The following is a 55,900-nucleotide window of genomic DNA, read 5'->3' on the forward strand; positions in this document are numbered from 1 at the left end:
CGCCGCGACCGCACCGAAGGCGCCGTGGTTGGCGAAGGCAACGTCGAGGCGTCGGACGCCGAGACCCAGGCCAGCGGCGGCGAAGGCGCCGCAGCGAGCGAAGCAGTGTCCGGCGGCGCGGTCACGGGCGATGCGCTCGGCAGCGAAACCGTGCGTGCCGCAACGCCGACCCCGGTCGAGCCGGTCATGCCGGTCGCCGAGGCAGCGGTGCCGCCGGCCTTTACGGCTCTCGAGTTGCCGCCGCAGCCAAGCGCCGCACAGCCCGTCGCAACGGCGCCTCGTCCTTCACCCGAGCCAGTGGCCCCGCCTGCGTCCGAGTCCGAGTCCGAGTCCGAGTCCGCCGTCACGCCAGCACCTGCTGCGCCGGTTGCTGCCGAGCTTGCCGCCTATGAGCTGCCCATGAACGAGTTGGCAGCGGTGGCCGAAGGTTCGGGTCTCGAATGGGTGAACACCGACGCACAAAAAGTGCGTCAGGCCCAGGAGGCGATGGCCAACGCGCCGAAGCCGACTCCTTCGCCCCGTGCTCCCAAACCGGTGGTCGAGCTCGACGACGGCCCGCTGGTGCTCGTGGAAACGCGCAAGGATCTTTCGCAGGTCAAGTTGCCCTTCGAGCGGCACTGACGCCACTGGCCGCAGTCTTGAACGCGGCATGCGATCCGGAACGTGAAAACGCCCTCGTGCCGAAAGGCCGAGGGCGTTTTTCTTGTGGCCGGGCGATGCGGCATCGGCCGCTCTGACCGGGCGCTCGGCGCGGGCTGCTTCAGGCCGCTTGTGCGCCTCGGGCGTGTCGCCCGCCGTTCAGCATCAAGCCTTGCACCCACATCGCCGACTGTGTGATTTCCTCGAAGCGCCGTTCCGGCTGATGGCGCAGCCCGATGGCCACACGGCCGGTCCACCAGATCGTGCGGCCGCTGCCGGGCAGCACGACGGGGCCGACGTGGCCCCTGGGTATCGTCACCGGCGGGACGGCCGAGATGTGACGAATCTTCGTGGGTACGACAACGGCCGGGTCGAGTTCGAAAGTGGCATCGATCATGTTCATCTCCAAGGAGTGGATGAACGGATCATTGCGGTAAACACCGAGTCCGGCATCGCCTCGATTGCGGGCGCTTGTTCAGGGGATACCCGAGCAAAGTGTGTTCTGCACCGCACACACGGCTCGATCAGAAAGCCTCATAGGCGGTGCCGGACGCCGAGGCTCAGGGCAGGCGGTCGAGCGCGTGCAAGTAAGCTGCGTGGTGCATCAGTTCGTCCCAGGGCAGCGGCTCGGTCTGCGGCACAAGGCCCTGCCGGCGCGACTCGCTGGTGGCGCTGGTCTGCCAGCTGCCCTTGTCGAGCGCCGCCTCCAGCCCGTCGATCAGCGCATCGAGCGGCGCGCCGCCATCCACCGACTGGTTGCACAGCATCACCAGATCGCATCCGGCGTTGAGCGCGGCGACTGCGGCCTCGACCGGCGTGCCGGCAACCGTGGCCCCCTGCATGCTGAGGTCGTCGCTGAACACCGCGCCATCGAAACGCAGACGCTGGCGCAGGATGTCCTTGAGCCAGCGGGCCGAGAAACCGGCGGGTTGGGCATCGACCTTGGGGTAGATCACGTGCGCCGGCATCACGCTCGCCAGCGAGGTGCCGAGCCATTCGTAGGGCCGCGCATCGTCCTCGAGAATCGCCTTGAGCGAACGCCGGTCCACCGGCACCGCGGTGTGCGAGTCGGCCGCGACGAACCCGTGACCGGGAAAGTGCTTGCCGCAGCTCGCCATGCCGGCCAGCAGCAGGCCGTGCATGAGGCTCTTGGCCAACAAGGTGGCAACGCGGGGGTCACGGTGGAAGGCGCGGTCGCCGATCACGCCGCTCGGGCCGTGGTCGAGGTCGAGCACCGGCGTGAAGCTGAAGTCCACTCCGCAGGCACGCAGTTCCGCCGCCAGCACATAGCCGCAAGCCGTGGCGGCCTCGGTCGCACGCAGCACTCCGCTGCCCGCACCGGCCTTGCCGTCCTGCAGCCACAGATCTCCCAGCGCGCGCATCGGTGGCAGGTGCGTGAAGCCGTCGCTGCGGAATCGCTGCACCCGCCCGCCTTCATGATCGACGCACACGAGCATGTCGGGCCGCAGGGCCTTGATCTCGGCCGTTAGCTCGGTGAGCTGAGCGCGGTCGCGCCAGTTGCGCGCGAACAGGATCAGGCCGCCGACCAGCGGGTGTTGCAGGCGGCGCCGGTCCTCGGCATCGAGCGACAGACCGGCGACGTCGAGCACGATCGGCGCGTGCGGTGTGTGGGTGGTTTCGGTCATGGCAGTTGTTCGACCACCACGAAGGCGGCCGCGTGGTCGGATTCATCGGTGAGGCTGACGTGCGCCAGCAGGCGACGCTCGGCAAACCATTGAGCCAGCTCGCCGTGCAGCGCGATCTCCGGCTTGCCACCGGGTGCGTTGACGATTTCGCAATGACGCCAGGTCATCGGCCAGCGCATGCCCAGGCCGATCGCCTTGGAGAACGCCTCCTTGGCGGAGAAGCGGGTGCCGAGGTAGCGCAGACCGCGCAACGGCAGCTTGGCGGCGCGGGCACGAAAGACCGCCAGCTCCTGCGGACCGAGGACCTTCTCGGCAAAGCGTTCGCCGCGCCGCTCGACGCTCGCGGCGACGCGTCGCAGGTCGCACAGATCGGTGCCGATGCCGTAGATCATCGCGCCGAGGAAGCAGCTTGCGGAGCCTGTGCACGGTGGATGCAGCGCAGGTAGTCGCGCACCGTCTCGGCCAAGCCGAGCTCTAGCGCATCGGCGATCAGCGCATGCCCGATCGATACCTCCCGCACGCCCGGCACCGCGCGCAGGAAATCGGTGAGGTTGTCGCGATTGAGGTCGTGTCCGGCGTTAAGGCCCAGGCCCGCCCGCAGCGCCGTCTCGGCGGCCGCCGTATAGCGCGCCAATTGCTCGCCGGCCTGCGGCGTGCCGTGGGCACGCGCATAGGCCTCGGTGTAGAGCTCGACCCTTTCGGCGCCCAGATTCCGGGCATGAGTCATCGCCTGTGGCAGTGGGTCCATGAACAGGCTCACGCGCACACCCAGCACGCGCGCTTCGTCGATAAGGGGGCGCAGCCGCTCCCCGTCGGTGGGCAGGTTCCAGCCGTGGTCGGAGGTCGCCTGCTCCGCGCTGTCGGGCACGAAGGTCACCTGCTGCACCGGCAAGCCCTTGCCCCTCAGCTCGCGCAGCAGGTCCATCAGGTTGTGGAAAGGGTTGCCTTCGATGTTGAACTCGGCCTGCGGCCAGTCGCTGCGCAACAGTGCCGCGAGGTCGTGCGCGTCATGGGCGCGAATGTGCCGCTCGTCCGGCCGCGGGTGCACGGTGATGCCACTCGCGCCGGCTTCGAGCACCAGGGCTGCCGCGCGCGTCACGCTTGGAATCGTCAGGGTGCGCTGGTTGCGCAGCAGCGCGACCTTGTTCAGATTGACCGACAGCGCCGTGGCGCCGCGGTGGCCAGCAAGGCCGGTGGAGATCAGCGGGTTCATGGCGGCGGTCGGTCAGGGCTCGAGGTTCTGCAGTTCCATCATCAACTGCCGCGTGCGCAGTGCGGAGCTGCCGAGATGATAGTGAAGCAGCTGGCGCAACATGGGCTTGAGTTCCGAGAGCGCCGGCAGGCAGGCGCGCTGGATGTCGGCGAGATCCTTGCCGTCGAGCGATCGCTGCAGCGCACGCCAGCGCGGAGCGTCGATGCCCGGCTCGCCGGGCGCCACGGCGACGATCCCGCTTTCGGGCCGCAGCGCAAGCAGTGCGGCCGGCGGGAGCGGCTGCTGCGTGAGCGTGACGATGTCCAGCGTCGGAAGCAGGCCGATTTCGCGCAGCAGCACCAGCTCGAACGCGCGCAGCGCTGCCTCGACGCGAAGATCCTCGCCGAGCGCCAGTGCCGGCAAGGTCTGTGCATAGGCGTCGAACAGCACGGGAAATGGATCGTGGCGCGCGAGCAGCTTCATCAGCAACTCGTTCAGATAAAAGCCGGTCATCAGCGCCGCACCGCCCAGCATGGCCGGGCCACCGGCCCATTCGGCCGTCCTGAGCGGCTGCACCTCGGTGTCGGATGAAGCCTCGCCCCGCGCGCGGCGCACACCGTAGTTGACGTTGAGACGCTGGAACGGCAGCAGCACGGAGCGCAACTGCGAGTAAGGGCGCTTGGCGCCCTTGGCGGCGACGACGACGCGACCCTGCTCACGGGTGAACAGATCGAGGATCAGGCTGGTTTCGCTCCAGTCGTAGCGGTGCAGCAGGTAGGCCGAGTGAAGCTGAGACGAATGCCGGGGCATGGCAGAAGCAATGAAGGATGAAGAACGGATAACTCACGCGCGCCATAGCGCGCGTCTCGCCCGATCATCACTCGTAACCGTAGCTTTTGAGCCGCGCCGCATCGTCCGCCCAGCCGGAGCGGACCTTCACCCAGAGTTCGAGAAAGACCTTGCCATCCAACAGCCGCTCCAGCTCGACGCGCGCCTCGGTGCCGATGCGCTTGAGCCGCTCGCCTTTTTCGCCGATGACGATGCCCTTGTGGCTGTCCCGCTCCACCACGATGGTCGCGGCGATGCGGCGCAAGGCGCCGTCTTCCTTGAACTGGTCGATGACGACGGTGGAGGTGTAGGGCAGCTCGTCGCCGGTCAGGCGGAACAGCTTCTCGCGAATGATTTCGCTGGCCAGGAAGCGCTCGCTGCGGTCGGTGAGCGTACCTTCCTCGTAGTACCAGGGTTGCTCGGGCAGGTAGGGCCTCACCACACCGAACAGTCGGCGTGCGTCTTTCTCGTCGGTGGCCGCCAGTGGCACGAACTCGCTGAACGGATGGCGCTCCTGCATGCTCTTGAGCCAAGGTGCGAGCTCGGCGCGGCGATGCACGAGGTCGAGCTTGTTGGCGACCAGGATCGTCGGCTTGCCCGGCGGCACCAGGGCGAGCACCTTGGCGTCGTCCAGCCCGAAGCGGCCGGCCTCCACGACGAAAAGCACCACGTCCACGTCGCCCAGCACCGACTGCACGGTCTTGTTGAGGTTGCGATTGAGCGCCCCCGCGCCCTTGACGGTGTGCCGCGTCTGGAAACCCGGCGTATCGACGAAGACGAACTGCGTGTCGCCTTCGGTATGCACCGCGGTGATGCGGTGGCGCGTGGTCTGCGCCTTGCGCGAGGTGATGCTGACCTTCTGACCGATCAGCACATTGAGCAGGGTCGACTTGCCGACATTGGGTCGGCCGACGATGGCCACCAGGCCACAGCGCAGTGCCGCCACGCCAGGCTCCGGTGAGGCCGCGGGGGGGAAGGGTTCTGTCATTCGCTGGGCAACTCGCTGCGTTCCAGTGTAGCGAGCGCGCTGCGCGCGGCTTCCTGTTCGGCGGCGCGGCGCGATCGGCCCTCGCCGCGCGCCTCGAGCCCGCTGGCCGGCACGCTGCACACGACCACGAACAATTGCTCGTGCTGGCGCCCGCGCGTCTCCTCGATGCGATAGGTTGGCACCGGCTGGCGGCGCGCCTGCAGCCATTCCTGCAGCGCGGTCTTGGGGTCGCGGCTCCAGCCCGGTGCTTCGGTGCTCGTCACCAGGGGCGTGAACAGCCGCTCGACCATGACGCGCGCCGCGTCGAAACCGCCGTCCAGATAGACCGCACCGATCAGCGCCTCCAGCGCATCGGCCAGGATCGAGGCCCGCTGGGCACCGCCGCTGCGGGCCTCGCCCTCGGACAGACGCAGCAGCGCCGGCAGACCCAGCTCCAGCGCGAGACGGTGCAGCGTCTCTTCGCGGACCAAGTGAGCGCGCACGCGCGTCAGATCACCTTCCGCCGAATTTTCGAAGAGCCGGTAGAGCAACCCGGAGACCGCGCTTGTCAGCACCGCATCGCCTAGAAACTCCAAACGCTCATTGTTGTGAGCGCCGAAACTCTTGTGGGTGAGCGCGCGCTCGAGCAGCGACGCGTCGATGAAGCGGTGCCCGAAACAAGCCTGCAGCGACGCCAGGGCAGGACTCGATGCACTCACGGCAGAAACCGAAAAGCAATGCGCATTGCTGCCGCGCTGCGGCGCACGCTCACTGCGACTGACCGCGGTACTTGATGACCAGGTACACCGGCTCGACCAGCTCGATCTCCTTGTCGTAGCCGAAACGGATCACGACGCGATCGTTTTCCTTGGTGATCTCCAGATCCTTCCCGCTGATCGAGGTGATCGAGTACTCGATGTCCTTCTGGCGCTCGAAGGCGGTGCGGATCTCCGGCACCGTGCTGCCGCCCGACTGCACGAGCTTGTTGACCGCGCGCTGAATGGTGAAGTACTCGTTCAGTGTCGGCAGCACCTTGAGTGCTATCAAGCCGAGACAAGCGATCAGGATGGCCCAGAACAACAGACCGATCAGGGTGACTCCCCGCTGTCGACGGACCGCGGTTGCGGACGTCCTCCCCGCGGCAGACGCTGCACAGGCCATCGAAGTCCTCCTCTTGTTGTGCCGGCTCAATCGAATGCGCCGATGCGTTCTAGGTTACCGAAATTCATCCACACGAAGAAGGCTTTGCCGACGATGTTCTTGTCCGACACGAAGCCCCAGAAGCGCGAGTCCTGAGAATTGTCTCGGTTGTCGCCCATCATGAAATAGTGTCCGGGCGGCACGGTGCAGACCACGCCCTCGGCGTTGTAGCGACAGTTGTCGCGGTGCTGCTGGAACTGCGGCATCGGAATCACGAAACCCGGACGGTCCTTGTCGGTCAGGATGCGGTGCTCCTTGCCGCCGAGCACTTCGATGGACTGCTGCGCGTAGCGCAGCGAATCATCGTCGTAGAAATCCGGCAGCGGCTTCGTCTCCACCGGCTGGCCGTTGATCGACAGTTGCTTGTTCAGGTAGGCAACCTCGTCGCCGGGCAGGCCGATCACGCGCTTGATGTAGTCGATGCTGGGGTCGACCGGATAACGGAACACCATCACGTCGCCGCGATCGGGATCGTTGTTGTCGATGATCTTCTTGTTGATCACCGGCAGCCGCACGCCGTAGTGGAATTTGTTGACGAGGATCAGATCGCCGATGGCCAGCGTCGGGATCATGGAGCCCGAAGGAATCTTGAACGGCTCGAACAGGAACGAGCGCAGCAGGAACACCGCCAGGATCACCGGGAAGAGGCCCGCGGTCCAGTCGAGCCACCACGGCTGCGCCAGCACCTGCTCGCGAGCCGCCGCCACGTTGCTGTCGACCTGATTGATGCCCTGGCGGTGCAGTTCGCTGCGCCGCTGTGTGTCGTGCGCCTCGATCGCCGAGGCGGCCGCAACCCGCTTGGGCATGAAATGCAGGCGCTCCGCCAGCCAGTAGCCGAAGGTGGCGAGCGTCAAGATGAACAGCAGCAAGGAGAAGTTGCCGCTCCAGGAGCCGATGTACCAGCCGCCCAGGTAAACCGCGAGGGCGCCGTAAAGCAGCCCGGTCAATGCACTCATCGAGGTTTCAGTCGTCCACTTGGAGAATGGCAAGGAAGGCTTCCTGCGGCACCTCGACGGTGCCGATCTGCTTCATCCGCTTCTTGCCGGCCTTCTGCTTTTCGAGCAGTTTCTTCTTGCGGGTGATGTCACCGCCGTAGCATTTTGCCAGCACGTTCTTGCGCAGCGCCTTGACGTTCTCGCGCGCGATGACGTTGGCGCCGATCGCTGCCTGGATCGCCACGTCGTACATCTGGCGCGAGATGACCTCGCGCATCTTGCTCACCACCGCCCGGCCGCGGAACTGGCTTTGCACGCGGTGCACGATGATGGAGAGCGCATCGACGCGGTCACCGTTGATAAGGATGTCGACCTTTACGACATCGGCGGCGCGGTATTCCTTGAACTCGTAGTCCATCGACGCGTAGCCGCGCGACACCGATTTCAGCTTGTCGAAGAAGTCCAGCACGATCTCGGCCAGCGGCATCTCGTAGGTCAGCATGACCTGGCGGCCGTGATAGGCCATGTTCATCTGCACGCCGCGCTTCAGGTTGGCCAGTGTCATGACCGGGCCGACATAGTCCTGCGGCATGTACAGATGCACGGTGACGATGGGCTCGCGGATCTCGGCAATCTTGCCCGGCTCGGGCATCTTCGACGGGTTCTCGATCTCGATCACCTCGCCTTCCAGACCGCCGAGCTGCACCTGGTAGACCACGCTCGGTGCCGTGGTGATCAGCTCCTGATCGAACTCACGCTCCAGCCGCTCCTGCACGATTTCCATGTGCAGCAAGCCCAGGAAGCCGCAGCGGAATCCGAAACCCAGCGCCTGGCTCACCTCGGGCTCGTAGCGCAGCGACGAGTCGTTGAGCTTGAGCTTCTCGAGCGCGTCGCGCAGCGATTCGTACTCGCTGGCCTCCGTAGGGTAGAGGCCGGCAAAGACCTGCGGCTGGATCTCCTTGAAGCCGGGCAGCGGCTCGGTCGCCGGTCCGGCGTTGTTGGGCAGTTTCTTCTCTAGCGTCAGGGTGTCGCCTACCTTGGCCGCTTGCAGTTCCTTGATGCCCGCGATCAGAAAGCCGACTTCTCCGGCTTTCAACACTTCACGCGGCACCGACTTGGGCGTGAACACGCCGAGCTGCTCGAGCGGATACACCGTGTTGGTCGCCATCATGCGAATGCGATCGCCCTTCTTCAGCGAACCATCGACCATGCGCACCAGCATCACGACGCCGACGTAGTTGTCGAACCACGAGTCGATGATCATGGCCCGTGGCGCAGCCTCCGCATGACCGCGCGGCGCCGGCATGCGCGCGATCACGGCCTCGAGGATGTCTTCGATGCCCTCGCCGGTCTTGGCCGAACAGGGAATGGCGTGTTCGGCGTCGATGCCGATCACGTCCTCGATCTCGGCCTTGGCGCTTTCAGGGTCGGCCTGCGGCAGGTCCATCTTGTTGAGGACCGGCACCACTTCGACGCCGAGGTCGAGAGCGGTGTAGCAATTGGCGACCGTCTGTGCCTCCACGCCCTGGCTCGCATCGACGACCAGCAGGGCGCCTTCGCAAGCCGACAGCGATCGGCTCACTTCGTAGGAGAAATCGACGTGGCCTGGCGTGTCTATCAGGTTGAGCTGGTAAATCTGCCCATCACGCGCCTTGTAGGTCAGCGCCGCCGTCTGTGCCTTGATGGTGATGCCGCGCTCGCGCTCGATGTCCATCGAGTCGAGCACCTGCGCCTCCATTTCCCGATCGCTCAGGCCGCCGCAGCGCTGGATGATCCGGTCAGCCAAAGTGCTTTTGCCGTGATCGATGTGAGCAATGATCGAGAAGTTGCGTATGTGGTCCATCTGACCCGTGTACTGCGTTGGCGCCTCGAACAAGAGCCGCATGTGCGATGGTGCGGCGGCATCGAACGCTCATCGCGAAGCGCGTTGAAGGCTGGAGAGGCCGTGGCGCGCATAAAAAAAAGGCACGTCAAACCGGTGACGCGCCTTCCAACAAAAAACGTATGGCAACTGCTTTGTTGGGACTTCATTGTAGCCAAATCGTCCCTCTCCAAAACCGCGTCCGGGCTCGCTTTTCCGTCGTTGCGGCGCACCAACATGAAATCTATCCACAGTTTATCAACAAAGTCCTGTGGGCGTCCTGTGGACGATTGACGGCTGCTCCTATCCAGCAGTGCACATTCGGTAAAGCACTCAATTGCCGTGGCGATTCGCGCTAATGTCCGTTGGAAATCAATCGATTTTCCAGCGGCGGTTTACCGGATCGATGTGTTGAAAACAAATCCGTATTCCACATTGTGAGAATGCAGAACATTACGCCAACGCCGCAGACCGGCTCGCGTTTTCTTACTTGACAGGACGGATCAGCGCGTACTGGGCCCACTCCCCCCGGCGAAACAGCACGTTGACCGGCTTGGTCTTGTCGATCTTCGCCAGCACCGCCTCGAACTGCTTCACGTCAAGCACTTCCGCATTTGCCACGGCAAGAATGACGTCGCCTTCGCGCAAACCGGCGCGCTGTGCGGCGCCGTCCACCGCCTCGACCCGCACGCCGCCCTTGAGCTTGAGCTCTCGCTTGGCGTCTTCTCCCAAATTGGCAAGTACCAAGCCCATCGCCCCAGCCACGGCGCTGGGCGCCGGGGCCGGCTTGCTTTCGGGAATGGCGGCAACACGGCTGCTTTCGGGTTCGATCTCGGCCACCGTAACCGCGAGATCTCGGGCGCTGCCCCGCCGAAGCACCTGCACCGTGGACTTGCTGCCCGGCTTGGTGCCGCCGACCATGCGCGGCAGATCGCTCGACTTCTCCACGGTCTTCCCGTCGAACCCGGTAATGATGTCGCCGGCCTCGACGCCGCCCTTCTCCGCAGGGCCACCCACTTCGACGGACCGCACCAGCGCACCCGCCGCACGCCCGAGCCCCAGCGACTCGGCCACATCCTTCGTGACCTCGCCGATCTGCACGCCGATGCGGCCGCGCACGACGCGGCCGGTGGCACGCAGCTGGTCGGCAACACGGGTGGCCTCGTCCATGGGAATGGCGAACGAAACGCCCATGAAGCCGCCCGAACGGCTGAGGATCTGCGAGTTGATGCCGACCACCTCGCCGCGCAGGTTGATGAGCGGGCCGCCCGAGTTGCCTGGATTGATGGCCACGTCGGTCTGAATGAAGGACACGAACTCGCCGGTGTCGCGCGCTTTCGCGCTGACGATGCCGGCAGTCACGGTGTTGTCGAGCCCGAAGGGCGAGCCGATCGCCATGACCCATTCGCCGACCTTCAGCTGACTCACGTCGCCGATCCGCACGTAGGGCAACGATGCGGCCTCGATCTTGACCACCGCCACGTCGGTGCGCCGATCGGCACCGATAAGCTTGGCCTTGAACTCGCGTTTGTCGGTCAAGGTCACGTAGACCTCGTCAGCGCCGGCCACCACATGGGCGTTCGTCATGACGAAGCCGTCGTGCGTGAAGATAAAGCCGGAGCCGACACCGCGCTGCTGCTCTTCCTCGGGCTGTCCCTCTCGAGGTACGCCTCGTCGCGGCCCGGGCTGCTGCGGGCCAGGGATTTCGCCGGGCGGCGTGCCGAAGAAACGGCGGAAGAACTCCTGCATCTCCTCGTCCATCTCCGGCCGTGCGGCACCGCGAGCAGCACGGCGCTCGGTCGTGCGGATGTTCACCACAGCCGGACCGACACGCTCGACCAGTTCGGTAAAGTCTGGCAGGCCACTCACCAGCGGCGCCGGCACGGTGGGCGTGGGCTGCGAGTGCGCAGGCTGCATGACCGTGACGCCCGCCATCATCAGAGCGGCGGCCATCCCACCTGCACGTGCGCATAACCCGCCGCGCTGCAATGCACGGGCAATCAGGCTTGTGGTTTTCATCTTCACCTCGCGAACTAAGGTACGAACGACTCGGTGTGGGGAACCCTGCACCGTAAAGCAGAAAACCATCAACGGAGCCGCTCGAGTCCGTCGGCAAACGCACGCAAGGTCACGGGCGGTACGTCGCCGATGACCGTGAGCCACCAGTCACCCTGTCGGCGCACCAGCGTCTGGGTGGCGCCCATCGCCATCAGAATCTCGCGGCGATGCAGGCCCGCGTCATAGGGCTCGATGAAGACCGAGACGTGAGTGAGGCCATCGGAGTAGATGCTTTGAAGCACTTGGGCAGGGTGCTCCGCTGCATCGTCGGCACTCTGCACTGTCGAGCGCGGCGCGGCAGGTGCCGTCATCGGCCGCTTGACGCTGCTGACGTGGCGAAAGCCCGGCGGCATCTGCTTGAATGCCCAACCCTCGTCGGCCGGATCGGCGGTCGTCAGCACCGGCCGCTTCACATCAAAGCCTTCGAGTTGCTTCATCGCCCGCAGCACCCGCTCGGGCTGCGGCTTCACACCGATCATGAGTTCGGAGAAGGCCGAGGCCTCGAGCACGACCTCGCGCGCATCGAACACTTCCGCGCGCAATAGCAAGCCCGAGCGCTTTTCCGCCCACAACCGGTAGCCAAAACGCCAGCCGTCCTTGGGCCGCAGCAGCAGCACATGCGCTTCGTGACCGGCAACGCGGCCTTCGCCAAGCGGCTCGACGTCGTAGTGTTCGACGATGCGCTCCGCGCCTGCGGTCAGAAGCGCAGGGAACTCGCGGATCGCCTGGCGGGTCTCGACCACCGCGACTCGTTCGCGCGGCCAGAAGCTGTGCACGACCTCGTTGTGGCGATAGATCTGACGCTGCTGTCCGTCGAGCGACTCGATGCGCTCGAACTGGTTTTCACCCCTGCAAAAATGCGCGATGCGCGCACTCGCCACCGAACCGCCCGCGCTGACCACGAAGGTGCCCTGGTAGTTGCGCGTGCCGGCTGCGTCGTGAATGCGAGCCAGCCAGTACGTGGCGTCGCGCGTGTGCTCAGGCAAGTCGTCCGCCTGTGCCTGCACGGAGGGCGCCAGCAGGGCCGCGCCAGCCAGCAGCAGGGCCGGCGCGGCGCGCAGACCCGTCGAGACAAAGCCGGCCAGCATGCTCAGCGCGAACCCGGTGCGGCGCTGGGACGCTCGAAGGTCGCGCTTCGCAGGAAGCCCGAAGGCACCCCCAGCGCCGAGCTGCCCCCGAACTGCTTGTGCGCCGTAAGGTACTGGTCCAGGCGCGCGTCGCGGATAAGCACGCCGCCGATAAATTCTTCTCGCTCGGACGCCGTATCGACCACTGCAACCGGGCCGACAAGCCCAGGCGCCCCCGGCACGACGGGTGACGGGGTGAGCTGCGCTAGCTGCGGGGCCGCGGCGTCAGGCGTGATCGGCATGCGCGTGACCGTGAGCACGCCCGCCACCGCCACGAAACCGGCTGCCACTGCCGCCGGCGTGGCCCAACGTCGCAGCAGGCCGCCGCTCGCCCGCGTGCGACTTGCCACCGCTGTCGCAGAGGTTTCGAGGGCCGAAGGCGCGAGCACGATCGGCTCGCGCTCGAGCCGTGACCGCAGTCGCTGCAAGAAGGCGACGTCATGCGCACAAGCGGCCAGGTCGTCGGAGCGCAGCACATCGCCGATCAGGTGATAGGCATGCCAGCGTTCGCGCAAGCCCGGGTCGTCGCGCCACGCGGCACTGAGCGATGCGGCCAGCGCAGCATCGGCTTGACCGTCGGCCAACGCTGAAAGCGCCTGCATCGACGACAGGTTATCGGCTTCTTTCATCGCACCACTCCATCAATCCGGCGCCTACCAGCGCTCGCCCGCGCGCGTGTCCAGCAACGGACGCAGCCGCTCGGCAATCGCCTCGCGGGCCCGGAAAATTCTCGAACGCACCGTGCCGATCGGGCAGTTCATCACGGTGGCAATGTCCTCGTAGCTCAAGCCGTCGATCTCGCGCAACGTAATCGCCTGGCGCAGATCTTCGGACAAGGCTTCTATCGCGGAGTTCACTGCGGCGGCCACTTGCTTGGAAGCCAGCAACGCCTCAGGGGTTTCGCCGTCGGTTAGTTCGTTCTCGACGCGGGAAGTTTCGTCGCCCTCCTCATCTCGCCCGAAGCGCGCCGACTCCGTCACCAGCGGGTCGCGCTTGAGATCGACCAGCGCCTTCTTGGCGGTATTGACGGCAATGCGGTAGAGCCAGGTGTAGAAGGCGCTTTCGCCGCGGAACTTGGGGATTGCCCGGTAAGCGCGGATGAAGGTTTCCTGGGCGATGTCCTGAACCAGGTCGGTATCGCGCACCATGCGACCGATCAGTCGCTCGATGCGGCGCTGGTACTTGACCACGAGCATCTCGAACGCCCGCACGTCGCCCAATTTGACCCGCTCGATCAACAGGGCGTCGGCTTCGGTTTCGGGGGTCATGCTTCAGGCGCTCGGATCGGGCGCAGCGGGCGAGGTTGCCTGCGGGCGCGGCGAATATAGCGCACAGCGCAGCGCATGCCAGTGCGCTTGCAACCCTGCACGCTGCAGCGGCAACCATCGGCGATGTGGGCGCGCGACGGTGTCCGGCTCGGCGCGAAACTGCAGCAGCAGCCATGCGCCGAGGTCCATTGCGACCGTGAGATCGCCAGCCATTTCCGCTGAGCCGGCCGGCAGCGCGAGCCACCAGCGCTCGCCATCCCAGCGCAATGTCAGGAGGGACCGGCGCCGAGCGCGCCACACACAGTGAGCCGCAAGCGCAGCCGCGCCCAGCCAGACCAGCCAACCAGCGGCATCGCCGCGCTGCCACGCCCAGCAGGCGGTGGCAGCAAGCATCCCAAAACACAAAGCCAGCAGAGCGGCAAACCATTGCCGCGAAGGTGCTGCGCTCACGCTCACGGCTGGCGCCGCACGCATGGCCGGGGCAGATCAGGGGTCGAGGCGATCCGCCTCAAGCGCGCTTGAATACGAGCGTGCCGTTAGTGCCGCCGAAGCCGAAGTTGTTCTTCACGGCGTGTTCGATCTTCATCTCGCGCGCGGTGTTGGCGCAGTAGTCCAGGTCGCACTCGGGATCCTGGTTGAAGATGTTGATCGTGGGCGGAGAGATCTGGTGATGCAGCGCGAGCGCGGTGAACACCGCCTCGATGCCGCCGGCGCCGCCGAGCAGGTGGCCGGTCATCGACTTGGTCGAATTCACCACCACGTTCTTGGCGTGTTCTCCGAAGGCCAGCTTGATGGCGTTGGTTTCGTTAAGGTCGCCCAGCGGCGTCGAGGTGCCATGGGCATTGAGGTACTGCACCTGGTCGGCGTTAATGCCGGCATTGCGCAGGGCCGCTTTCATGGCCCGCTTGGGGCCGTCGACGTTGGGCGCGGTCATGTGGAAGGCGTCCGCCCCCATGCCGAAGCCGATCAGTTCGGCATAAAACTTCGCGCCGCGGGCCTTCGCGTGCTCGTACTCCTCGAGCACCATGACGCCGGCCCCTTCGCCGAGCACGAAGCCATCGCGGTCCTTGTCCCAGGGGCGCGATGCCGTGGCCGGATCGTCGTTGCGCGTGGAAAGCGCCCGCGCCGCGGCGAAGCCGCCGATGCCCAGCGGCGAGACGGTCGATTCAGCGCCGCCGGCGATCATCACGTCGGCATCGCCGTACTCGATCATGCGCGCCGACTGGCCGATGCAATGCAGCCCGGTGGTGCAGGCGGTGACGATCGCCAAGTTGGGGCCCGTGAAGCCGCACTCGATCGAGAGGTGGCCCGAAATCATGTTGATGATCGAGGCCGGCACGAAGAACGGCGACACACGGCGCGGGCCGCGTTCCGTGAGTTCCTTGTGGGTTTCTTCGATCATCGGCAGGCCGCCGATACCCGAGCCGACCAGACAACCGATGCGCTCGGCCTGCTCCTCGCTCAGGGCCTGGCCGGTCGGCAGGCCCGCATCCTTCACGGCCTGCAGCGACGCCGCCAGACCGTAGTGGATGAAGGTGTCCATGTGCCGCGCATCCTTGGCCGGGATGTAATCCTCGATCCGGAAACCCTTGACCTCGCCGGCGAAACGGCAGGACAGGCTCGATGCATCGAACTTGGTGACGGTGGCGATGCCAGGACGGCCGGCCACGAGGTTGGCCCAGGACTCGTCCACCGTGTTGCCCACGGGAGTAACGAGACCGAGACCGGTCACGACGACGCGACGACGGCTCATTGCGTTGAAGATTTCTTGCTTGCTGCGGCCGCGGCGCTCAGGCCTTGGCGTGGGACTTGGCGTAATCGATCGCGAGCTGGACAGTCGTGATCTTCTCGGCCTCTTCGTCGGGGATCTCGATGCCGAACTCGTCTTCGAGGGCCATGACCAGCTCGACGGTGTCCAGCGAATCCGCGCCCAGATCGGCGACGAAGGCTTTCTCGGTGGTGACTTCGCCCTCGGCCACGCCGAGTTGTTCGGCGATGATCTTCTTGACGCGTGCTTCTATGTCGCTCATGACTTCTCCAAGGAGAGTTTGCAAAAACAGCCGGTGATTCTAGTGGCTGCAGGGTGTCGGGCCCGAGACGCCCGACTGCCCGCTCGCCGGGCTGCCGGACAACCGCCTCGCGGCTTCAATTCATGAACATGCCGCCGTTGACGTGCAGTTCGCAACCGGTGATGTAGGCGGCCTGCGGCGAGGCTAGAAACGCCACCGCATCGGCAATCTCCTGCGGCTGGCCGAGCCGGCCGAGCGGGATCTGCGCGAGCAGCGCCGCCTTGTGCGCCTCGGGCAGGGCGTCGGTCATGTCGGTGGCGATGAAGCCAGGCGCCACGCAGTTCACGGTGATGCCGCGGCTGCCGAGTTCGCGTGCCAGCGAGCGCGTCATGCCGGCCACACCGGCCTTCGCTGCCGCGTAATTGGCCTGACCCGCGTTACCGCTGGCGCCGACGACCGAGGTGATGTTGACGATGCGCCCGAAGCGCTGCTTCATCATCGGCCGGATGACGGCGCGGCTCGCGCGAAACACCGCCTTGAGGTTGGTGTCCAGCACGGCGTCCCAGTCGTCGTCCTTCATGCGCATGGAAAGCTGATCGCGGGTGATGCCGGCGTTGTTGACCAGCACGTGCAGGCCGCCGTCCTGCTTGACGATGGCGTCTACAGCGGCTTCGAGCGCGGCGCCGTCGGTGACGTCGAGCACCAGACCGCGGCCGCCCTGTGCATGCAGCGCCTCACCGATGCTGGCAGCGCCCGCCTCGCTGGTCGCCGTGCCGATGACCTTGAAGCCGCCCGCCGCCAGGGTGGTGGCGATGGCTCGGCCGATGCCGCGGCTCGCGCCGGTGACGAGGGCGATACGCGCAGGGGAATCAGTGACGCTCATGCCAGCATTTCCCGGGCGTGGGCCAGGCTTGCCGGATCGCCGATGTTGGCCACCAGCAGTTCCGCATCGATGCGCTTGACCAGGCCCGAAAGCACCCGGCCCGGGCCGCATTCGACGACATGCGTCGCACCGCGCAGCTTGAGCGCCAGAACCAGTTCGACCCAGCGCACCGGGCCGAAGGCCTGGCGGTAAAGCGCATCGCGAATCGCCGCAGCGTCGGTCTCCAGCGCCACGTCGATGTTGTTCAGCACCGGGATGGCGGGCGTTGCCAGCGGCGTGTCGGCCAGGCGTTCACGCAGGCGTTCAGCAGCGGGTTTCATCAGGCTGGAATGAAAAGGTGCGGACACCGACAGCGGCAGTGCGCGCTTGGCGCCCGCTGCCTTGGACAGCTCGCAAGCCTTGTCCACCGCGCCCTTGCTGCCGGAGATCACGGTCTGCTTCGGATCGTTGTAGTTGGCCGCCTCGACCGCCTCGTGCGTGATCGCCGCGGCTTCAGCACAGACCGCGCGCACCGAATCGGCCTCCAGGCCCAGGATCGCCGCCATGGCGCCGGTGCCTACAGGCACCGCGTCCTGCATCGCCTGCGCGCGAAAGCGCACCAGCGGCACGGCGTCGGCCAGACTCAGTACACCAGCGGCCACCAGCGCGCTGTACTCGCCGAGCGAATGACCGGCCACGAAAGCCGGCTCGCGACCCGTTTCAGCCAGCCAGGCGCGGTAGCAGGCCACACTGGCCGCGAGCATCACCGGCTGCGTGTTGGCGGTGAGGTCGAGCGCTTCCTTGGGGCCCTGGCGGATGAGCCCGGCAAGATCGGACCCGAGCGCTTGCGAAGCCTCGGCCAGCGTGTCGCGAACGACCGGATGATCGCCCCAGGCGTCGAGCATGCCGACGCTCTGGGATCCCTGGCCGGGAAAGACGAATGCGAAGACGGACATCCGGAAGTGTTTCTCGTCGTTGTTCTAGGTTGTAGCAAGCTGGCGTCGCGAGGCTCGAACGCTACAGGTCGAGCAGCACCGCGCCCCAGGTGAAGCCGCCGCCCACGCCTTCGAGCATCACCGTGTCACCAGGACGGATCTTGCCGCCGCGCACGGCGTGGTCGAGCGCCAACGGAATGGAAGCCGCCGACGTGTTGCCGTGCTCATCGACAGTGACCACCAGCTTGTCCAGCGGCAGCTTGAGCTTCTTCGCCGTGCTTTGCATGATGCGGATGTTGGCCTGGTGCGGGATCAGCCAGTCGATGTCGCTGTCTTGTCGGCCGGCCTTCACGAGCAGCGAACGGGCCACGCTCTCGAGCACGCCGACCGCCAGCTTGAAGACCGCCTGGCCGTCCATCTTGAGCAGCGGATCGCCGAGCACTTTTCCGCCCTGCACCGTGCCGGGTGTGCACAGAATGCCGGCATGGCGGCCATCGGCATGCAGCTCGCAGGCCAGGATGCCGGGCGTGTCGCTCGCCTCGAGTACCACCGCACCGGCGCCGTCGCCGAACAGCACGCAGGTGCCTCGGTCGTTGAAGTCGAGGATGCGGGAGAACACTTCCGCGCCGATCACCAGCGCCTTGCTCGCCGCGCCGGTGCGGATCATGGAATCGGCGACCGCCAGCGCATAGACGAAGCCGGAGCACACCGCCTGAACGTCGAAGGCCGGGCAACCGGCGACGCCGAGCTTCGCCTGCAGCAGGCAGGCGGTCGACGGAAAGATCATGTCGGGCGTGGACGTCGCGACGATGATCAGATCGATGTCGGCAGCGGAACGGCCCGCGGCTTCGAGCGCGTGGCGCGCGGCGTGCAAGGCCAGGTCGCTGGAGGTGACGTCGGGCGCAGCGAAGTGGCGAGCGCGGATGCCGGTGCGCTCGACGATCCATTCGTCGGAGGTCTCGACGCCACGCTCGGCCAACTCGGCAGCGAGCTGTGCGTTGCTCATGCGCCGGGGCGGCAAGTAGCTGCCGGTGCCGGTGATGCGCGAATGGCGCGGCAGCGCGGGAGAAATCGGAGTCATGCGGCTTGCGCGACCGGATCGGTCTGGGGCTGCGGCTCGGCCGGCATGGCCTGCAGCGTCTCGAGGATGCGGTCGTGAACGCGGTCCAGCAACCGGTTGCGCGCCGCATCATAAGCCCGGTTGAGTGCCTGCTCGAAGGCGAACGCATCGGCCGAACCGTGGCTCTTGAAGACCAACCCGCGCAGGCCGAGCAGGGCTGCGCCGTTGTAGCGGCGGTGATCGACTCTTTTCTTGAAGTGGTTGAGCACCGGCAGGGCGATCAGCGCTGCAAACTTGCTGTACCAGTTGCGGGTGAATTCCTGACGGATGAAGCTCGACAGCATCGACGCCAAACCCTCGGCCGTCTTCAAGGCCACATTGCCGACGAAACCATCGCACACCACGATGTCGGCCTTGCCGGTGAAGATGTCGTTGCCTTCGACGTTGCCGATGAAGTTGACGTGGCCGCCAGCCGCGGCGTCACGCAAGAGTTCGCCGGCCCGCTTGATGGTTTCACTGCCCTTGATGGCCTCTTCACCGATGTTGAGCAGGCCCACGCTGGGATTCGGCTTGCCTTCCACGGCGGCCACCAGCGCACTGCCCATCACCGCGAACTGCAACAGGTGCTCGGCGCTGCAATCGACGTTGGCGCCGAGGTCGAGCACCGTGGTGTGGCCGTCGAGTTGGTTGGGCATTACGGTGGCGATGGCCGGCCGGTCGATGCCCTCCAGCGTCTTGAGCACGTAGCGCGCAAGCGCCATCAACGCGCCGGTGTTGCCCGCCGACACGCAGGCATGCGCAGCCGCGACGCCCTCGACCGGCTTGACTTGTGCGATGGCCACACGCAGGGACGAGTCGCGCTTGCGACGCAGCGCGACTTCGATCGAGTCGTCCATTGCGACGACCTCGCTGGCCGCCACCAGCGTGCAGCGCGGCCAGGCCGCGGCAGGCGCCAGCGCCTCGACACGGCCGACCAGCAGCAACTCGGCTAGCGGATGCGCGTCGAGAAAAGCGCGACAAGCGGGCAGCGTGACACTCACGCCGTGGTCGCCTCCCATGCAATCGACGGCGAGGCGGACCGTGCCGGACAGAGGCGGGGCGGACTGCGGGGGTTTCATGGCAACAAAAACGGAATCACGACCACCACGCTAAGCGCTCGGCGCGGTACCGGCAAGTGCCCGCTGCGCACGGAGAACGCTCGTCGGCCGGATCGCAGACCGTGGGCCGGACGTTCGAAACACGCAAACAGGACCGGCTTCAGCAGGCGCCGGACCGGACCGACTCAGGCATCCGCCTTGGTCTTGAGCACCTTGCGGCCACGGTAGAAGCCCGTGGGGCTGATGTGATGGCGCAGGTGGTTTTCGCCGGTGGTTGGCTCGATGGCCGTGCCCGGGGTATGCAGCGCATTGTGCGAGCGGTGCATGCCACGCTTGGACGGCGACTTCTTGTTCTGTTGAACGGCCATGAAGGGCTCCTGGGTCAGGTGGCGCCACTGAGGGCGCTGCCGCGGCTTACCGGTGATTGGAAGACGCGGCGGTATCGATGCCGAACCGAGGTTCGGCGATGTCCGCGCTCAAACCGAGCGGTCGAGCGCGGAAAAGCCCGAAAGTGTATCACTGAGCCTATGGTCGCCGAGCTTGACCGCACGGCACGGCCACGCCGTCCCTCGCGCGTTTGCCGAGGAAGAGGCGGACAAAAGCACCATCCGCTCCCGTGCTGTCAATGCTTGCCGCCGGACTCCTTGAGCGCCTGCAAGACGGCGAAAGGATGGGGCCGCTCAGCCTGGCCCTCGGGCAACGCGGGCTCGCCGACCAACGGCAGGGGCTGCGGACACGACTCGTGGCGCGGGACCAGCGGCAGCCCGAGGAGAAGTTCGTCTTCCACGAGTTCGCGCAGATCGAGCCAACGGTTCAGGGCCAGGACGTCGTCTTCACTGTCCGAGTCCAGCGCCGCGGCCTGATCCTCGCCGGGCACGAAGCGCAACGCCCGGTCGACTTCGAGCGAGGCGACAACCGGCCCGAGGCAGCGCTGGCATTCGAGTTCCAGGCACGCGCCGGCCTGCAAATGCAGCCAGATCTCGGCTGGCGCCCCGACACGAATGCGCCGTTCGCCGCGCGCCGACCAGGTCACGACATCGTCGGCCTTCGGCGGCGCTTCGGCATGGGCGCTCGCGGCGAGTCGCTGCAGCGAAGCCAGCGGCCAGCTTCCGTCAAGGCTCGCGCCTTGCTCGGCCAAAGCGGCGACATCGAGCCGCAGCGGATCGAATTCACGCGATTTCATCGGATCGCAGTTTATGACCGGCCCCGACAATGCCGCCATGAATGCCCCTTTGCCCACCCCCCGATTGATCCTGGGTTCGACCTCGCGCTATCGCCGCGAACTGCTCGAACGCCTGCGCCTGCCCTTCTCGAGCGATTCGCCGCGCGTGGACGAGACGCCCCTGCGCGGCGAAGCGTCGGCCGCAATGGCCGAGCGGCTGGCCTTGGCCAAGGCCCACGAGGTGTCGCGGCGCCATCCCGACGCGGTAGTGATCGGCGCCGATCAGGTGGCCGACCTGGCCGGCGTGCCGCTCGGCAAGCCGGGCAACCACGAACGCGCGGTGGCGCAATTACGGTCGATGAGCGGGCAGACCGTCGTCTTTCAGACCGCGGTGGCGGTGCTGCGCCCGGCACGTGGTTTCGAGCGCGTGGTGCGCGTGCCGGTGACCGTGCGTTTTCGCGAACTGAGCGAAGCCGAGATCGCGGCTTACCTGTATGCCGAAGAGCCGTACGACTGTGCCGGCAGCGCCAAGTCCGAAGGTCTGGGCATCGCGCTGCTGGAAGCCATCGAGTCCGACGACCCGACCGCGCTGATCGGACTGCCGCTGATCGCCACCACGCGGCTGCTGCGCGAGGCCGGTATCGAGCCGCTGCGGAGCCTCGTGTGAGCGGTCGGCTGCTGCTGGTGCCGAACACGCTCGATCTGGGCACCGTGCGCGAAGGCAGCGCGCCTCCCGATCTGCGCGGCGTGCTGCCGCAACACGTGATCGAGACTGCCGCGCGGCTCACCCACTGGGTCTGCGAAAACGCGAAGACAACGCGCGCCTTTCTCAAGCGCGTCGATGCGCTCGTGCCCTTGTCACAGCCGCTGCAGGCGCTCGATATTCGCGAGCTGCCGCGCCCGCCCAAGGGCCGCCCCGACGCCGCGCTGCCCAATCTGCGGCCGCTGCTCGCGCCGGCCCTGGCCGGCCATGACATCGGCCTGATCAGCGAAGCCGGCTTGCCGGCTGTGGCAGACCCCGGCGCCGCGCTGGTCGCCGCCGCCCATGCCACCGGCGTCACGGTGCAGGCCCTTGCTGGCCCGAGCGCGCTGCTGCTGGCGCTGGCTGCGAGCGGGCTCAACGGCCAGAGCTTCGCCTTTGTCGGCTATGTGCCGCAGGAGGCTTCGGCCCAGGCGCAACGGCTCAAGGAGCTGGAGGCGCTGTCGCGCCGGCTCGGCCAGACGCAGTTGATGATCGAGACGCCCTACCGCAACGCCGCGCTGCTGCGCGGGCTGCTCGCCGCCTTGGCGCCGACCACCCGGTTGAGCGTGAGCTGCGGCCTCACCTTGGCGGCAGGCTGGACCCGCACCGACGACGTAGCCGGCTGGCGCGCAAGGCCGCTGGAGTTGCCGAGCGATGTGCCGGCGGTGTTCGCGCTGCTGGCTTGAAGAGCTTTCTCGCGAGCACACTGCTTACGGCACGGATCCGGCCGGCGGACACCTTGCTTCATACCGGCTGCTGCGTCCGGCGGCGCCAGGCAGGGCCTCAGCCGCCGAGCAGCGCAGCGACCTTTTTCTTTGTCTTGTGGTAGCGCGACAGCCCGCTCGAAGCCGATGCCGCCTCGCGACTGGCACTGTCTGGTGCCGCCTGCCCGGCCGAGGCCTGGGCTTCGTAAGGCTGGCTGAAGAACGGATCGGCCGGGGGGGCCGGCGGGTTGTAGCGGCGCGCGGGTGCGGCGGCGCGTTCCTCTGAACGCGCGCGCGGCGCTTCATCGCGAGGGCCGTCATCACGGCGCGGCGGTCGGCGAGGCCGGTCGTCCTCGGCCTCGAAGGGCTCGATCTCCAGCTTCTTCTTGATCAGCTTTTCGATGTCGGCGATGAGCCGGGCGTCGTCGCGCGACACCAACGTGATGGCCAGCCCTGACTGCCCCGCACGGCCAGTACGGCCGATGCGATGCACGTAGTCTTCGGCGTTGAAAGGCACGTCGAAATTGAAGACGGCCGGCAGGTCGACGATATCGAGGCCCCGGGCCGCCACGTCGGTCGCGACCAGCAAATCGACTTCGCCGGCCTTGAAGGCGGCCAGCGCCTTGAGCCGCTCGTCCTGCGACTTGTCGCCGTGCAGCGCCGAGGTGTTGAGGCCGTCGCGCTCGAAAGCGCGGGCCAGCCGGGCGGCGCCGAGCTTGGAGTTGACGAACACCAGGCTCTGGCCGATGCCGCGCTGGCGCAGCAACTGGCGCACCGCCGCGCGCTTGTCGTCGTCTTCGACGCGGTAGAAGCGCTGTTCGACCGTCGAGGCGGTGGCATTCGGGCGCGCGGTTTCCACCAGGATCGGATCCTGCAGATAGCTCTGCGCCAGCTTCTTGATCTCGGGCGAGAAGGTGGCCGAGAACAGCAATGTCTGGCGCGTCTTCGGCAGGTAGCTGAGGATGCGCTGCAAGTCCGGCAGGAAGCCGATGTCGAGCATGCGGTCGGCCTCGTCGAGCACCACGTACTCGACCTGGTTCAGCGAACAGTTCTTGGCCTCGATGTGATCGAGCAGCCGGCCCGGCGTGGCGATCACCACCTCAACGCCGCGCTTGAGCTCGGCCGTCTGCGGCTTCATGTCGATGCCGCCGAACACCACCGTCGCACGAAGCTGCGTGTGCTTCGAATAGGTCTTGATGCTGTTGGCGACCTGATCGGCCAGCTCCCGCGTCGGGGCGATCACCAGAGCGCGAACGGGATGGCGTGCCGGCGAGGTGCTGCTGCTTTCATGGCGCAGCATCTTCTGCAGCAGCGGCAGCGAAAAAGCAGCCGTCTTGCCCGTGCCGGTCTGCGCCGCGCCCATCACGTCGCGCCCCGCCAGCACCAGCGGGATTGCCTTGGCCTGGATGGGCGTCATCGTCATATAGCCGGAGTCGGCCACGGCACGAAGCAGCTTGGGGTCGAGCGCGAGGGTATCGAAACGGGCGGGAGGCGCCTCGGCCGGCGAGGCCGGCAGCGCAGGGGTTATTTCACTTTGCATGTCCAGGGATTATCGGGGAGAGCCGATATCGGCGACTCGAGGGGGCTACCTGTGCTGCAAGGCGGGCCCTCAGCGCCGTGACACCAGCCAGCGCGGCGCCCTGAACCGCACGATGCTGCTGTACAGCACGATGTACGAAAACGCGAACAGCAGGATGAAGCCGCCGAGCACGCGCGAGTTGTCCCAGAACAGCACGCTCGGCGCAACCGCCAGCATGCACAGCAGCCACAGGTAGGGCGCGGTCATCGAATTGCGGCGCGTGAGTGCGGCGGCGTCACGATTGCCGACCGCCCAGCGCAGCACACGCCGATAGATCAGGCTGTGCAAATGCACGCCGTCGGGCATGCCGACCGCCCTGCCGCGCACGATCCGGCGCCGGTACATGGAAAACAGGGTTTCGAACACCGGGTAGATCACCATCAGCAGCGGGAACAGCGGCGACACCTCGGGGTTGCGCTGCAGCAGCAGGATGCCGAGCTCGGCGACGAAGAATCCGATGAAGTAGGCCCCGCCATCGCCCAGGAAAATAAGGCCGGCCGGATAGTTCCACACGAAAAAACCGAGCACGGCCCCGGCCCCGACCAGCGCCACGGTCGTGAGCGCCTCATCGCCCACCTGGCCGGCAACGTAGGCGATGGCCAGCAGCATCATCACAACGCACATGGCCGCCAGACCGTTGAAGCCATCGATGATATTGACCGCATTGGCGATGCCGGCCACCGTGAAGACCGCCAGGAAGGCGGCACCGAGCGGGAAGGCCGCCACCCAATCCAGCCCCCACAGGTCGGTGCGGGTGATGGTGGCGTCGAGCAGCAGGACCGCCAGCGCCGCCGATATCGCGGTGGCTAGCAGCCGCCATCTCGGGCGCACGCGCTTGGTGAAGTCTTCGAGCAGACCGGCGGCAAAGGCCGGTGTGCCACACAACAGCAGCGCCACAGCCAGCCACGTCACCTCGACGTCGGCCCACCACCACAGCACCATCGTCGTCATCAGCAGGCCGCTGAAGATGCCGATGCCCCCGATGCGCGGCGCCGGTCTGGCGTGAAAATTCTGCGGACCGCCGCGGCCACGATCGAGGATCGAGGCGCCCTGCCCGCGTTCCGAGCGCACGGTCAGCAGGGTGAGCGCGGCCGACGCGGCAAACGCGCAGAGAAAAAGCAGCATGAATCGAGTGTAGCCAGCCGGTCCTGCCGTTCATTAGGCCGCGCACTCGCCGATATAGTGCTGCCGCTGGAGCCCTTATGCATCACATCGTCCCCGTCATCCTCGCCGGAGGTTCCGGCACCCGCCTGTGGCCGCTGAGCCGCGCGCTGTATCCGAAGCAGTTTCTGGCACTCGCCGGGACACAGACCCTGTTCCAGCAAGCCGTGCTGCGGCTCACCGGCCTGCAGGGGGACGCTGTGTCGGCCGCGCCGCCGCTGGTGGTGGGCAACGAAGAGCACCGCTTCATGCTGCTCGAGCAGTTGCGCGAGATCAAGGTCGGCGCTGGCGCGCTGCTGCTCGAGCCGATGGGCCGCAATACCGCGCCGGCGCTGACCCTGGCCGCCATCGCGGCACAAGCCGCGGAGCCGGGCAACAGCGGGGCCGCCGATCCGATCATGGTCGTGACGCCGGCCGACCAGACCGTCACCGACGCGGCCGCCTTCAGCGCGGCGCTGCTGGCCGCCATCGAAGTCGCCGCCGAGGGCGGCATCGTGACGCTGGGCATCGTGCCCGACCGGCCCGAAACCGGCTTCGGCTACATCCACAGTGAGGGACGCGGGCCGGTGCGGCAGGTCAAGGCTTTTGTCGAGAAGCCCGACCTCGCGACCGCACAGCGTTATCTCGCCGATGGCGGCTACGCCTGGAACAGCGGCATGTTCGTGCTGCGTGCGTCGGTGTGGCTGGCGGCGCTGAGCCATTTCCGCCCTGACATCGCCACGGCCACGCGAGCGGCCTGGGTGGGGCGCAGCACCGATGCGAGCTTCGTGCGGCCGGACGCCAAGGCGTTCGCCGCGATCCCGTCGGAATCCATCGACTATGCGGTGATGGAGCCGAGCCCGGCGCAACCCGACGCCGGCTTCACAGTGAAGATGCTGCCGCTGGCGGCGGGATGGAGCGACCTGGGCGCCTGGGACGCCGTGTGGCAGGTCAGCGAACGCGATGCCGATGGCAACGCCGGCCATGGCGACACCATGTTCGAGAACAGCCGCAACACGCTGGTGCATGCCACCAGCCGGCTGGTCAGCGCCGTGGGCCTGGACAACGTGATCGTGGTCGAGACGCCCGACGCGGTGCTGGTGGCCGACCGCGAGCGCAGCCAAGAGGTCAAGCAGATCGTCGCCCGCCTGCAGAAGAGCGAGCGCAGCGAAGCGAGCCTTCCGCGCCGCGTGTACCGGCCCTGGGGCTGGTACGACAGCGTCGACGCGGGGCCGCGCTTTCAGGTCAAGCGCATCTGCGTCAAGCCGGGTGGGCGTCTGAGCCTGCAGATGCACCACCACCGCGCCGAACACTGGATCGTGGTCTCGGGCACGGCCGAGGTGACCTGCGGCGACAAGACGCTCCTGCTCAGCGAGAACCAGAGCACCTACATCCCGCTGGGTCAGACCCACCGGCTCGCCAACCCCGGCAAGCTGCCGCTGGAATTGATCGAAGTGCAATCCGGCAGCTACCTGGGGGAAGACGACATCGTGCGCTTCGAAGACACCTACGGCCGCGTGGCCGCCGACAAGCCGGCGGGCCCGCCGTGATCCTCGTGACCGGCGGCGCCGGCTTCATCGGCAGCAACTTCGTGCTCGATTGGATAGAGGCCACCGGCGAGCCGGTGCTCAACCTCGACGCCCTGACCTACGCCGGCAACCTGCGCAACCTGGCCTCGCTGCAGGGCGACCCCCGCCACGTGTTCGTGCAGGGCGACATCTGCGACCGCGCGCTGCTCGACCGGCTGTTCGCCGAGCACCGGCCGCGTGCCGTGCTGCACTTCGCCGCCGAGAGCCATGTCGATCGCTCGATCCACGGGCCGGGCGCTTTCATGCGCACCAACGTGGAAGGCACGTTCACCTTGCTCGAAGCGGCACGCCAGCACTGGGCCGCATTGCCGGCGGACAAGAAGGCGGCGTTCCGCTTCCACCACGTGAGTACGGACGAGGTCTACGGCTCGCTCGCCCCCGACGCGCCGGCCTTCACGGAGATCCACCCCTACGAACCGAACAGCCCGTACTCCGCCAGCAAGGCAGCCAGCGACCACCTGGTGCGGGCCTGGCACCACACCTACGGCCTGCCGGTGGTCACCACCAACTGCTCCAACAACTACGGGCCTTATCACTTCCCCGAGAAGCTGATTCCGCTGTTGATCGTCAACGCGCTCGCAGGCAAACCGCTGCCGGTCTACGGCGACGGCCAGCAAGTGCGCGACTGGCTCTACGTGGGCGACCACTGCAGCGCCATTCGTGCCGTGCTCGCGAACGGCCGCCTCGGGGAAACGTACAACATCGGCGGCTGGAACGAGCAGGCCAACATCGACATCGTGCACACGGTGTGCAAGCTGCTCGACGAACTGCGGCCCGATCCGGCAGGACCCTACAAACGCCTCATCACCTTCGTGACCGACCGGCCCGGCCATGATCGCCGCTACGCGATCGACGCTCGCAAGATCGAGCGCGAGCTCGGTTGGCGCCCGGCGGAAACCTTCGCCTCGGGCATCCGCAAGACGCTGCAGTGGTACCTGGCCAACGCCGACTGGGTGGCCGAGGTGCAAAGCGGCAGCTACCGCGACTGGGTGGCCCAGAACTACGCCGCCCGGGCGCCGGGCGCATGAAAATCCTGCTGCTCGGCAAGAACGGCCAGGTCGGCTGGGAGCTGCAGCGCTCGCTGGCCCTGCTGGGCGAGCTGACGGCGCTGGACTTCGACAGCACCGAACTGAGCGCCGATTTCAGCCGGCCAGAATCGCTCGCGGCCACGGTGCACGCGGTGCGGCCGGACGTCATCGTCAACGCCGCGGCCCACACCGCCGTGGACAAAGCCGAGAGCGAGCCCGAATTGGCGCGCACGATCAACGCCGCCGCCCCCGCTGTGCTGGCGCGCGAAGCGGCCGCGCTCGGCGCCTGGCTGGTTCACTACAGCACCGATTACGTGTTTGACGGCTCGGGCGCCGCGCCCCGCGCAGAAGACGCGCCGACCGGCCCGCTCAGCGTCTACGGCCGCACCAAGCTCGAAGGCGAAGAGGCCATCCGCGCCAGCGGCTGCCGGCACATGATCCTGCGCACGAGCTGGGTCTATGCCGCACGCGGCGGCAATTTCGCCAAGACCATGCTGCGGCTGGCCGCCGAGCGCGACCGGCTAACCGTCATCGACGACCAGATCGGCGCACCGACCGGCGCCGATCTGCTGGCCGACATCACCGCGCATGCCTTGCGCACGCTGCAGCAGCGCCCGGAGCTGGCCGGCACTTACCACGCGGTGGCAGGCGGCGAAACCAGTTGGCACGGTTATGCACGCTTCGTCATCGAGTGGGCGCGGGCGCATGGGCGGGCCGTCAAGGTAACGCCGCAAGCGATCGAGCCGGTTGCGACCAGCGCGTTTCCCACGCCGGCCAAGCGACCGCACAATTCGCGCCTTGCCACCGACAAGCTGCAGGCGACGTTCGGACTTCACCTTCCGGCCTGGCAGCAGGGTGTGGCGCGCCTGATTGCGGAGATTTCAGGCACGTGAGCGGCAGTACGGCACGGCAATCGATTGACTGTTCCGAGCCGGCTCGCCGAGCTTGGCGTATCGCAATCGCGGAGTTCGCAGACAACCATGACAACCGTTGACATCCATGAAGCAAAGACTTGGCTGTGCAAGCTGATCGAAGCCGTCAAAGCGGGCGAGGACGTCATCATCACGCGCTCCGGCAAGCCGGTCGCCAGGCTCATGCCGTTCGAGGCGAGCAAGCCGCCCAGGCGACTGGGCTTGCTTTCAGGCCGGCTATCGGTGCCAGATGACTTCAATGCCCCGTTGCCCGAGGAAATGCTGCGCTCTTTCTACACGCCGCTTTAAGTTTCCTGCTCGACATGAGTGACCTACAGCTCAAGTCGTATCCCGGCGCTGTTCACTACATCGGACTTTGAATTCATGACGACGCGCAAAGGCATCATCCTCGCTGGCGGCTCCGGCAGCCGGCTCCACCCGGCCACGCTGGCGCTGAGCAAGCAATTGCTGCCGGTGTACGACAAGCCGATGGTCTATTACCCGCTGAGCACGCTCATGCTGGCGGGCATCCGCGACATTCTGCTAATCAGCACGCCGCAGGACCTGCCGCGCTTCGAGGCGCTGCTGGGCGATGGTTCGCGCTGGGGCCTGAACCTGAGCTACTGCGTGCAGCCCAGCCCTGATGGGCTGGCGCAGGCTTTCATCCTCGGCCGCAGTTTCATCGACGGCCAACCGAGCGCCCTGGTGCTGGGCGACAACATCTTTTACGGCCACGACCTGCAGGGCCTGCTGAAAAGTGCCAACGACCGCAGCGCCGGCGCCAGCGTGTTCGCGTACCACGTGACCGACCCGGAGCGCTACGGCGTGGTGGCCTTCGATGCGCAGCAACGCGCGATGAGCATCGAGGAAAAGCCCAAGTCCCCGCAAAGCAACTACGCTGTCACCGGCCTGTACTTCTACGACGCGCAGGTGTGCGACATCGCGGCCGACATCCGACCCAGCGCCCGCGGCGAACTCGAGATCACCGATGTGAATGCGCACTATCTGGCACGCGGCGAACTTGGGGTGGAGATCATGGGCCGCGGCTATGCCTGGCTCGACACCGGCACGCACGACAGCCTCATGGAAGCTGGGCAATTCATCGCCACGCTTGAAAAGCGCCAGGGCCTGAAGGTGTCCTGCCCCGAGGAGATCGCCTACCGCTCGGGGTGGATCACGGCCGAGCAGTTGGAAGCGCATGCGCGGCCGATGCTGAAGAACGGGTACGGGCAGTACCTGATGAAGGTGCTGAGCGAGCGGGTTTTTTGAGCGAGAGGTAGACGATGCGCTTGAATCCGCAACAAACCCGGCTCGTGCGCGATTGCGTGCGGCACCACCTGGGGCCGAAAACGAGGGTCTGGCTGTTCGGCTCACGAGTCGACGAGTCCAAACGTGGCGGAGACGTCGACCTCTACGTGGAGCCGCAGCAGCCAGTCGAATTGCTGAGCGAGCTGAAATGTCGAGTGGCGTTGAAAGACGGCCTTGACTTGAATGTTGACCTTGTCGTCGGTTCCGCCGGAACGCCGTCTCCCATCGCCAGCATTGCCAAACGCACAGGGGTGCCGCTGTGACGAACATCTTCAGTTGCTGCAGAGGAAACTCGACCAACTCCGGCGCATGGAGGGCTATCTGCGCTATTCACAGAGCCAGGTGAGCGCTTTCCTGCCGCAGAAAACGCCTAAGCGCCAGCCCTTCAACCGTGACTCCAATCTTCTTGGGCCCGAATTGCCTCCAATTGCCGCTTGCCGCGCACTGAACTGACAGGGCCATGAACATCACCCACACCACCCTGCCCGAGGTGCTCATCCTCGAGCCGAAAGTCTTCGGCGACGAGCGCGGCTTCTTCATGGAGAGCTTCAACCAGCAGGCCTTCGATGCCGCGGTCGGCTACTCCGTGACCTTCGTGCAGGACAACCACTCGCGCTCGGCGCGCGGCGTGCTGCGCGGCCTGCACTACCAGTTGCCGCCGCACGCGCAGGGCAAGCTGGTGCGGGTGACCTCGGGCGCGGTGTTCGACGTGGCGGTCGATATGCGGCGCTCGAGCCCGCGCTTCGGGCGCTGGGTGGGGGTGGAACTGAGCGCGGCGGCGAATCACCGGCAATTGTGGATACCGCCGGGGTTCGCGCATGGGTTCCTGGTGTTGAGCGAGAGCGCGGATTTTCTGTACAAAACGACCGATTACTACAGCCCGCAGTCCGAAGGGTCCGTGCGCTGGAACGACGAGGACCTCGGCATCGCATGGGCCGATGCCGGCGTGGCGCCGGTGCTCTCTAGCAAAGACAGCATCGCGCCCGCCTTGGCGCGAGCGCCCGCCTTTGACTGACGGCAGGAGCCGCGGCGGGGTAAAGCACAATCCGGGGCTTGCCCATCTCGTCCGATGAACGTTCAAGCTTCGCATACGTCCCGCTCCACCCGTACGCCTTGGCAGATCCAGCTTGCAGTGCTGTTCGCGCTGCTGCAACGGGACCTAAAAGCGCGGTTCGGCGGCCGTTGGATGGGCGCGTTCTGGATTTTTTTGGAGCCGATCGCGCATGTCACTCTGATGATGCTGCTCTTCGTTTACCTGCGCGAGCGCTTGGTGCCGGGCGTACCCTTCGTTCTCTTCCTGATAACAGGCCTGTTTCCGTTTTTCATTTTTCGTGGAATGTCGCTGAGAGTCATGGGAGCCATCGACGGCAGTCGCGGGCTATTCGGCTACCGTCAGGTCAAACCCATCGACGCCCTGCTAGTGCGCGGGGCGCTCGATGCCCTGCTCAACAGTGCCGTCTACGTGGTGTTTCTTGCAGCAATGGGTTGGCACGGCCTGCAATGGTTTCCAGACGAACCGCTGCAGCTCATCTTCGCCAGCGGCGTCCTGATAGTTCTTGGCTTCAGCCTAGGGCTGCTGTTCGCGGTGCTCACCGACGACCTGCCCCAACTGCGCGTGTTCATTCGCATCGCCTATCTTCCGCTCTACATAATATCCGGCGTGATCTTTCCGATCAACGCGCTTCCGCCAGCGGCGCTTCCCTGGTTGTTGTGGAATCCGATATTGCATCTGATCGAAGTACAACGGGGTTACTTCTTCAAGCACTACCCGGTAATCGACCAAGTCAGTCTATCCTATCCGGCCGGGCTGGCCGTTCTGCTGTTGGCATCGGCGTTAAGCCTCTATCGCGTACGACGCCACCGGCTGTTGGCAAGTTGAATCCATGATCGAGTTGCGTGCCGTCACCAAGTCGTATCCGTCACCCATTGGTCGGCGTTATGTGTTTCGGGACCTTAATTTCCGTTTCCCTGATGATGCAAGCATCGGACTTATCGGTCCGAACGGCGCTGGAAAATCCACATTGATGCGCCTTCTTGGCGGCATCGACAGCCCCGACCATGGTCGCGTCGTCAGCGACGTGAACATTTCCTGGCCTGTCGGTTTGGCCGGCGGCTTGCAGGGCTCGCTCAATGGACGCGACAACGTGCGATTCGTGTGCCGAGTTTACGGCGCGACGGGTAACGCCATGCGTGAAAAAATGAAATTTGTCGAGGCGTTTGCTGAAATCGGTGAATACTTTAATCTCCCAGTCAAGTCGTACTCATCGGGTATGCGCACTCGGCTTGCTTTTGGTCTGAGCATGGCATTCGACTTCGACTATTACTTGATCGACGAAGCCACGGCTGTGGGAGACGTGCAGTTTCGCCAGAAATGCCAAGAAGTGTTTCGCATGCGTCTTTCCAACGCCAAGCTGATTCTTGTGTCGCACAGCATGGCTGAAATTCGTCAATGGTGCGACGTGGTTGTTCTGGTCAAGGATGGAACGGCCACGCTGTTCGAAGACGTCGAAGCCGGCATCCTGGCCTATCAGGGACCGCTTGTGCCAACCCCGCCCCGCGCTAAACGTAAGGCCGTCGCATCTGGCGCTTCAGTTGCGCTCGCGGCTCTCTGAGTAGTTCCTTACTGAACCTCTGCCCAAACTGACCCATGAACCAGCTTTTGGCGCTCAACCCGCGCCGCCTCAAACTGCTTCTCATTGCAGTGCCTCTCCTGCTGGCAGCGCTGTACTACACACTGCTCGCTGCAGACCGTTATGTCAGCGAGTCGATCGTCACCGTGCGCCAAGCCAGTCAGGATGCAGGAGGTAGCGTGCCGGGTGTCGCGATGTTGCTGGGCGGCGTGAACCCGCCGGCACGCGACGACACGCTGTACCTGCGCCAGTACATCCACTCCCTCGCCTTGCTGAACCGGTTGGATGTCGAACTCGATGTGCGCGGGCACTACGAGGCCGAGACAGCCGACCCGCTCTACCGGCTGTACGACGGTGTGAGCCAGGAGTGGTTTCTGGAGTACTACCGCAACCGCGTCGAAGTGACTTTCGATGACCTCTCGGGCCTGCTTACGGTGCGGGTTCAGGGCTTCAAGCCGGTGTTCGCGCAAGCGCTAAATGCCGCCATCATGGAAGAGAGCGAACGCTTCGTGAACGGTTTTTCGCAGCGCATGGCACGCGAACAGATGGGCTTCGCCGAGACCGAACTCAAGGGTGCTGCGGAGCGTCTGCAGGAGGCCAAGTCCCAAGTGCTGGCCTTCCAGACCAAAAATAAGCTGCTCGATCCGCTGACCCAGGCCGAAGCTAGCAGTGCGCTGACCGCAAAACTGCAAGCGATTCAGGCTGAGCAGGAGGCAGAACTGCGAAATGCGCAGACCTTTTTGAACGACAGCTCCTATCAGATCAAGGCTTTGCGCAGCCAGCTCGACGCGACCCGCTCCCAACTCGACATCGAACGCCTGCGCGCCACATCGGGTCGGACCGGCGAGCGTCTTAATCGGCTGGCCGCGGACTTTCAGGCGCTGATTCTGCAGGCCGGCTTTGCCGAAGACGCCTACAAGCTATCGCTTGCGGCGGTGGAGAACGCTCGCATCGAAGCCTCTCGCAAGCTCAAGAGCCTGGTCGTGATCGAGCCACCCTCGCTGCCCGAGACGGCGCAGTATCCGCGCCGCCTCTACAACCTCGTGACACTGGCGGTGATCAGCCTGCTGCTTTACGGCATTGCGCGGCTTGTGATCGCCACCATCCGCGAGCATCAGGATTGACGTGACCCACGCTGCACCAACGACCGCCATGACTGCATTCTTTCTTCCGCCACGCGCAGGCCTGCGCCGTTGGGGGTGCGCGTTGCTCCTCACGCTGAGTGCGGCGGCCCACGCGCAGGTCTTCGTGGACCCTCTTAACCTCAGCCCTCGCGGCCTGTCTGACGTATCACCCGCCCGCCCACCTGTGCCTGCTCAGGTACCCGCGGCCACCGCGAGCGCTCCGCAGCAATCGCGCGAAACCAACCCGCTGCCCCCCGACCCCTTCACCTCTGCTCAGCCCGTGGTGTTCGGCTCGCAGATCTTCACTGGGCGTTTCGGCTCCGAGGCCTTCAGCGGCTTTAACCCCGATTACCAGATCGCCGTGGGTGACCGCATTCACATCCGCATCTGGGGTGCTTTCAACTTCGACGAAACGCAGCCGGTCGATGCACAAGGCAATGTGTTTATCCCGAACGTCGGCCCGGTGAGCGTGCTGGGCGTGCGCAACGCGGAACTCACGCGCCAGGTCGAAGCCCAAGCCAAGCGCACCTTCCGCTCGAACGTGGGCGTGTACGCGACGCTCGAGGCAGCCCAGCCGGTGAAGATTTACGTGACTGGCTTCGTGCGCGCACCCGGCCTGTACGGGGGGTTGTCTTCGGACTCGGTGCTCGCCTACCTGGACCGCGCGGGCGGCATCGACCCCGACCGCGGCAGCTACCTCGAAGTGGACGTGCTGCGTGCCGGTAAGCTGCGCGCCAGGTTCAACCTCTACCGCTTTCTTCTCGATGGCCAGATCGCGCCTCTACAACTGCAAGACGGCGACACGATCGTGGCCAACTCACGCAAGCACACGGTGCTGGTACGCGGCGAGGTGCTGAACCCTTATCTGTTCGAGTTCAGCAAGCCAGTGATTAGCGCGGCCGATCTGGTGGCCGTGGCGCGGCCTCGGCCCAGCGCCACCCACCTAAGCATCGTACGAAAGGTGGGCGCCACAACTCGCAGCGAGTACCACCCGCTTAGCGCGGTAATTGACGTCACCATTCAAGACGGGGACGAAGTGCTGTTCACGTCGGACAAATATCCGGGCACCATCCTCGTTCGCGTTGAAGGCGCGCACTTGGGAGAAAGAACGCTGATCCTGCCCTATGGCGCCAAGCTGCAGGATGCTTTGGCGCGACTCAAGCCAGCCCCACAGGCCAATGTCGACGCGCTGCAGTTGTACCGTCTCTCTGTAGCCGAGCGCCAAAAGGAAATGCTGGAAGCCTCGCTGCGCAGCCTGCAGACCTACGCGCTAACCTCGCGCTCCGCCACCAGCGAAGAGGCCGCGCTGCGCACGCGCGAAGCGGACCTCATCTTGCAGTTCATTGAGCGCGCTAGAGAAACAGAGCCACGCGGCCAGGTGCTGCTTGCAGACCGGGTACAGGCGGTCGACACCTTACTCGAAGACGGCGACGTGCTGCGCGTGCCCGAGCGCAGCAATCTGGTCCTCGTAAGCGGCGAAGTCCTGCTGCCCAACGCTTTGGTATGGGACCCGGACGCGAAGGTGTCCGACTACATCGAGCGTGCCGGGGGATTCAACCAGGACGAGGACGACGCCCGCGTAGTCGTGTTGCGCCAAGACGGCAGCGTGAGCGAGCCCGGCCGCAACCCGCTGAACCCCGGCGATGAAGTGATGGTGCTGCCCAAGATCGATTCGAAAAACATTGAGATCACTCGCGGTATTACCCAAATTATTTATCAGCTTGCGGTGGCCGCCAAAGTCATTCTTGATTTCTAGATGGCGATATCAATAAGCGTCAGAAAGGGCTTCCATAGATGAAGCGATTTGTATCTTGGCTCGCGCGGTCGCGCATGAAAAAGAAGCTTGAGAAGCTTCGGCGCAACCCGCAGAGTTTTTTTCTTGATCTGCGCCGTCTCCAGCCGCTGTGGCGGCGGCTAGGCATTCCGACACGCCACACCCGTACGCAGGCAAGCCCTTCACCGGAGCTATCGCTGGAGATACAGGGCGAACTCCAAGCGGAATTTCCCACCTTCGCCGCTTTTGACTTGGTGGGAGAAAACTGGTTCGCGGAGGAGCGCAAACCGATTGCGATCATGATCGGCTTTAATCCGTGGAAGCGGAAATTTGTCTCGAAATACCTGTTGGAATACCGCACCGCATATGTCCGCGGTCGGTCGTCTTGGAGACACCTAGAGCGGCAATGCGAATCGATTGAAGGACTTTCATTCATAGTCTGGGGAATGAAGGATGAACCGGAGCTGGCGCACTTAGCGGAGCGACAAAACATTCCGCTGTTGCGGATGGAGGACGGGTTTATTCGCTCGGCCGAACTCGGTAGTCGTCATACGACCGCGCTTTCGTTGGTACTCGACAGTCGCGGCATCTACTTCGACGCTTCAAAGCCATCGGATCTTGAGAAGTTTTTAAATGAGCACGACTTTTCGACTACGCCAGCCCTACTGGACAGTGCCGCAGCCTTGATGCAGTTAATGCGCCACCTCGGTATCAGTAAGTACAACCTCGGTAGCCTCCGAGCCGTCGAAGATGTGCTGGGCCCCCGACTTAAACGACGGATCCTTGTCATAGGACAAGTCGAGTCGGACGCTTCAATACTCCACGGCCTCGGAGACGGTTGGACTAATCTTCGCTTGATCGAGATGGCGCGACAAGAAAATGAGGATGCGGACATCATCTACCGACCGCATCCGGATGTCACGCAAGGCTTTCGAGCGAATACCCACACTTTGGCAGCATTATGCAGGCAGTGCCGCGTCTTGACCGAGGATGTAGCGTTAGCAGATCTGTTTCGAGCTGTCGATCGGGTCTACACACTCACCTCGCTGAGTGGCTTCGAAGCGCTGATTCACGGCCTTCCAGTTACCGTAATTGGTGCGCCTTTCTACGCCGGCTGGGGTCTTACTGACGACCGCATGGCAGTCCAGAGGCGAACGCGTCGCCTGACAATTGAGCAGCTATTCTGTGTGGCTTACCTTTTGTATCCGCGCTATCTTGGGTCACTTTCCGATCCAGTACGCGGCTGCCTATCAGCCATGCTTTCAGTGACAGCACAGCGACGGCAAGCCCTGAATGCGAGCATTACCTCACATCTTGTGCAAACGGAACCCACACTGCTCCTGCAGTCTGAATATTGGCCTGCGGCTTTTCGCCCGGCACTGTATCCATTTATTTCCGCCACAATGGCGCAAAAACTCAGTGCCTCACTGCCGTTGCAACGGATATTTATGCGTTGTAAAGGTGATCACCACCAACGCTTTGTCGCTTATTTTCTTGCTGGCCAGTTAAAGGACGCAGCATCCGTTGGCTCGTTGTTCAGCACGCTGCGCACATGTATCAAGCTTGAACATTACGGCGAACTGCTGAGAAATCTACTGATTATCAAACCACTACCCGGACTCATGGAGCATTGGGCTTGGTATTGTGAAGAATCCGGTCATCTGGAGGAAGCGCGAAAAACGTTAGATCATCTAGCCTACGGAACTGTTTATTCTGTTTCACCTGATTCTGAGCGATCTTTTGAAATTCAGAATCAAAAACGCGCACTTCGAGTGGCGGAATTTGATCTTCGTCGCCGCGATTTAAACGGGGCGTACTTGACACTGAATCGGCTTCTGCTATCCGGTTTCATTAGCGGAGATGTGATAAACGGTTTAGTAGAGATCGCGCGCCTTAGATTTGATTTCAGTTCCGCTGCAGCCTTGCTGGACTTTTTCAATCGATACGATCCCAATTGGAAGTTAGGCAGAAACTTCGGATTGCAAGCTCAGTGCGCTGCACTGGCAAATGATCCGGATCAAGCGAGCGAAGCAATGTCAGTTGCTGTCACTTTGAATCCGCAATGGCTTGGCTCGTTCGAAAACTTTACTAGAGTTCTTACAAACGCTTTTGGAAAACTTCCCTTCATCGACGCTCTTCAGGCAAGCATAGAGAATCAAGAACTGGGCTCGCCGATCAATCGTGCAGTTCGCTTGATTGCCAGCTTCAAGGCGCGGGAGGCGGAAAGTTTGTTACGTTCACATGAACCGAAGCCTGCTGATCAAATTCATTACTGGGCAGCACTCAGCCTAGCGTACAGCTATCAAGGCAAGCTCGATGAAGCGAAAGCGCTTATGGTAGAACTTTTAAAGCGACGGCCGGTTAATCTATTGTATAGAGAAGCACTTCGCCTCGCTGTCGTGAAGAATGATTATGACTGGGGCGGTGATCTGCTTAACCAAGTAATATCTCTTGGCATTGATGTTGGTGACATGCATCGTCGTAAAGTGTATCTAGGAATGGGGAAAATAAAATCGTCGTTTCGAACTTTTCGCGACATGAAGAAAACGAGAAAAGTGCTTGGCGCGTATTTTGGCGACCGCTACATTCAATCGCTGGATCGAATCTATGACACGGGCGAAAACAATGTGGCGATTCTTGGATTTTTCGGGCCTGGCGATGAATTGCGCTTTTCTAGTTATTATGGTCGACTACGGGAACGGGTAAAAAATAGTAAGTTAACAGTAACTTGCGACCCGCGATTGTTCACTCTTTTTAAGCGGTCCTTTCCAGCTCTGAAATTCGTCGCGTCTAAACGAGCCCGAAACTTAGCCTCACTTGACGATTTTAACGATTTCATATCCTTGCCTGGCTCTGATTTAATTGATGTTTTTGACAACAATGGTTGGAGCGCAGCGAACGATGCTGACCAAACCTTGCTAGCCACGGATTTCCTGGGTGATTTTATTGATGGCTATCACTCATTCAATGGAACTCCGTACCTGATTCCTGACCCTGTTGGTGTCGCTCGCTGGCGAGATCGACTCAAGCCATGGGCTGAGAAGCCGCTGGTGGGACTGAGTTGGCGCAGCAGTCTGACGACCTATTCCCGCAACGAACACTACTTCAATATCGACGAACTCGGGCCGCTCTTTGAGGTGCCCGACGTCCAGTTCGTTAATCTCCAATACGATGAGTGCTCGGCGGAATTGACTCAGCTGGAGGCCAAATATCCGGGTCGAGTGCTTAACTTCCCTGATCTGGATCAGTTCAACGACTTAGACGGCGTTGCCGGCTTAATGAGTTGCATGGATTTGATCATTGCACCGGCCACTACAGTCGTCGAGTTAGCCGGTGCCGTGGGTCGGCCGACCCTGCTGTTGTCTAACTCTTCGGAACTGCATTGGCGCAAGCGTCCGGGAACCTCAGTTGACGTTTGGCACCGTTCCGTCACACACGTGGAAGGTGGAAAACTCGGCGACAAGACTTCACTGATCGATGCGGCGGCACAGATCTTGGTACGCCATCCGCTACTCACCACCTGTAAGGACATGGCGCCTCGAAAGAGCTTTTGGTCGCTACAGCAATGAATCTCTTGCTGACAACCTATCCCGCTCAACGATCACGTAACGTCGGTGATCGACTGATCACCGACTCAGCGCTAGACCTAATCAAGGCTCGACATCCACTTTACGCCCCGGATGTCCTATTCCGTGAAACCGATTTAGACAACCTGACGGATAAAAGGATCGATTCTATCGTTGCACCCGGTTTTTCGGTCAGCGATGGTGTATATCGGGGGACCTTTCGCCTGTTCTCAGACCTCAGTCGAATGAAAAACTTCTTCCCCATCGGTTGCAGCTTTCAGCAGCCGCTACAGCCAGGAGCATCGTTTTCTGATTTTAGGTATGGAAGTCAAACAGCTGATTTTCTCTCGTTGCTTGCAGAGCGATTTGGACCTTATCCATGCAGGGATGCCCTGATCGTTAAGGTTCTAACAAATAACAATATTCCAGCAGTATATTGTGGTGATCTGAGCCTTTATGAGGAACGCGCGCTCAATCGCCATTTCGTGCCGCCCGACCCTGTGCAATCGGCGGTATTCACAGTTGGACATCTGCCAAACTACACGATCCAGTCGATCGATGTACTCAACCTCATGCGCGACCTGCTTCCGAAGGCAGATCTTTTCGTTTCTTTTCACTCAAAACCGTCTGAGCATTCTATAAAAATTGCGGAGCATGCCGTTGAACTTGGTTTTTCCGAGCTGCGCCCGTACGGTTCGTCGAAAAACTTACAAAAACTGTATGCAAGCATTGACGTTCATCTAGGGTACAGACTACATGGGCATCTTTTTTTTCTGCGCAGTAGGAAACCTTCTATCTTACTGGCCGAAGATGTGCGATCTTATGGTTTTTCACAAACGTCTGACATTTCCACGGGATGTTTTTTGGCTTTTTCGCCTGAAACCCTAGAGGCAGATAGGGATACGCCACATCGCGCTATCGAATTTCTGCAACAAGAAATTTCGAATCGCTTTTTTTCCTATCGGGCATGTCTTTCAAATATAGAACGCACCTATCACGAAATAATCGTTCCCTATTTTAATAATCTTGCCAGAAACTTGTCTGTGCTCGACGTTGAACTTTCTCTCTAATCATTTATTTTTATGTATAACCAAGTTATTCTTGTTACTGGAGGCACAGGCTCTTTTGGAAACACCTTTGTTCCCATGACTCTAGCCAAATATAATCCAAAAAAAATTATTATTTACTCACGAGACGAAATGAAACAATGGGAAATGGCAAAGAAATTTGTGAATGATCCTCGTGTTCGCTTTTTTATCGGTGACGTCCGTGACCGCGATCGGCTATGCCGGGCACTCGATGACGTCGACTATGTGGTTCATGCTGCAGCAACAAAAATTGTTCCAACTGCAGAATACAACCCGTTCGAGTGCGTCAAGACAAATATTTTTGGCGCCATGAATCTAATCGATGCCTGCATCGACAAAAAGGTAAAACGAGTGGTGGCGCTGTCGACCGACAAAGCGAGCAGTCCGGTCAACTTGTATGGCGCAACAAAACTCGCATCGGATAAGCTCTTCGTCGCGGGAAATTCTTATGCTGGGGGCCATGACACCAGATTTTCGGTGGTCCGTTATGGAAATGTAATGGGTTCGCGCGGCTCTGTAATTCCGTTCTTTTTATCCATCAAAGATAAGGAAGTGCTACCCATCACAGATTCTCGCATGACGCGCTTCATGATTACTTTAGAGCAGGGGGTCGAATTAGTCTGGCACGCGTTCGATGACATGGAAGGCGGTGAAATTTACGTTAAAAAAATTCCCTCAATGAAGGTGACGGACATTGCCAATGCCGTCGCCCCGGAAGCCGAGCTTGACTTCGTGGGAATTCGACCTGGTGAAAAACTTCACGAACAGATGATTGGCGCTGAAGACTCCTTTCATACCTACGAGTATCCGGAGCACTTCAAGATCCTGCCGGCGATTCATAAATGGAGCGAGGACACCGTTCGTATTGGCAGCGGAACCAAAGTGCCCGAGGGCTTCGTGTACGCCAGCGACAGCAACGACGTCTGGATGGGGCCGCAGGAGTTGCGGACTTGGATCGATCAAAACCGATCGAAAATCGGGACAATCTGAATGATTCCGTATGGCCGGCAAGATATCCGCCAAGAAGACATCGACGCCGTTGTCGAGGTCCTGCGGTCTGACTACCTCACGCAGGGCCCGGCAGTGCCGCGCTTCGAGGCTGCGGTGGCTCAGCATTGCGGCGTCGAGCATGCGATAGCCGCCAACAGTGCCACGTCGGCGCTGCACATCGCGTGTCTTGCACTCGATCTTGGCCCGGGCGATTGGCTCTGGACCAGCCCGATCACTTTTGTCGCGTCTGCCAATTGCGGCCTCTATTGCGGCGCTCAAGTCGATTTTGTTGACATCGACCCCCGGACCTACAACCTGTGTCCGCAAGCCCTGGAGCGCAAGCTGGCCGAGGCGCAAAAGAAAGGGCGTCTGCCAAAAGTGGTCGTCCCCGTTCACTTGTGCGGCCAACCCTGCGACATGCGGGCCATTCATGTACTGGCTCAACGCTATGGTTTCAAGGTTGTGGAGGATGCATCGCACGCGATCGGTGGCAAGTACGAGAGCGCGCCGGTAGGAAACTGCCGCTACAGCGACATCACCGTCTTTAGCTTCCATCCGGTCAAGATCATCACGACTGCCGAAGGCGGCATGGCGGTGACAAACGATCCGAAACTTGCCGAGCGCATTGGCCTGCTCCGCAGTCATGGCATCACCCGCGATCCTGCCCACATGACCCGTGAATCCGATGGCCCTTGGTACTACCAGCAGATCGATCTGGGCTTCAACTATCGCCTGACGGAGCTGCAGGCCGCGTTGGGCCTGACTCAACTGGAACGGCTCGACGCTTACGTCGCGCGCCGCCACGCTTTGTCGCTGCGCTATGACGAGTCGCTGGCCGCCCTGCCGCTCACCTTGCCGTGGCAGCATCCGGACGGGGCCTCCGCCCGTCATCTCTACGTCGTTCGACTGACTTTGGATCGCATAGCCGTGAGCCACCGACAAGTGTTCGAAGCCCTGCGTGAACAAGGGATCGGCGTGAACCTGCACTACATTCCCGTGCATACCCAGCCCTATTACGAACGGCTCGGTTGCGTACAAGGCCGGTACCCCGAGGCGGAACGCTATTACGCCGAAGCGATCAGCCTTCCGATGTATGCCACCCTTACTGAGGCGCAACAGGACATGGTGGTTGAAGCTTTGCGCCACGCAATGGCCTGATGAGACTCGCCGTCATCCCCGCCCGAGGCGGAAGCAAGCGCATTCCGCGGAAAAACATCAAATCGTTCTGCGGCAAGCCCATCATGGCATGGTCTATCGAAGCCGCGTTGGCAAGCGGCTGTTTCGACGATGTGATCGTCTCGACCGACGACGAAGAGATTAGGACCGTTGCGCGCGAATGGGGCGCGTCGGTGCCGTTTCTCCGGCCGGCCATGTTGTCTGACGACCACGCAGGCACCCTTCCGGTGATTCGCCACGCCATCGAGTGGCATTGCGCCAAAGGCCGCACACCTGATGCAGTGTGCTGCGTATACGCCACCGCACCCTTTGTCACCGCAATCGATCTCCAGCTCGGACTGGAAATGCTGCAGTCCACCGGCGCTGCTTATTCCTTCTCTGTCACGGACTACGAATTTCCCATTCAGCGGGCGATCCGGGTAAAGGCCAATGGACGGGTGAGCATGTTCTATCCCGAGCACTGGAACACCCGATCGCAAGACCTCGAACAAGCGTTTCACGATGCCGGGCAGTTTTATTGGGGCCAAGCCTCAGCCTGGTTGGCAGAGACACCCATCTTCTCGACCGACTCCGCGCCGATCATGCTGCCGCGTCACCGCGTCCAAGATATCGACACGTTGGATGACTGGACGCGGGCCGAGTGGTTGTTCAAGGCACAGCAGGCATCGTCCGCGGCAGACTGATGACTCCTGCTGTTGCCTTTCGCACCGACGCCTCGTTGCAGATTGGCAGCGGACATTTTCTGCGCTGCCTGTCGCTCGCCACCGCGCTCCGGGAGCGGGGAGCTGATTGCCGCTTCATCTGTCGCGAGCATCCAGGACATCGGATCGATATTGCACGCGAGCGTGGGTTCAGTGTGGCGACGTTACCTGGCACTGCTGATAAAGACGCGCTTGACCTCCCATGGAAGCAATTGCCCGCTCACGCCGCTTGGCTAGGCTGTGACTGGCGCACGGACGCCGACCAGACTGTCGCCGCTTTGGATCAGCAAGTCACCGACTGGTTGGTGGTGGATCATTACGCGCTCGACGGAGCTTGGGAAGCGCAGCTGCAGCGCAGTTGCCGTCAGCTCATGGTGATCGACGACCTGGCCGACAGGCCGCACCACTGCGACCTCCTGCTGGATCAGAACCTGGGCCGCCAGCGCAGTGACTACGCAAGCTTGGTATCAAAAAATTGTTCCGTACTTGCCGGCCCGGCTTATGCGTTGCTGCGCCCGGAATTCGCCGCGCAACGTGCCGAGAGCCTGCACCGCCGAAGTTTTTCGCTACCGCGGCACCTGCTCATTACCATGGGTGGAGGCGATCAACGCAATGTCACGAAACGCGTGCTGGACGCGTTGCGGTTGTGTCGTTTGCCGCCGGACTTTCGCATTACCGTGGTCATGGGGCGGGATGCACCTTGGTTGGAGAGTGTGCAACGGCGAGCGGCAGATATGCCATGGACTTGCAAGGTTCGAGTCGACGTCAGCGATATGGCACACCTGATGACGGAGAGTGATCTTTCCATTGGCGCCGCAGGCGGAACATCGTGGGAACGGTGCTGCGTCGGGCTGCCCAGCATGCTCCTCGTGCTTGCCGATAATCAACGCCGTGGCGCGCAAGCACTGGTCGGAGCGGGAGCGGCCGTTTTGCTTTCGGACGGACCAGATCTGGCTGACCAGCTATCTGAACATTTAGCAGCCCTGCTGAAGGGCGACGCCCTGTCCACGATGAGCAACGCAGCACGTGCCGTCACAGACGGCCTTGGCGTCGAACGAGTTTTGCCCTACCTCCTGGAGCCCTCCCGTGCCTGATGGCGATCAAAGCGACGATCGCTTAAGGCCCATGGTCAATCAGGACCTTTCAGCAGTGCTGGTCTGGCGCAATCATCCGGACGTAGGCTCGTTCATGTTCAACCAAGCGGAAATTACGCCGCAGGAACACCAGCAATGGTTCAAACGCACATCGATGGAAGAAGGCCGACATTTGCTTATATTCGAGTGCGACGGCCGGCCCCGAGGTTTTGTCAACGTGCACATGCGCGCGGCCGATCGCATCGCTGATTGGGGGTTTTATGTGGCACCCGACGCGGTAAGAGGGACCGGCCGGCGATTGGGTGATACTGCTTTGAACTATACGTTTAGTTTTCTCGAAGCGCACAAGTTGTGCGCTCGGGCACTGGCTTATAACCGTAAGTCCATCAAGTTTCATCTCGCGCTGGGCTTCCAGCAGGAGGGCGTTTTGCGCGATCAGCATTTTGATGGTCACGGCTACCACGATGTAGCTTGTTTCGGCCTGTTGAGCGGTGAATGGCACCGGAGCAAATGAAGGTCACCATGTCCAACAATCCAAGTATCGAGATCGCCGGGCGCCGCATCGCTGTCGATGTGCCTCCCTTCGTCATCGCCGAGTTGTCCGCCAACCACAACGGCAAGCTAGAGACTGCGCTCAAGATCATCGAAGCCGCCAAGGTGGCAGGCGCCGACGCGATAAAGCTTCAAACTTATCGCCCGGACACGATAACGCTCGATTCAGACGCGGCGGAGTTTCAGATTCGCGGCGGTCTTTGGGACGGCCGGACGCTCTACGAGCTGTACCGGGAAGCGCACATGCCGTGGGAATGGCACGCGCCGCTGTTCGCTCGCGCGCAGGAACTGGGCATTACGATTTTCAGTTCCCCCTTCGACCCTACAGCAGTCGACTTGCTTGAGAGTCTCGGCGCTCCCGCCTACAAGATCGCCTCGTTCGAAGCGGTGGATTTACCGCTGATCAAGTACGTGGCGCGTACCGGCAAACCCATGATCATCTCTACCGGCATGGCGGATGCCGAAGAGATTCAGGAAGCCATCGACGCGGCCCGCGCCGGCGGCTGCACGCAACTCGCTGTACTGCATTGCGTGAGCGGCTATCCCGCGCCCGCTGCCGATTACAACCTGCGCACCATGAGCGACATGATGTCGCGCTATGGTGTGGTCACCGGCTTGTCGGACCACACACTGGACAACACCACCGCGATTGCCAGCGTAGCGCTCGGCGGCTGCATCATCGAGAAGCACTTCACTCTCGATCGTAGCGGCGGTGGGCCTGACGACAGTTTTTCGCTTGAGCCGAACGAGCTGCAAGCCTTGTGTCGCGGCGCGCGCACCGCTTGGAGCGCCTTGGGCCAAGTGGATTACGGACGAAAGTCCAGCGAGCAAGGAAACGCGCAGTTTCGAAGATCGCTTTACTTTGTCAAACCACTTCGTGCGGGCGATGTAGTGACGCCGGATGCGGTTCGCAGCGTTCGTCCCGGCAGTGGCCTGCCACCCAAATTTCTCGATCGCGTAATCGGTAGGAAAGTCAGGAACGACACGCCGATGAATACGCCGGTTTCGCTGGATCAACTTTTGTAGTCACGTTGATCCGCGGAGGCCTTTCACAGCCGGGAACTCTGGTTGCCCGGAATATCGGCATGTTGATGATCAGCGGCCTGCCGGCATTGTTGGGTCAGCGCATCCGTTTCCAGCCCTATGGGAGACCCGCCGGCGATTGCGCCGCGGTCGTCGGCTGGGGCCTGAAAGGCGTCGCGCTGAAAGCGAAGGCGGACGCCGATCGATATGGACTGCCTTACCTGGCGCTAGAAGACGGCTTCCTGCGTTCGATTTCCCTTGGCGATATCGATCCACCTCGATCGGTTGTCGTCGACGACATTGGCATCTACTACAACGCCCGAGCGCCATCAAGACTTGAACAACTCATCGCTGCGCCTCACGAGCAGCCAGAGATAGAACGGGCTCGGGCGGTCGTTCGATCCTGGCGCGACCAGAGGTTGTCCAAGTACAACCACGCGCGCGAGCAAACGGTGGCTTTTGCGGCTCATGTCTTGGTGGTTGATCAAACCGCCGGCGACGCTTCGATCGCTTACGGTCTGGCCGACGAACGAAGCTTCCGCCGGATGCTTGAAGCCGCTCTTGACGAACATCCGTCGCTTGGCGTGATAGTGAAAGTGCATCCGGACGTCATCGCCGGCAGAAAGCGGGCGCATTTCGACGCACTGACAGCCGGGCAATCGAAGCGGGTGATGTTGCTGGCGACAGACGCCCACCCGCCGGGTCTGTTGGAGCACGCCGAGGCGGTGTACGTAGTCACCTCCCAGATGGGCTTCGAGGCGTTGATATGGGGCAAGCCGGTTCGTACCTTTGGCACGCCGTTCTATGCAGGCTGGGGCTTGACCAAAGACGAGTTGCAAGCACCTGAGCGGCGCCGCACCTTGCACCGCGCTTCTTTGGAAGACCTGGTGCACGCCGCCCTCGTCGAGTATCCGCGCTACATCGACCCCGAGACGCTGGAGCGCTGCGAAGTCGAACGAGTAATGGACTGGCTGGCACTGCAGCGCCGACAGCGCGAGCGATTTGCACCTCATGTACAGGCCATCGCATTTCCGAATTGGAAGCGCCCGATCGCGCGTGCGTTTTTCGGGGGCAGTACGCTTTGCTTTGCCGGAGCCCCCGTGCAAAGGCAGGCTCCGCTCGATGAAAGGCTTGCTGATGCACCGGTGCGTGCCGTATGGGGCCGACCGGCTGACAAGGCGCTCGTTTCCCGCGACAACGCTCTACTGCTGCGCGTCGAGGATGGTTTCCTTCGTTCCGTCGGCCTCAGCGCCAACGCCAAGCGGGTTCAACCGCTTTCGTGGGTAATCGACCGCAGCGGTATGTACTACGACGCGACTGCACCTTCCGACCTTGAGACGCTGCTGGAGACCGCGACCTTCGACGAAGCTCTTCTTTCCCGTGCCCGCTCCCTGCGGGCGAAAGTCGTCGGGGCTGGCATCACCAGACACGACGTCGGCAGCAGGAAATGGCAACGCCCTGCAGGCGCGAAGTGGGTAGTGCTGGTTCCTGGACAAGTGGAATCCGAGGCATCGATCACCTATGGTGCTCCAGGGTTGCGTACCAACCTTGGACTGTTGCAGGCGGCACGGCGCGCCGCGCCGGACGGGCACTTGGTATATGCGCCTCACCTCGATGTGTCTGCCGAGAAACGATCAAGGGGCAAAGACGAGCGCCAGACGCGCGAGCACTGCGATGAGGTGGTCACCGATGTGCCGATCCATTCGCTACTGAGTGCCGTCGATGAAGTGCATGTCCTCACATCCCTCGCCGGTTTCGAGGCACTTCTGCGGGGCAAGCGGGTGGTTTGCCATGGCCTGCCTTTTTATGCCGGCTGGGGCCTGACGGAGGACGTTCAACCGCACCCGCGGCGCACCCGAAAGCTGGCACTCGACGAATTGGTTGCCGCGTCGCTGATCCTCTATCCGACCTACGTCAGTGGCGTCAGCGGCGCCTTCACTACGCCAGAGCGGGCGCTGCATGAGTTGCTGCACGGGCATGATCTGCAGCCGCCGGTCGAAGCGCGATGGCTTCGGATGCTGCGACGACTTAAGCGCACGCGTGATCGCTGGCGGCGCCGGTGATCCTCAACGCGTGATTGCGACGTGCGCCCGGTCTGATACCGCAGCCAAGCCGTGCCGCACCGAGGGCGTTGCCGTGACGGGTCGTTGCAACGAAGCTGCAGTTATCGCCGCAGGCGAAAACTGCCTGTGCCGCGCCCCGCGTGCCGCTGCCACATGCTGTAGCACGATGCCGACGGTCGCCTCTAGATCCTCGTCGGTATAAGCCCACGCGTCTCCGGGTGCCTGGTAGCAGCGCAGCACCGCTGCCTTGAGCTCATGTCCGGCGACGGGATCGTCGCCCTGCGCCACAGCTGTCTTCGCCTGCTCCACGAAGTTGTCACGGCTCACCCGCCGGATGCAGCGGCGGTCAGGCCCCGTGTAGAAGCTGTCGCCGAAGCACAGCACAGTCTTGCCGCAGATCGCAGCTTCGAAGCCTGCGTTGGAGTTCAGGCACACGACGAACGCGGTGCGCGGATAAAAGCGCGCCAGGTTGCCGTCGATCAGGCGCGCGCCCTCGGGCAACCGATAGCGTCGCACGTCCATCGGGTGCATCTTCACCAGCACCTCGGCGTTCGGCAGAGCCTTGCGCACGCCACTCACCACGAAGTCAATCAACTCCTGGTTGTGACGGAACGGGGAATACATGACGAACTGCGAGTCGGTCGGCAACTGCAGCGGCAGGATGACCAGCGGCGTGTTGCCTTGCGGCGGCTCGTGCTCGGGCTCGTGCGGCATGGGCAGTTCCGGATGCTCGGCGCGAAACTGCTTGAGCGCGATGCGGGTGTAGTTGAAGACGTGGTAGCGCTTGTGCTGCATCAGCCCGCGCGCCGGCTCCACCGCACGGGCCAGCGCATTGCGGATGAGGAACTTCGCGAAGCGCAGCCTGAGCCAGGGTTCGGTAGCGCGCCGCGTGGGCAGGTCCGCTTCGTTCATGCCCGAGATGTGCTCGCAGCCTTCAGCGGCCTGCAGATTGAAACGCGCGTTGATGCCGTGCGTGCTCAGGCTCGAGGTCCGCAGCCGAAAGGCGCCACGCTCGAAATACACGCAAACGACGCCCAGTTCCTGGGCCGCCAGTTGCGCGGCCACCGAGAACGGCCGCGCATCGGAGAACAGCAGGCAGGTGTCGATGCGCTCGGCCTGGAAGCGGGCCTTTAACCAGCTCACGGCATGAGAGAACGCGCGGGTGAAGGCGGGGCATTCGGCATTCGCCCATTCGGCCCGCTCGAACGAGGGCGGCACCGAATAGAGTTGCTCCGTATCGCCCGGTTTCCACACGATGCTGCGATCGCCTTGCGTGTACATCCGGTAGGCCGGGCACGACAGCAAGGCTACCGAGCTGCCGCCCGTGCGCCGCGCCAGGCGTGAGGACAGGGCCTGGAAATAGCGGCTGTAGGGCGGGTCGAGGTAAGCGATGTTCATGCGAAGGCGCGGGTGGCTGGGGGCATGGTTTTGATCGTTTCAGGCAGGCGCATCAGTACTCGAGCTCACGTTGATGGCGAAAGGTCAGAATCACCACGGTCTGCCCGTCGAACCGGTACATCACCACATAGCCGCTGTTCCGGGAATCGATCAGCCACTCCCGATACTCCGTCTCCACGTCCTCGACGGGTCGGCCGACGCCTGGCTGAAGCTCTGGGATTCTCACACCCTTGCGAAGTGCCTTCACCGCTCTCTCGGCAGCGCCGGTGTTTTTCTCGGCCAGGAAGCGGTGGAGGCACTGCACATCGCGCAGCGCCCGCGGCGACCAGATCAGGCGTGACATTCAGGCGGCTCGACATCCTTTGCTGCTTCCAGCTTGGCGAGCCAGGCGTCGGCCTCTTCCATCGTCACATGCAAGCCAGTGGCTTGACTCGTTCCAGGCCGACATCGCGTCCTGCCTGAACGCCTCGCGCTTTTCCTCGCGTTCGACGTACTGATGGATGGCCTCTCGCACGAGCCAATGCGCGCTCCGGTGACGCGCATCGGCCAAGCGCTTACGCGGTCCCTGATCTCGGGTTCGATCTTGATCGCCACGGGGCGAACGACCGCCGCGCTCAATGCTGACACCAATAGGTATTTATAGGAAATACCTTAGCACAGGCCTCTGGCAACGCCTGCAAGGGGCTGCCACGCTGCTGGCTCGTCGCGGGGTCGTGCCGCATGCCGGCCCCCATACTGAAATCATGCGCCTGACCCGAGAGCAGCAAGACGTAATCGTCGCGGCCACGGCCGAGTTGGCCGGTGCCGATGCGCACGTGGTGTTGTTCGGCTCCCGGGTGCATGACGAGTTGCGCGGCGGCGATCTTGACTTGCTGGTGGAGTGCCCGCATCGCGTGGAGCGGCCTGTTCGTCTTGCAATACAGCTCACCGCCCGAATGCAGCGCGCGCTGGGTGATCGCAAAGTCGATGTGCTGGTGGTTGACCCCTCGACACCGCTGGAGGCCGTTCACCTGGCGGCGCGCCGGGAAGGCGTTGCGCTGTGAGAGCCGGTGCGCCGAAAGGCACTCGTCTGCGCTTTCTGCTCGAGACCGTGGCGCTCGAATCAGAGCATTTACGCGGCACCGACGAGCGCTTGTTCGTGCAGCCTTCACCGCAGAGCGCGCCGCCACTTTGCGCGACGACGCGCTGCTTGCGGAGCGAGTGGATGCATTCGCCGCACGCTTCGCTCGGCTGCAAGACACGGCAGGCGACAGGTTGTTACCCGAGCTGCTGAGCTGCCTTGCCGAGCCGATTGGGAGTGTGCTCGACAACCTGGACCGCGCAGAGAAGCTCGGCTTGCTGGAGTCGACCCAAACGTGGGTCGAGACGCGTGCCCTTCGCAACCGCATGGTTCACGAGTACATCCGCAATCCCGCCATTCTGGCCGAGGCCTTGAACGAAGCACACGACAAGCTGCCGCTGCTGATGCACTTCGTCGAGGCTTGCCAGGCTTACGCGCCCCAGCGCAATCTGGCGTGAGCAGCGGGGTGGGGCATCTCGGGCTGCAGCAGCAGCCCGAACAGTCGCCTCACCCGCTCGTGGCAACGAATTCCGGCACGAGCTGCCGCAGGCACTCGCGCACCGCCGGATCATCTGCTGCTTGCGTCGCCCACGCATTGCCCACCAACCACTCGGCCACCCTGCCCCGCGCTGCGGCATCGTCGAGCCGTGCGACGCGAAGTTGCCGCACGGCCGTCGGCAGGGTGGTGTCGCCGTCGGCCAGCAGCTCCTCGTACAGCTTCTCACCAGGCCGCAAGCCGCTGAAGACGATGCGGATGTCGGAGGGCGCATGCCCGGCCAGACGGATCAGGTCTCGCGCCAGCTCGACCAGTTTGACCGGCTCGCCCATCTCCAGCACCAGCACCTGCCCGCTCGCGCCGATGGCCGCCGCCTGCACGACCAGCCGCGCCGCCTCGGGGATGGTCATGAAGTAGCGGGTGATGTCGGGGTGCGTGACGGTCACCGGCCCGCCGCGAGCGATCTGTTCCTTGAACTTCGGGACCACGCTGCCGCTCGAGCCGAGCACGTTGCCGAAGCGCACCGCCATGAAATGCGTGGCATGGCCTTGCGAGGCCATGTGCGAGACCACCATCTCGGCCGCGCGCTTGGTCGCACCCATCACGTTGGTCGGGTTGACGGCCTTGTCGGTGCTGATCAGCACGAAGCGCTCCGCGCCGGCGTCGGCCGCCGCCGTGGCCGCGTGCCAGGTGCCCAAGGTGTTGTTCTGCAGCGCGGCCCAGGCGTTGTGCTCTTCCATCAGCGGCACATGCTTGTAGGCGGCCGCGTGGAACACGATGTGCGGCCGCCACCGCGCCATGGCCCGGCGCAGATGCTCGAGGTTCTTCACGTCGCCGATGAGCCGCGCCAGCGGCAGGTGCGGGAAGCTCTCGCTGAGCTCCTGCTCGATCGTGTAGAGGTTGAACTCACTCAGCTCGTACAGCACCAGCCGCGCCGGGCCGTAGCGGGCGACCTGGCGGCACAGTTCGGCGCCGATGCTGCCGCCGGCACCGGTGATCATCACGGTCTTGCCGCCCAGGCATTCGGCGATGCCGGCTTCGTCCAGCACGACCGGTTCGCGGCCGAGCAGGTCTTCGGGCTGGATGCTGCGCACGCGGGCGACCGTCGCGCCTTCCAGCAGCTCCTGCGCGGAAGGCACGGTGAGCACCGGCAGGCCGGTCCCGGTGGCGAGCTCGATCACGCGGCGCCGCCGCGCGCCGCGCACCGAGGGCATGGCGACGATCACATGCGTGGCATCGAGGCTGCGCGCCAAGTCGGGCAGGCTTTCCAGAGCACCGAGCACCGGCACGCCGGCCACGCGCGTGCGCTGCTTGGCGGCGTCGTCGTCGAGCACGCCGATCACCACCCAGCCCTGGTGTTGTATGCCGGCCAACAGGAGCCGCGCCGCATCGCCAGCGCCGAGCACGAGCGCGCGCCGGGCATGCGGCGCGCCGCCGGCGATCTGTGCGCGCAGGTGTTCGTAGAGCATGCGGTAGGCCAGGCGCACGCTGGCCAGGCCGAACAGCGTGATGACAGGGTGCAGCGCCAGCACCGCGCGCGGCACCGCGCGCAACTCGGCCATGAGCACGATCACCGCGGCCAGCGCGCCGGCCAGGCTACAGGCGATGGTCAGGCGCTTGATCTCGCCGAAGCCCGAAAAGCGCCACATGCCGCGCGGCACGCCGAGCACCACGAAGACCACGAGATACAGCGCCACGATGCCGAGCAGCACCCAGCCGTCGTACGCCGGCCGCGCCGACCACCAGCGCTCGAAGCCGAGCCGAAAAAGGTAGGTGAAGTTCCAGCAGGCTGCGATGACCAAGGCGTCGAGCACCAGCGAGAGCGGCTGGCGGTGCGGGCGCAGGCGGCGCAGCGCGGCGTCGAGTCGGTGCCAGAGCGTGGAATCGGGAGGCGGCATGGGGGCCTGTATTGACCGTTTCGGCGTCGCGGCGAGCTCGGTGGCAGCCAGTGATTATCGGCCGCGGGGGCTGCCTTGGCCCTTGCCGCCGACGCCGAAAAGCCGCGCCAGGGTGCGCACGAGTACGCGCAGGTCGGTGCCCAGCGAGGCGCTCGCAGCGTAGTCGGCAGAGGCTTGCAGCTTGGCGGGCATCAGCACCTCCACGTACTCGCGCTCGGGGTCGGCGGCCCGGGCGAGCAAGGCGCTCTCGTCCAGGTAGGCGAGCGCGGCGGGGTCGGTGAGGCCGGGGCGAACGGCGAGCACGCGCTCGCGCAAGGCAGCCGGATACAGGGCCACATAGCGCGGCAGCTCGGGGCGGGGCCCGACCAGGCTCATGTCGCCCTTGATCACATCGATCAGTTGCGGCAGCTCGTCGAGCCGGCGTGCGCGCAGGAAGCGGCCCATGCGGGTGATGCGCGCGTCGTCGCCGACGGTGATGGGCGGGCCGCGCTCGGGCGCGTCGGCCACCATGGTGCGGAACTTGTGGATGTCGAAGAGGGCGCCGTGCCGGCCCACGCGCTGCTGGCGGAACAGGACCGGGCCGCGTGAGTCGAGCTTGATGGCCAACGCAATGATCACGAAAAACGGCGCCAGCAGCAGCAGGCCCAAGAGTGACAGCAGAAGGTCGCAGGCGCGTTTGAGCACCGCGTGCCCCTCGCTGTCAAACCAGCACGACGCAGTGGCGCTTCTGGGCGCCGGGCACGGCGTCCAGCGCAACGCGCTGATCGAGGCTGACGAAACGGCCTCCGTTCTCCACAGCCAGTGCCAGCAGGTAGGCATCGGCGATCTGGCGCGGGCCGAGCAGCCGCAGCCAGTCGAAGCGGCCCGGCTCCAGCAGGTTCACGGCGTCGGGCCAGAACTCGTGGCTGCGATCGGCCGCTGCTTCGCTGAGCCGCTGGGCTACCTCGGCGGTCGGCAAGGCGTTCGGGTAACTCGGCTGCGACATGATGCGCACACAGCCGTTCTGCGTGATGGGACACGACGCCCAGCCTTGTCCGACGTGCCGCGAGAGCCAATCGGTCGCCCGCGCATGGTGGACATGGCTGGCATCGAGCAGAGCGATCAGGACGTTGACGTCGAGCAAGGCCCTCATGAGCTCAGAGGCCCTCGGCGTCGCGCAAGGCGTCGATCAACTCGTCGGTGACCACCTTGCCGCGCGCGGGAAAGGCGCGGAAGCCGGCCACTGCGGGCTTCCTGCCGCTGCGTGCGGGCGCCGTGCCCGACGCCGGTGCGCCGGTGAGTGCGCGACGCGCCAGCTCGGAGAGCACGGCGCCCGCGCTTTTCCGTTCACGCCGCGCCAGTTCCTTGGCGGCGGCGAGGACGTCGTCCTCGATATCGAGAGTCGTTCGCACAACAGTTTGATGAGTTGATGCGGTGATTCTAGGTCACCAACCATCACTGCGGCGGCGCGTCACGCTCGCAGTGCCGTTCTCACTGCGGCGATCACGCGATCGACATCCGCCTCGCTCATCTTCGAGTAGATCGGCAGGCTCGCCATGCGTTCGTAGGCGTGCTGGCTGTGCGGGAACTGTGCAGCGCCGAGCGCATAGCGCTCGCGCCAGTAGGGGTGCTGGTGCAGCGGGATGTAGTGCACGCTGGCGCCGATGCCGAGCGCGTAGAGGCGCTCGATGAAACGGTCTCGATCGACCGGTGCATCGTCGCTCAGGCGCACGACGTAGAGGTGCCAGGCGTGCAGGTCGCCGGGTTGTGCGACGGGCGGCAGCAGCAGCGGCAGATCGGCAAAGGCGGTGTTGAAGCGCTCCGCGATCTCTGCGCGACGCTGCCGGAAAGCACAGGCGCGCCTGAGCTGGTGGATGCCCAGCGCCGCGGCGATGTCGGTCAGGTTGTATTTGAAGCCGGGGGCCACCACTTCGTAGTACCAGCTCGGCGTCTTGGCGGTGAAGCGGTCGAACGCATCGCGATTGATGCCGTGCAGGCGCATCACCTTCACGCGTTGGGCGAGTTCGGCGTTGCGCGTGACGACCATGCCGCCCTCGCCGGTGGTGATGGTCTTGTTGGCGTAGAAGCTGAACACGGTGGCGTCGCTGCCGAGCGTGCCGATGAGCGCGCCACCACAGGTGGTCGGCAGCGCGTGGGCGGCGTCTTCCACCACCTTCAGACCGTGGCGGCGGGCGATGGACAGCAGCGCCGGCATGTCGGCGGCGAGGCCGGCGTAGTGCACGGGAATCACGGCCTTGGTGCGCGGCGTGAGCGCGGCCTCGACGAGGGCGGGGTCGATGTTGAGCGTGGCCGGGTCGATGTCGACCAGCACCACATCGGCGCCGAGATAGCGCACGACTTCGGCGGTGGCGGTGAAGGTGTGGGTGGTGGTGATGACCTCGTCGCCGGGGCCGATGCCCAAGGATTCCAGCGCAAGGTGCAGTCCGGCGGTGGCGGAGTTGACGGCGATGGCGTGGAGCGGCGCTGCGTCGGCACCTGCGAGGCCTGCTCCCTCGCCCCCGGGAGGGGGAGAGGGTTGGGGTGAGGGGGGGTCCGGCCGGCCCTCACCCCAACCCTCTCCCAGAGGGAGAGGGGGCAACGCCAGAAACGCCGAGAAATCTTCTTCGAAGCGCTTTGCCTTCGGCCCCGTCGTGACCCACCCCGACCGCAGCGTATCGATTACTTCCGCAATCTCCTCCTCGCCGATCTCGGGGAGCGCGAACGGCAGGAAGGGCAGATCGCTCATGCGGCTTCGAGTGCGTGGCGGCTCACGCCTTGCCGCGGCCGATGCCGTGGTATTCGATGCCCAGTTCTTCCATCAGCGCCGGCTCGAACAGATTGCGCCCGTCGAACACCAGCGGTTCCTTCAGCGTGTTGCGGATGGCATCGAAGTCCGGGCTGCGGAATTCCTTCCATTCCGTGACGATGACCAGCGCATCCGCACCCTCCAGTGCGGCGTTAGCGGAGTCCGCATACGACAGGCCCTCCTGGTCCGGCATGGCACGCCGCGCTTCGTCGGCCGCCACCGGGTCGTAGGCCACCACTTCGGCGCCGAGCGACGTGAGGCGGTCGATCAGCACGCGGCTCGGCGCTTCGCGCATGTCGTCGGTGCCGGGCTTGAAGGCGAGGCCCCAAAGGGCGAAGCGCTTACCGGACAAGTCTTTGCCGTAGCGCGCGACGATCTTGTCGGCCAGCAACTGCTTCTGCCGCTCGTTGACCGATTCCACGGCGCCCAGCAGTTCCAACTCGTGTCCGGCCTCGCTGGCCGAGCGGATCAGCGCCTTCACGTCTTTCGGGAAGCACGAGCCGCCATAGCCAGCCCCGGCATAGAGGAACTGCGTGCCGATGCGCGGATCGCTGCCGATGCCCTGTCGCACCAATTCGATGTCCGCGCCCACCGCCTCGGCCACGCGCGAGAGCTCGTTCATGAAACTGATGCGC

Annotated in this window: 59 protein-coding genes and 1 pseudogene (1 of these 60 cut by a window edge); 26 read left to right on the forward strand and 34 right to left on the reverse strand. The window is 63.9% G+C overall.

Annotated elements, in window-relative coordinates; all coding sequences use genetic code 11:
• Window positions 1-621: pseudogene (locus tag H0W40_RS01680) on the forward strand (ribonuclease E/G); the annotation flags it as partial.
• Window positions 622-760: 139 nt separating this feature from the next.
• Here the strand turns inward: H0W40_RS01680 and H0W40_RS01685 are convergent.
• The 10 genes from H0W40_RS01685 to lepA all read right to left on the reverse strand — a co-directional run bounded on the left by H0W40_RS01685 (window position 761) and on the right by lepA (window position 9,250).
• On the reverse strand, window positions 761-1,036 hold the full coding sequence (locus tag H0W40_RS01685; protein WP_292442440.1) for a hypothetical protein: 276 nt from the start codon (window positions 1,034-1,036) through the stop codon (window positions 761-763).
• 163 nt (window positions 1,037-1,199) lie between these two features.
• Window positions 1,200-2,285 (reverse strand): beta-N-acetylhexosaminidase, encoded by a 1,086-nt coding sequence (gene nagZ / locus H0W40_RS01690; protein WP_292442442.1) that lies wholly within the window; start codon window positions 2,283-2,285, stop codon window positions 1,200-1,202.
• On the reverse strand, window positions 2,282-2,677 hold the full coding sequence (gene acpS / locus H0W40_RS01695) for a holo-ACP synthase (protein ID WP_292442444.1): 396 nt from the start codon (window positions 2,675-2,677) through the stop codon (window positions 2,282-2,284). Before acpS ends, nagZ begins: the two co-directional genes overlap by 4 nt.
• Entirely contained in the window at window positions 2,674-3,498 is an 825-nt protein-coding gene (locus H0W40_RS01700; RefSeq protein ID WP_292442446.1) for a pyridoxine 5'-phosphate synthase, read from the reverse strand. The genes acpS and H0W40_RS01700 overlap by 4 nt, the downstream gene beginning before the upstream one ends.
• A 12-nt stretch (window positions 3,499-3,510) precedes the next feature.
• Entirely contained in the window at window positions 3,511-4,287 is a 777-nt protein-coding gene (recO, locus tag H0W40_RS01705) for a DNA repair protein RecO (protein WP_292442448.1), read from the reverse strand.
• Between the two features lie 67 nt (window positions 4,288-4,354).
• Window positions 4,355-5,293, reverse strand: a complete 939-nt coding sequence (gene era, locus H0W40_RS01710; protein ID WP_292442451.1) for a GTPase Era — start codon at window positions 5,291-5,293, stop codon at window positions 4,355-4,357.
• Window positions 5,290-5,991 (reverse strand): ribonuclease III, encoded by a 702-nt coding sequence (gene rnc / locus H0W40_RS01715; RefSeq protein ID WP_292442453.1) that lies wholly within the window; start codon window positions 5,989-5,991, stop codon window positions 5,290-5,292. The genes era and rnc overlap by 4 nt, the downstream gene beginning before the upstream one ends.
• Before the next feature lie 49 nt (window positions 5,992-6,040).
• Window positions 6,041-6,352 (reverse strand): DUF4845 domain-containing protein, encoded by a 312-nt coding sequence (locus H0W40_RS01720; protein ID WP_292442456.1) that lies wholly within the window; start codon window positions 6,350-6,352, stop codon window positions 6,041-6,043.
• A gap of 107 nt (window positions 6,353-6,459) precedes the next feature.
• Complete coding sequence (gene lepB, locus H0W40_RS01725) at window positions 6,460-7,428, reverse strand: signal peptidase I (RefSeq protein WP_292442458.1); 969 nt, start codon at window positions 7,426-7,428, stop codon at window positions 6,460-6,462.
• Between the two features lie 7 nt (window positions 7,429-7,435).
• Complete coding sequence (lepA, locus tag H0W40_RS01730; RefSeq protein ID WP_292442460.1) at window positions 7,436-9,250, reverse strand: translation elongation factor 4; 1,815 nt, start codon at window positions 9,248-9,250, stop codon at window positions 7,436-7,438.
• On the opposite strand from lepA, the gene H0W40_RS01735 reads away from it, so the two are divergent.
• On the forward strand, window positions 9,206-9,562 hold the full coding sequence (locus tag H0W40_RS01735; RefSeq protein ID WP_292442622.1) for a hypothetical protein: 357 nt from the start codon (window positions 9,206-9,208) through the stop codon (window positions 9,560-9,562). The two genes, lepA and H0W40_RS01735, sit on opposite strands and share 45 nt — an antisense overlap.
• A gap of 192 nt (window positions 9,563-9,754) precedes the next feature.
• Here the strand turns inward: H0W40_RS01735 and H0W40_RS01740 are convergent, their stop codons facing one another.
• From H0W40_RS01740 to H0W40_RS01800, 13 genes are all read right to left on the reverse strand, one after another.
• On the reverse strand, window positions 9,755-11,185 hold the full coding sequence (locus H0W40_RS01740; RefSeq protein WP_292442616.1) for a DegQ family serine endoprotease: 1,431 nt from the start codon (window positions 11,183-11,185) through the stop codon (window positions 9,755-9,757).
• Window positions 11,186-11,355: 170 nt separating this feature from the next.
• Complete coding sequence (locus tag H0W40_RS01745; RefSeq protein ID WP_292442462.1) at window positions 11,356-12,414, reverse strand: MucB/RseB C-terminal domain-containing protein; 1,059 nt, start codon at window positions 12,412-12,414, stop codon at window positions 11,356-11,358.
• 2 nt (window positions 12,415-12,416) lie between these two features.
• Window positions 12,417-13,082, reverse strand: coding sequence for a sigma-E factor negative regulatory protein (locus H0W40_RS01750; RefSeq protein WP_292442464.1), 666 nt, complete (start codon window positions 13,080-13,082; stop codon window positions 12,417-12,419).
• A gap of 24 nt (window positions 13,083-13,106) precedes the next feature.
• A complete protein-coding gene (gene rpoE, locus H0W40_RS01755) occupies window positions 13,107-13,721 on the reverse strand; it encodes an RNA polymerase sigma factor RpoE (protein WP_292442467.1) in 615 nt (204 codons plus the stop codon).
• 3 nt (window positions 13,722-13,724) lie between these two features.
• The gene (locus H0W40_RS01760; RefSeq protein WP_292442470.1) at window positions 13,725-14,114 is read right to left on the reverse strand and encodes a hypothetical protein; all 390 of its coding nucleotides are present in this window, start codon (window positions 14,112-14,114) and stop codon (window positions 13,725-13,727) included.
• Window positions 14,115-14,229: 115 nt separating this feature from the next.
• Complete coding sequence (gene fabF / locus H0W40_RS01765; protein WP_292442473.1) at window positions 14,230-15,474, reverse strand: beta-ketoacyl-ACP synthase II; 1,245 nt, start codon at window positions 15,472-15,474, stop codon at window positions 14,230-14,232.
• A 37-nt stretch (window positions 15,475-15,511) separates the two neighbouring features.
• Window positions 15,512-15,751, reverse strand: coding sequence for an acyl carrier protein (gene acpP / locus H0W40_RS01770; protein WP_292442476.1), 240 nt, complete (start codon window positions 15,749-15,751; stop codon window positions 15,512-15,514).
• A gap of 115 nt (window positions 15,752-15,866) precedes the next feature.
• Window positions 15,867-16,613 carry a 3-oxoacyl-ACP reductase FabG gene (fabG, locus tag H0W40_RS01775; RefSeq protein ID WP_292442479.1) on the reverse strand — a complete coding sequence of 249 codons (747 nt, stop codon included), beginning with the start codon at window positions 16,611-16,613 and terminating at the stop codon, window positions 15,867-15,869.
• Window positions 16,610-17,548, reverse strand: a complete 939-nt coding sequence (gene fabD, locus H0W40_RS01780; protein ID WP_292442482.1) for an ACP S-malonyltransferase — start codon at window positions 17,546-17,548, stop codon at window positions 16,610-16,612. Before fabD ends, fabG begins: the two co-directional genes overlap by 4 nt.
• A 61-nt stretch (window positions 17,549-17,609) precedes the next feature.
• The gene (locus H0W40_RS01785) at window positions 17,610-18,587 is read right to left on the reverse strand and encodes a beta-ketoacyl-ACP synthase III (protein WP_292442619.1); all 978 of its coding nucleotides are present in this window, start codon (window positions 18,585-18,587) and stop codon (window positions 17,610-17,612) included.
• A gap of 17 nt (window positions 18,588-18,604) precedes the next feature.
• Entirely contained in the window at window positions 18,605-19,705 is a 1,101-nt protein-coding gene (gene plsX, locus H0W40_RS01790) for a phosphate acyltransferase PlsX (protein ID WP_292442485.1), read from the reverse strand.
• 164 nt (window positions 19,706-19,869) lie between these two features.
• A complete protein-coding gene (rpmF, locus tag H0W40_RS01795) occupies window positions 19,870-20,052 on the reverse strand; it encodes a 50S ribosomal protein L32 (protein ID WP_292442488.1) in 183 nt (60 codons plus the stop codon).
• 254 nt (window positions 20,053-20,306) lie between these two features.
• Window positions 20,307-20,822, reverse strand: a complete 516-nt coding sequence (locus tag H0W40_RS01800; protein WP_292442491.1) for a DUF177 domain-containing protein — start codon at window positions 20,820-20,822, stop codon at window positions 20,307-20,309.
• A gap of 82 nt (window positions 20,823-20,904) precedes the next feature.
• Between H0W40_RS01800 and H0W40_RS01805 the strand changes: the two genes are divergently transcribed.
• Window positions 20,905-21,513, forward strand: a complete 609-nt coding sequence (locus H0W40_RS01805; RefSeq protein WP_292442494.1) for a Maf family nucleotide pyrophosphatase — start codon at window positions 20,905-20,907, stop codon at window positions 21,511-21,513.
• Window positions 21,510-22,274 carry an SAM-dependent methyltransferase gene (locus H0W40_RS01810; protein ID WP_292442496.1) on the forward strand — a complete coding sequence of 255 codons (765 nt, stop codon included), beginning with the start codon at window positions 21,510-21,512 and terminating at the stop codon, window positions 22,272-22,274. Before H0W40_RS01805 ends, H0W40_RS01810 begins: the two co-directional genes overlap by 4 nt.
• A 97-nt stretch (window positions 22,275-22,371) precedes the next feature.
• Here the strand turns inward: H0W40_RS01810 and H0W40_RS01815 are convergent, their stop codons facing one another.
• Together H0W40_RS01815 and H0W40_RS01820 are read right to left on the reverse strand one after the other, a co-directional pair.
• On the reverse strand, window positions 22,372-23,832 hold the full coding sequence (locus H0W40_RS01815; protein WP_292442499.1) for a DEAD/DEAH box helicase: 1,461 nt from the start codon (window positions 23,830-23,832) through the stop codon (window positions 22,372-22,374).
• A gap of 69 nt (window positions 23,833-23,901) precedes the next feature.
• Window positions 23,902-24,996, reverse strand: coding sequence for a glycosyltransferase (locus tag H0W40_RS01820; RefSeq protein ID WP_292442503.1), 1,095 nt, complete (start codon window positions 24,994-24,996; stop codon window positions 23,902-23,904).
• Window positions 24,997-25,073: 77 nt separating this feature from the next.
• Between H0W40_RS01820 and H0W40_RS01825 the strand changes: the two genes are divergently transcribed.
• The 20 genes from H0W40_RS01825 (at window position 25,074) to H0W40_RS01920 (ending at window position 47,628) form a co-directional block, all read left to right on the forward strand.
• Window positions 25,074-26,561, forward strand: a complete 1,488-nt coding sequence (locus H0W40_RS01825) for a mannose-1-phosphate guanylyltransferase/mannose-6-phosphate isomerase (protein WP_292442506.1) — start codon at window positions 25,074-25,076, stop codon at window positions 26,559-26,561.
• Complete coding sequence (rfbB, locus tag H0W40_RS01830; protein ID WP_292442509.1) at window positions 26,558-27,628, forward strand: dTDP-glucose 4,6-dehydratase; 1,071 nt, start codon at window positions 26,558-26,560, stop codon at window positions 27,626-27,628. The genes H0W40_RS01825 and rfbB overlap by 4 nt, the downstream gene beginning before the upstream one ends.
• Window positions 27,625-28,521, forward strand: a complete 897-nt coding sequence (gene rfbD / locus H0W40_RS01835) for a dTDP-4-dehydrorhamnose reductase (protein ID WP_292442512.1) — start codon at window positions 27,625-27,627, stop codon at window positions 28,519-28,521. Before rfbB ends, rfbD begins: the two co-directional genes overlap by 4 nt.
• Window positions 28,522-28,608: 87 nt before the next feature.
• Window positions 28,609-28,848, forward strand: coding sequence for a type II toxin-antitoxin system Phd/YefM family antitoxin (locus H0W40_RS01840; protein WP_292442515.1), 240 nt, complete (start codon window positions 28,609-28,611; stop codon window positions 28,846-28,848).
• A 75-nt stretch (window positions 28,849-28,923) separates the two neighbouring features.
• The gene (gene rfbA, locus H0W40_RS01845; protein ID WP_292442520.1) at window positions 28,924-29,808 is read left to right on the forward strand and encodes a glucose-1-phosphate thymidylyltransferase RfbA; all 885 of its coding nucleotides are present in this window, start codon (window positions 28,924-28,926) and stop codon (window positions 29,806-29,808) included.
• 14 nt (window positions 29,809-29,822) lie between these two features.
• On the forward strand, window positions 29,823-30,110 hold the full coding sequence (locus tag H0W40_RS01850; protein WP_292442522.1) for a nucleotidyltransferase family protein: 288 nt from the start codon (window positions 29,823-29,825) through the stop codon (window positions 30,108-30,110).
• Between the two features lie 197 nt (window positions 30,111-30,307).
• Window positions 30,308-30,862 carry a dTDP-4-dehydrorhamnose 3,5-epimerase gene (gene rfbC / locus H0W40_RS01855; protein WP_292442525.1) on the forward strand — a complete coding sequence of 185 codons (555 nt, stop codon included), beginning with the start codon at window positions 30,308-30,310 and terminating at the stop codon, window positions 30,860-30,862.
• 54 nt (window positions 30,863-30,916) lie between these two features.
• Complete coding sequence (locus H0W40_RS01860) at window positions 30,917-31,726, forward strand: ABC transporter permease (RefSeq protein ID WP_292442528.1); 810 nt, start codon at window positions 30,917-30,919, stop codon at window positions 31,724-31,726.
• A 4-nt stretch (window positions 31,727-31,730) separates the two neighbouring features.
• Window positions 31,731-32,459: an ABC transporter ATP-binding protein gene (locus tag H0W40_RS01865; RefSeq protein WP_292442531.1), complete on the forward strand. Its 729-nt coding sequence runs from the start codon at window positions 31,731-31,733 to the stop codon at window positions 32,457-32,459.
• Between the two features lie 35 nt (window positions 32,460-32,494).
• Window positions 32,495-33,601 carry a capsular biosynthesis protein gene (locus H0W40_RS01870; RefSeq protein ID WP_292442534.1) on the forward strand — a complete coding sequence of 369 codons (1,107 nt, stop codon included), beginning with the start codon at window positions 32,495-32,497 and terminating at the stop codon, window positions 33,599-33,601.
• 28 nt (window positions 33,602-33,629) lie between these two features.
• Window positions 33,630-35,357, forward strand: coding sequence for a polysaccharide biosynthesis/export family protein (locus H0W40_RS01875; RefSeq protein ID WP_292442537.1), 1,728 nt, complete (start codon window positions 33,630-33,632; stop codon window positions 35,355-35,357).
• Window positions 35,358-35,431: 74 nt separating this feature from the next.
• Window positions 35,432-38,944 carry a hypothetical protein gene (locus tag H0W40_RS01880; protein ID WP_292442540.1) on the forward strand — a complete coding sequence of 1,171 codons (3,513 nt, stop codon included), beginning with the start codon at window positions 35,432-35,434 and terminating at the stop codon, window positions 38,942-38,944.
• The gene (locus H0W40_RS01885; RefSeq protein ID WP_292442544.1) at window positions 38,941-40,011 is read left to right on the forward strand and encodes a polysaccharide pyruvyl transferase family protein; all 1,071 of its coding nucleotides are present in this window, start codon (window positions 38,941-38,943) and stop codon (window positions 40,009-40,011) included. The genes H0W40_RS01880 and H0W40_RS01885 overlap by 4 nt, the downstream gene beginning before the upstream one ends.
• Before the next feature lie 12 nt (window positions 40,012-40,023).
• Entirely contained in the window at window positions 40,024-41,019 is a 996-nt protein-coding gene (pseB, locus tag H0W40_RS01890; protein ID WP_292442546.1) for a UDP-N-acetylglucosamine 4,6-dehydratase (inverting), read from the forward strand.
• Window positions 41,020-42,177: a UDP-4-amino-4,6-dideoxy-N-acetyl-beta-L-altrosamine transaminase gene (pseC, locus tag H0W40_RS01895; protein WP_292442549.1), complete on the forward strand. Its 1,158-nt coding sequence runs from the start codon at window positions 41,020-41,022 to the stop codon at window positions 42,175-42,177.
• Window positions 42,177-42,878, forward strand: coding sequence for a pseudaminic acid cytidylyltransferase (pseF, locus tag H0W40_RS01900; protein WP_292442552.1), 702 nt, complete (start codon window positions 42,177-42,179; stop codon window positions 42,876-42,878). Before pseC ends, pseF begins: the two co-directional genes overlap by 1 nt.
• On the forward strand, window positions 42,878-43,990 hold the full coding sequence (pseG, locus tag H0W40_RS01905) for a UDP-2,4-diacetamido-2,4,6-trideoxy-beta-L-altropyranose hydrolase (RefSeq protein WP_292442555.1): 1,113 nt from the start codon (window positions 42,878-42,880) through the stop codon (window positions 43,988-43,990). The genes pseF and pseG overlap by 1 nt, the downstream gene beginning before the upstream one ends.
• Entirely contained in the window at window positions 43,983-44,504 is a 522-nt protein-coding gene (gene pseH / locus H0W40_RS01910; RefSeq protein WP_292442558.1) for a UDP-4-amino-4,6-dideoxy-N-acetyl-beta-L-altrosamine N-acetyltransferase, read from the forward strand. The genes pseG and pseH overlap by 8 nt, the downstream gene beginning before the upstream one ends.
• Entirely contained in the window at window positions 44,501-45,568 is a 1,068-nt protein-coding gene (gene pseI, locus H0W40_RS01915; protein WP_292442561.1) for a pseudaminic acid synthase, read from the forward strand. The genes pseH and pseI overlap by 4 nt, the downstream gene beginning before the upstream one ends.
• Before the next feature lie 59 nt (window positions 45,569-45,627).
• The gene (locus tag H0W40_RS01920; protein ID WP_292442563.1) at window positions 45,628-47,628 is read left to right on the forward strand and encodes a capsular polysaccharide biosynthesis protein; all 2,001 of its coding nucleotides are present in this window, start codon (window positions 45,628-45,630) and stop codon (window positions 47,626-47,628) included.
• A gap of 3 nt (window positions 47,629-47,631) precedes the next feature.
• Here H0W40_RS01920 and H0W40_RS01925 read toward each other — a convergent pair whose 3' ends face one another.
• The 3 genes from H0W40_RS01925 to H0W40_RS01935 are packed head-to-tail and all read right to left on the reverse strand — an operon-like array spanning window position 47,632 to window position 49,576.
• Window positions 47,632-49,026 (reverse strand): hypothetical protein, encoded by a 1,395-nt coding sequence (locus H0W40_RS01925; protein WP_292442566.1) that lies wholly within the window; start codon window positions 49,024-49,026, stop codon window positions 47,632-47,634.
• Window positions 49,027-49,078: 52 nt separating this feature from the next.
• A complete protein-coding gene (locus tag H0W40_RS01930; RefSeq protein ID WP_292442568.1) occupies window positions 49,079-49,369 on the reverse strand; it encodes a type II toxin-antitoxin system RelE/ParE family toxin in 291 nt (96 codons plus the stop codon).
• Window positions 49,370-49,576 (reverse strand): CopG family ribbon-helix-helix protein, encoded by a 207-nt coding sequence (locus tag H0W40_RS01935; protein ID WP_292442571.1) that lies wholly within the window; start codon window positions 49,574-49,576, stop codon window positions 49,370-49,372.
• 67 nt (window positions 49,577-49,643) lie between these two features.
• On the opposite strand from H0W40_RS01935, the gene H0W40_RS01940 reads away from it, so the two are divergent.
• Both H0W40_RS01940 and H0W40_RS01945 read left to right on the forward strand, forming a co-directional pair.
• Window positions 49,644-50,069 (forward strand): nucleotidyltransferase domain-containing protein, encoded by a 426-nt coding sequence (locus H0W40_RS01940; protein ID WP_292442574.1) that lies wholly within the window; start codon window positions 49,644-49,646, stop codon window positions 50,067-50,069.
• A gap of 157 nt (window positions 50,070-50,226) precedes the next feature.
• Window positions 50,227-50,544 carry a hypothetical protein gene (locus H0W40_RS01945; protein WP_292442576.1) on the forward strand — a complete coding sequence of 106 codons (318 nt, stop codon included), beginning with the start codon at window positions 50,227-50,229 and terminating at the stop codon, window positions 50,542-50,544.
• 49 nt (window positions 50,545-50,593) lie between these two features.
• Here the strand turns inward: H0W40_RS01945 and H0W40_RS01950 are convergent, their stop codons facing one another.
• The 6 genes in view from H0W40_RS01950 to H0W40_RS01975 are tightly spaced (at most 59 nt apart) and all read right to left on the reverse strand, a layout consistent with a single transcriptional unit that may run on beyond the window.
• Window positions 50,594-52,480, reverse strand: coding sequence for a nucleoside-diphosphate sugar epimerase/dehydratase (locus H0W40_RS01950; RefSeq protein WP_292442579.1), 1,887 nt, complete (start codon window positions 52,478-52,480; stop codon window positions 50,594-50,596).
• A 54-nt stretch (window positions 52,481-52,534) separates the two neighbouring features.
• Window positions 52,535-53,164, reverse strand: coding sequence for a sugar transferase (locus H0W40_RS01955; protein WP_292442583.1), 630 nt, complete (start codon window positions 53,162-53,164; stop codon window positions 52,535-52,537).
• Window positions 53,165-53,180: 16 nt separating this feature from the next.
• Window positions 53,181-53,612, reverse strand: coding sequence for a TA system VapC family ribonuclease toxin (locus H0W40_RS01960; protein ID WP_292442586.1), 432 nt, complete (start codon window positions 53,610-53,612; stop codon window positions 53,181-53,183).
• 4 nt (window positions 53,613-53,616) lie between these two features.
• Window positions 53,617-53,871 (reverse strand): CopG family transcriptional regulator, encoded by a 255-nt coding sequence (locus H0W40_RS01965; protein WP_292442590.1) that lies wholly within the window; start codon window positions 53,869-53,871, stop codon window positions 53,617-53,619.
• Window positions 53,872-53,930: 59 nt separating this feature from the next.
• Complete coding sequence (locus H0W40_RS01970) at window positions 53,931-55,205, reverse strand: DegT/DnrJ/EryC1/StrS aminotransferase family protein (protein WP_292442593.1); 1,275 nt, start codon at window positions 55,203-55,205, stop codon at window positions 53,931-53,933.
• A gap of 22 nt (window positions 55,206-55,227) precedes the next feature.
• A protein-coding gene (locus tag H0W40_RS01975; RefSeq protein WP_292442596.1) for a UDP-glucose/GDP-mannose dehydrogenase family protein crosses the window boundary here: on the reverse strand, window positions 55,228-55,900 show its 3' portion. Its footprint extends 656 nt past the window's final position; 673 of the gene's 1,329 nt are visible here — the last part of the coding sequence; its start codon lies off the right edge, out of view; the stop codon is at window positions 55,228-55,230.

It is taken from the genome of Methylibium sp., from assembly GCF_013817345.1.
Lineage (GTDB): Bacteria > Pseudomonadota > Gammaproteobacteria > Burkholderiales > Burkholderiaceae_C > Methylibium.

Coding starts and splice junctions, on each gene's coding strand:
- H0W40_RS01685 (WP_292442440.1), bottom strand. CDS start 1,036: ATGATCGATGCCACTTTCGAACTCGACCCGGCCGTTGTCGTACCCACG.
- nagZ (WP_292442442.1), bottom strand. CDS start 2,285: ATGACCGAAACCACCCACACACCGCACGCGCCGATCGTGCTCGACGTC.
- acpS (WP_292442444.1), bottom strand. CDS start 2,677: ATGATCTACGGCATCGGCACCGATCTGTGCGACCTGCGACGCGTCGCC.
- H0W40_RS01700 (WP_292442446.1), bottom strand. CDS start 3,498: ATGAACCCGCTGATCTCCACCGGCCTTGCTGGCCACCGCGGCGCCACG.
- recO (WP_292442448.1), bottom strand. CDS start 4,287: ATGCCCCGGCATTCGTCTCAGCTTCACTCGGCCTACCTGCTGCACCGC.
- era (WP_292442451.1), bottom strand. CDS start 5,293: ATGACAGAACCCTTCCCCCCCGCGGCCTCACCGGAGCCTGGCGTGGCG.
- lepB (WP_292442458.1), bottom strand. CDS start 7,428: ATGAGTGCATTGACCGGGCTGCTTTACGGCGCCCTCGCGGTTTACCTG.
- lepA (WP_292442460.1), bottom strand. CDS start 9,250: ATGGACCACATACGCAACTTCTCGATCATTGCTCACATCGATCACGGC.
- H0W40_RS01740 (WP_292442616.1), bottom strand. CDS start 11,185: ATGCAGCCTGCGCACTCGCAGCCCACGCCCACCGTGCCGGCGCCGCTG.
- H0W40_RS01745 (WP_292442462.1), bottom strand. CDS start 12,414: ATGCTGGCCGGCTTTGTCTCGACGGGTCTGCGCGCCGCGCCGGCCCTG.
- H0W40_RS01750 (WP_292442464.1), bottom strand. CDS start 13,082: ATGAAAGAAGCCGATAACCTGTCGTCGATGCAGGCGCTTTCAGCGTTG.
- rpoE (WP_292442467.1), bottom strand. CDS start 13,721: ATGACCCCCGAAACCGAAGCCGACGCCCTGTTGATCGAGCGGGTCAAA.
- H0W40_RS01760 (WP_292442470.1), bottom strand. CDS start 14,114: ATGCTTGCTGCCACCGCCTGCTGGGCGTGGCAGCGCGGCGATGCCGCT.
- fabF (WP_292442473.1), bottom strand. CDS start 15,474: ATGAGCCGTCGTCGCGTCGTCGTGACCGGTCTCGGTCTCGTTACTCCC.
- acpP (WP_292442476.1), bottom strand. CDS start 15,751: ATGAGCGACATAGAAGCACGCGTCAAGAAGATCATCGCCGAACAACTC.
- fabG (WP_292442479.1), bottom strand. CDS start 16,613: ATGAGCGTCACTGATTCCCCTGCGCGTATCGCCCTCGTCACCGGCGCG.
- fabD (WP_292442482.1), bottom strand. CDS start 17,548: ATGTCCGTCTTCGCATTCGTCTTTCCCGGCCAGGGATCCCAGAGCGTC.
- plsX (WP_292442485.1), bottom strand. CDS start 19,705: ATGAAACCCCCGCAGTCCGCCCCGCCTCTGTCCGGCACGGTCCGCCTC.
- rpmF (WP_292442488.1), bottom strand. CDS start 20,052: ATGGCCGTTCAACAGAACAAGAAGTCGCCGTCCAAGCGTGGCATGCAC.
- H0W40_RS01805 (WP_292442494.1), top strand. CDS start 20,905: ATGAATGCCCCTTTGCCCACCCCCCGATTGATCCTGGGTTCGACCTCG.
- H0W40_RS01815 (WP_292442499.1), bottom strand. CDS start 23,832: ATGCAAAGTGAAATAACCCCTGCGCTGCCGGCCTCGCCGGCCGAGGCG.
- H0W40_RS01820 (WP_292442503.1), bottom strand. CDS start 24,996: ATGCTGCTTTTTCTCTGCGCGTTTGCCGCGTCGGCCGCGCTCACCCTG.
- H0W40_RS01825 (WP_292442506.1), top strand. CDS start 25,074: ATGCATCACATCGTCCCCGTCATCCTCGCCGGAGGTTCCGGCACCCGC.
- rfbD (WP_292442512.1), top strand. CDS start 27,625: ATGAAAATCCTGCTGCTCGGCAAGAACGGCCAGGTCGGCTGGGAGCTG.
- H0W40_RS01840 (WP_292442515.1), top strand. CDS start 28,609: ATGACAACCGTTGACATCCATGAAGCAAAGACTTGGCTGTGCAAGCTG.
- rfbA (WP_292442520.1), top strand. CDS start 28,924: ATGACGACGCGCAAAGGCATCATCCTCGCTGGCGGCTCCGGCAGCCGG.
- H0W40_RS01850 (WP_292442522.1), top strand. CDS start 29,823: ATGCGCTTGAATCCGCAACAAACCCGGCTCGTGCGCGATTGCGTGCGG.
- rfbC (WP_292442525.1), top strand. CDS start 30,308: ATGAACATCACCCACACCACCCTGCCCGAGGTGCTCATCCTCGAGCCG.
- H0W40_RS01860 (WP_292442528.1), top strand. CDS start 30,917: ATGAACGTTCAAGCTTCGCATACGTCCCGCTCCACCCGTACGCCTTGG.
- H0W40_RS01865 (WP_292442531.1), top strand. CDS start 31,731: ATGATCGAGTTGCGTGCCGTCACCAAGTCGTATCCGTCACCCATTGGT.
- H0W40_RS01870 (WP_292442534.1), top strand. CDS start 32,495: ATGAACCAGCTTTTGGCGCTCAACCCGCGCCGCCTCAAACTGCTTCTC.
- H0W40_RS01875 (WP_292442537.1), top strand. CDS start 33,630: ATGACTGCATTCTTTCTTCCGCCACGCGCAGGCCTGCGCCGTTGGGGG.
- H0W40_RS01880 (WP_292442540.1), top strand. CDS start 35,432: ATGAAAAAGAAGCTTGAGAAGCTTCGGCGCAACCCGCAGAGTTTTTTT.
- H0W40_RS01885 (WP_292442544.1), top strand. CDS start 38,941: ATGAATCTCTTGCTGACAACCTATCCCGCTCAACGATCACGTAACGTC.
- pseB (WP_292442546.1), top strand. CDS start 40,024: ATGTATAACCAAGTTATTCTTGTTACTGGAGGCACAGGCTCTTTTGGA.
- pseC (WP_292442549.1), top strand. CDS start 41,020: ATGATTCCGTATGGCCGGCAAGATATCCGCCAAGAAGACATCGACGCC.
- pseF (WP_292442552.1), top strand. CDS start 42,177: ATGAGACTCGCCGTCATCCCCGCCCGAGGCGGAAGCAAGCGCATTCCG.
- pseG (WP_292442555.1), top strand. CDS start 42,878: ATGACTCCTGCTGTTGCCTTTCGCACCGACGCCTCGTTGCAGATTGGC.
- pseI (WP_292442561.1), top strand. CDS start 44,501: ATGAAGGTCACCATGTCCAACAATCCAAGTATCGAGATCGCCGGGCGC.
- H0W40_RS01920 (WP_292442563.1), top strand. CDS start 45,628: ATGTTGATGATCAGCGGCCTGCCGGCATTGTTGGGTCAGCGCATCCGT.
- H0W40_RS01925 (WP_292442566.1), bottom strand. CDS start 49,026: ATGAACATCGCTTACCTCGACCCGCCCTACAGCCGCTATTTCCAGGCC.
- H0W40_RS01930 (WP_292442568.1), bottom strand. CDS start 49,369: ATGTCACGCCTGATCTGGTCGCCGCGGGCGCTGCGCGATGTGCAGTGC.
- H0W40_RS01940 (WP_292442574.1), top strand. CDS start 49,644: ATGCTGACACCAATAGGTATTTATAGGAAATACCTTAGCACAGGCCTC.
- H0W40_RS01950 (WP_292442579.1), bottom strand. CDS start 52,480: ATGCCGCCTCCCGATTCCACGCTCTGGCACCGACTCGACGCCGCGCTG.
- H0W40_RS01960 (WP_292442586.1), bottom strand. CDS start 53,612: ATGAGGGCCTTGCTCGACGTCAACGTCCTGATCGCTCTGCTCGATGCC.
- H0W40_RS01970 (WP_292442593.1), bottom strand. CDS start 55,205: ATGAGCGATCTGCCCTTCCTGCCGTTCGCGCTCCCCGAGATCGGCGAG.